The organism is Candidatus Burkholderia verschuerenii (genome assembly GCF_001189365.1).
Classification (GTDB): Bacteria; Pseudomonadota; Gammaproteobacteria; order Burkholderiales; family Burkholderiaceae; genus Caballeronia; species Caballeronia verschuerenii.
This window is the reverse complement of the sequence record NZ_LFJJ01000014.1, coordinates 1-51685: the sequence shown is the minus strand read 5'-3', so window position 1 is coordinate 51685 and position 51685 is coordinate 1. Positions and strand designations below refer to the sequence as shown.

39 protein-coding genes and 9 pseudogenes are annotated in these 51685 nt (G+C 62.6%); 27 read left to right on the top strand and 21 right to left on the bottom strand.

Going from position 1 to position 51685, the window contains the following annotated elements; genetic code table 11:
* Positions 1–17: 17 nt before the first annotated feature.
* Together BVER_RS05245 and BVER_RS05240 are read left to right on the top strand one after the other, a co-directional pair.
* Positions 18–821, top strand: coding sequence for a 3-hydroxybutyrate dehydrogenase (locus tag BVER_RS05245; RefSeq protein WP_050452375.1), 804 nt, complete (start codon positions 18–20; stop codon positions 819–821).
* Positions 822–950: 129 nt separating this feature from the next.
* Positions 951–1184 carry a hypothetical protein gene (locus BVER_RS05240; RefSeq protein WP_050452374.1) on the top strand — a complete coding sequence of 78 codons (234 nt, stop codon included), beginning with the start codon at positions 951–953 and terminating at the stop codon, positions 1182–1184.
* 23 nt (positions 1185–1207) lie between these two features.
* Here the strand turns inward: BVER_RS05240 and BVER_RS05235 are convergent, their stop codons facing one another.
* Positions 1208–3241, bottom strand: coding sequence for an AI-2E family transporter (locus BVER_RS05235; protein ID WP_083452045.1), 2034 nt, complete (start codon positions 3239–3241; stop codon positions 1208–1210).
* 243 nt (positions 3242–3484) lie between these two features.
* On the opposite strand from BVER_RS05235, the gene BVER_RS05230 reads away from it, so the two are divergent.
* The 6 genes and pseudogenes from BVER_RS05230 (at position 3485) to zwf (ending at position 9563) form a co-directional block, all read left to right on the top strand.
* Positions 3485–3667, top strand: a complete 183-nt coding sequence (locus tag BVER_RS05230; protein WP_050452381.1) for a DUF1289 domain-containing protein — start codon at positions 3485–3487, stop codon at positions 3665–3667.
* A gap of 197 nt (positions 3668–3864) precedes the next feature.
* On the top strand, positions 3865–4077 hold the full coding sequence (locus BVER_RS05225) for a hypothetical protein (protein ID WP_232316394.1): 213 nt from the start codon (positions 3865–3867) through the stop codon (positions 4075–4077).
* 133 nt (positions 4078–4210) lie between these two features.
* A pseudogene (locus tag BVER_RS05220) lies at positions 4211–4829 on the top strand (glutathione S-transferase family protein).
* 10 nt (positions 4830–4839) lie between these two features.
* Positions 4840–6924, top strand: a complete 2085-nt coding sequence (locus BVER_RS05215; RefSeq protein ID WP_050452373.1) for a 2Fe-2S iron-sulfur cluster-binding protein — start codon at positions 4840–4842, stop codon at positions 6922–6924.
* A gap of 70 nt (positions 6925–6994) precedes the next feature.
* Entirely contained in the window at positions 6995–7924 is a 930-nt protein-coding gene (locus BVER_RS05210; RefSeq protein ID WP_050452372.1) for a LysR family transcriptional regulator, read from the top strand.
* Positions 7925–8087: 163 nt separating this feature from the next.
* A complete protein-coding gene (gene zwf / locus BVER_RS05205; protein ID WP_050452371.1) occupies positions 8088–9563 on the top strand; it encodes a glucose-6-phosphate dehydrogenase in 1476 nt (491 codons plus the stop codon).
* 8 nt (positions 9564–9571) lie between these two features.
* On the opposite strand, the gene BVER_RS05200 is transcribed toward zwf, so the two are convergent.
* The 3 genes from BVER_RS05200 to BVER_RS05190 all read right to left on the bottom strand — a co-directional run bounded on the left by BVER_RS05200 (position 9572) and on the right by BVER_RS05190 (position 12652).
* The gene (locus BVER_RS05200; protein ID WP_050452370.1) at positions 9572–10900 is read right to left on the bottom strand and encodes an FUSC family protein; all 1329 of its coding nucleotides are present in this window, start codon (positions 10898–10900) and stop codon (positions 9572–9574) included.
* Between the two features lie 141 nt (positions 10901–11041).
* On the bottom strand, positions 11042–11659 hold the full coding sequence (locus tag BVER_RS05195) for a LysE family translocator (protein WP_232316393.1): 618 nt from the start codon (positions 11657–11659) through the stop codon (positions 11042–11044).
* A 99-nt stretch (positions 11660–11758) separates the two neighbouring features.
* Complete coding sequence (locus BVER_RS05190) at positions 11759–12652, bottom strand: LysR family transcriptional regulator (protein ID WP_050452369.1); 894 nt, start codon at positions 12650–12652, stop codon at positions 11759–11761.
* Positions 12653–12747: 95 nt separating this feature from the next.
* Between BVER_RS05190 and BVER_RS35485 the strand changes: the two are divergent.
* A pseudogene (locus BVER_RS35485) lies at positions 12748–13769 on the top strand (NAD-dependent epimerase/dehydratase family protein).
* On the opposite strand, the gene BVER_RS05180 reads toward BVER_RS35485, so the two are convergent.
* The gene (locus BVER_RS05180; RefSeq protein ID WP_050452368.1) at positions 13739–15349 is read right to left on the bottom strand and encodes an alkaline phosphatase D family protein; all 1611 of its coding nucleotides are present in this window, start codon (positions 15347–15349) and stop codon (positions 13739–13741) included. The pseudogene BVER_RS35485 and the gene BVER_RS05180 overlap by 31 nt on opposite strands.
* Positions 15350–16670: 1321 nt before the next feature.
* Between BVER_RS05180 and BVER_RS05175 the strand changes: the two genes are divergently transcribed.
* Positions 16671–17195: a nucleoside deaminase gene (locus tag BVER_RS05175; protein WP_050452367.1), complete on the top strand. Its 525-nt coding sequence runs from the start codon at positions 16671–16673 to the stop codon at positions 17193–17195.
* Between the two features lie 175 nt (positions 17196–17370).
* A pseudogene (locus BVER_RS05170) lies at positions 17371–18237 on the top strand (class II aldolase/adducin family protein).
* On the opposite strand, the gene BVER_RS05165 reads toward BVER_RS05170, so the two are convergent.
* The gene (locus BVER_RS05165; RefSeq protein WP_050452366.1) at positions 18234–19001 is read right to left on the bottom strand and encodes an IclR family transcriptional regulator domain-containing protein; all 768 of its coding nucleotides are present in this window, start codon (positions 18999–19001) and stop codon (positions 18234–18236) included. The pseudogene BVER_RS05170 and the gene BVER_RS05165 overlap by 4 nt on opposite strands.
* A gap of 302 nt (positions 19002–19303) precedes the next feature.
* Between BVER_RS05165 and BVER_RS05160 the strand changes: the two genes are divergently transcribed.
* Positions 19304–20713 carry an MFS transporter gene (locus BVER_RS05160; RefSeq protein WP_050452365.1) on the top strand — a complete coding sequence of 470 codons (1410 nt, stop codon included), beginning with the start codon at positions 19304–19306 and terminating at the stop codon, positions 20711–20713.
* A 46-nt stretch (positions 20714–20759) separates the two neighbouring features.
* Here BVER_RS05160 and BVER_RS05155 read toward each other — a convergent pair whose 3' ends face one another.
* Positions 20760–21539 carry an SDR family NAD(P)-dependent oxidoreductase gene (locus BVER_RS05155; protein WP_050452364.1) on the bottom strand — a complete coding sequence of 260 codons (780 nt, stop codon included), beginning with the start codon at positions 21537–21539 and terminating at the stop codon, positions 20760–20762.
* 22 nt (positions 21540–21561) lie between these two features.
* On the opposite strand from BVER_RS05155, the pseudogene BVER_RS05150 reads away from it, so the two are divergent.
* Positions 21562–22493, top strand: a pseudogene (locus tag BVER_RS05150) (LysR family transcriptional regulator).
* 10 nt (positions 22494–22503) lie between these two features.
* Here the strand turns inward: BVER_RS05150 and BVER_RS05145 are convergent.
* The 4 genes from BVER_RS05145 to BVER_RS05130 form a co-directional block, all read right to left on the bottom strand.
* Entirely contained in the window at positions 22504–23493 is a 990-nt protein-coding gene (locus BVER_RS05145; protein ID WP_050452363.1) for a Gfo/Idh/MocA family protein, read from the bottom strand.
* A 61-nt stretch (positions 23494–23554) separates the two neighbouring features.
* A complete protein-coding gene (locus tag BVER_RS05140) occupies positions 23555–23782 on the bottom strand; it encodes a hypothetical protein (RefSeq protein WP_050452362.1) in 228 nt (75 codons plus the stop codon).
* An 84-nt stretch (positions 23783–23866) separates the two neighbouring features.
* The gene (locus tag BVER_RS05135) at positions 23867–25231 is read right to left on the bottom strand and encodes an ATP-binding protein (RefSeq protein ID WP_050452361.1); all 1365 of its coding nucleotides are present in this window, start codon (positions 25229–25231) and stop codon (positions 23867–23869) included.
* Positions 25228–25890 carry a response regulator gene (locus BVER_RS05130; RefSeq protein WP_050452360.1) on the bottom strand — a complete coding sequence of 221 codons (663 nt, stop codon included), beginning with the start codon at positions 25888–25890 and terminating at the stop codon, positions 25228–25230. The genes BVER_RS05135 and BVER_RS05130 overlap by 4 nt, the downstream gene beginning before the upstream one ends.
* 210 nt (positions 25891–26100) lie before the next feature.
* Between BVER_RS05130 and BVER_RS31180 the strand changes: the two genes are divergently transcribed.
* On the top strand, positions 26101–26565 hold the full coding sequence (locus BVER_RS31180; RefSeq protein WP_157055929.1) for a hypothetical protein: 465 nt from the start codon (positions 26101–26103) through the stop codon (positions 26563–26565).
* 199 nt (positions 26566–26764) lie between these two features.
* Positions 26765–27743, top strand: a pseudogene (locus BVER_RS05120) (GNAT family N-acetyltransferase).
* Positions 27744–27746: 3 nt separating this feature from the next.
* Here BVER_RS05120 and BVER_RS05115 read toward each other — a convergent pair.
* Together BVER_RS05115 and BVER_RS05110 are read right to left on the bottom strand one after the other, a co-directional pair.
* A pseudogene (locus tag BVER_RS05115) lies at positions 27747–29073 on the bottom strand (MFS transporter).
* Between the two features lie 19 nt (positions 29074–29092).
* Positions 29093–30278 (bottom strand): annotated as a pseudogene (locus tag BVER_RS05110) (M20 aminoacylase family protein).
* A gap of 135 nt (positions 30279–30413) precedes the next feature.
* On the opposite strand from BVER_RS05110, the gene BVER_RS05105 reads away from it, so the two are divergent.
* On the top strand, positions 30414–31307 hold the full coding sequence (locus BVER_RS05105; protein WP_050452378.1) for a LysR substrate-binding domain-containing protein: 894 nt from the start codon (positions 30414–30416) through the stop codon (positions 31305–31307).
* 10 nt (positions 31308–31317) lie between these two features.
* On the opposite strand, the gene BVER_RS05100 is transcribed toward BVER_RS05105, so the two are convergent.
* The gene (locus BVER_RS05100) at positions 31318–31836 is read right to left on the bottom strand and encodes a hypothetical protein (RefSeq protein WP_050452358.1); all 519 of its coding nucleotides are present in this window, start codon (positions 31834–31836) and stop codon (positions 31318–31320) included.
* Between the two features lie 147 nt (positions 31837–31983).
* Here BVER_RS05100 and BVER_RS05095 point away from each other — a divergent pair, with 147 nt between their 5' ends.
* Positions 31984–32598 (top strand): YceI family protein, encoded by a 615-nt coding sequence (locus BVER_RS05095; protein ID WP_050452357.1) that lies wholly within the window; start codon positions 31984–31986, stop codon positions 32596–32598.
* A 22-nt stretch (positions 32599–32620) separates the two neighbouring features.
* On the opposite strand, the gene tdh is transcribed toward BVER_RS05095, so the two are convergent.
* Both tdh and BVER_RS05085 read right to left on the bottom strand, forming a co-directional pair.
* Positions 32621–33652 (bottom strand): L-threonine 3-dehydrogenase, encoded by a 1032-nt coding sequence (tdh, locus tag BVER_RS05090; RefSeq protein ID WP_050452356.1) that lies wholly within the window; start codon positions 33650–33652, stop codon positions 32621–32623.
* A gap of 95 nt (positions 33653–33747) precedes the next feature.
* Positions 33748–34950 carry a glycine C-acetyltransferase gene (locus tag BVER_RS05085; RefSeq protein ID WP_050452355.1) on the bottom strand — a complete coding sequence of 401 codons (1203 nt, stop codon included), beginning with the start codon at positions 34948–34950 and terminating at the stop codon, positions 33748–33750.
* A 155-nt stretch (positions 34951–35105) separates the two neighbouring features.
* On the opposite strand from BVER_RS05085, the gene BVER_RS05080 reads away from it, so the two are divergent.
* The 3 genes and pseudogenes from BVER_RS05080 to BVER_RS05070 form a co-directional block, all read left to right on the top strand.
* Positions 35106–35705 (top strand): helix-turn-helix domain-containing protein, encoded by a 600-nt coding sequence (locus BVER_RS05080; protein ID WP_050452377.1) that lies wholly within the window; start codon positions 35106–35108, stop codon positions 35703–35705.
* Between the two features lie 208 nt (positions 35706–35913).
* Positions 35914–36267, top strand: coding sequence for a DUF2471 family protein (locus tag BVER_RS05075; protein ID WP_050452354.1), 354 nt, complete (start codon positions 35914–35916; stop codon positions 36265–36267).
* A gap of 120 nt (positions 36268–36387) precedes the next feature.
* A pseudogene (locus BVER_RS05070) lies at positions 36388–37314 on the top strand (tyrosine-type recombinase/integrase); the annotation flags it as partial.
* A 99-nt stretch (positions 37315–37413) separates the two neighbouring features.
* Here the strand turns inward: BVER_RS05070 and BVER_RS05065 are convergent.
* Positions 37414–38604, bottom strand: a complete 1191-nt coding sequence (locus BVER_RS05065; RefSeq protein ID WP_050452353.1) for a DNA-binding protein — start codon at positions 38602–38604, stop codon at positions 37414–37416.
* Positions 38605–40318: 1714 nt separating this feature from the next.
* Between BVER_RS05065 and BVER_RS05055 the strand changes: the two genes are divergently transcribed.
* Positions 40319–41689, top strand: coding sequence for a replication initiation protein (locus tag BVER_RS05055; protein ID WP_050452351.1), 1371 nt, complete (start codon positions 40319–40321; stop codon positions 41687–41689).
* Positions 41690–41729: 40 nt separating this feature from the next.
* On the opposite strand, the gene BVER_RS05050 is transcribed toward BVER_RS05055, so the two are convergent.
* Positions 41730–42794 (bottom strand): ParB/RepB/Spo0J family partition protein, encoded by a 1065-nt coding sequence (locus tag BVER_RS05050; protein WP_050452350.1) that lies wholly within the window; start codon positions 42792–42794, stop codon positions 41730–41732.
* A gap of 24 nt (positions 42795–42818) precedes the next feature.
* Positions 42819–43478, bottom strand: coding sequence for a ParA family partition ATPase (gene parA, locus BVER_RS05045; protein ID WP_050452349.1), 660 nt, complete (start codon positions 43476–43478; stop codon positions 42819–42821).
* A 215-nt stretch (positions 43479–43693) separates the two neighbouring features.
* On the opposite strand from parA, the gene BVER_RS05040 reads away from it, so the two are divergent.
* Entirely contained in the window at positions 43694–46084 is a 2391-nt protein-coding gene (locus tag BVER_RS05040; protein ID WP_050452348.1) for a bifunctional acetate--CoA ligase family protein/GNAT family N-acetyltransferase, read from the top strand.
* Between the two features lie 9 nt (positions 46085–46093).
* Here the strand turns inward: BVER_RS05040 and BVER_RS05035 are convergent, their stop codons facing one another.
* Positions 46094–46639 carry a hypothetical protein gene (locus BVER_RS05035; RefSeq protein ID WP_050452376.1) on the bottom strand — a complete coding sequence of 182 codons (546 nt, stop codon included), beginning with the start codon at positions 46637–46639 and terminating at the stop codon, positions 46094–46096.
* A gap of 218 nt (positions 46640–46857) precedes the next feature.
* On the opposite strand from BVER_RS05035, the gene BVER_RS05030 reads away from it, so the two are divergent.
* The 4 genes from BVER_RS05030 to BVER_RS05015 all read left to right on the top strand — a co-directional run bounded on the left by BVER_RS05030 (position 46858) and on the right by BVER_RS05015 (position 50453).
* The gene (locus tag BVER_RS05030) at positions 46858–47916 is read left to right on the top strand and encodes an aldo/keto reductase (RefSeq protein WP_050452347.1); all 1059 of its coding nucleotides are present in this window, start codon (positions 46858–46860) and stop codon (positions 47914–47916) included.
* Positions 47913–48749: an amidohydrolase family protein gene (locus BVER_RS05025; protein WP_050452346.1), complete on the top strand. Its 837-nt coding sequence runs from the start codon at positions 47913–47915 to the stop codon at positions 48747–48749. Before BVER_RS05030 ends, BVER_RS05025 begins: the two co-directional genes overlap by 4 nt.
* Positions 48750–48811: 62 nt before the next feature.
* On the top strand, positions 48812–49555 hold the full coding sequence (locus tag BVER_RS05020; RefSeq protein ID WP_050452345.1) for an SDR family oxidoreductase: 744 nt from the start codon (positions 48812–48814) through the stop codon (positions 49553–49555).
* Between the two features lie 49 nt (positions 49556–49604).
* Complete coding sequence (locus BVER_RS05015) at positions 49605–50453, top strand: ureidoglycolate lyase (protein WP_050452344.1); 849 nt, start codon at positions 49605–49607, stop codon at positions 50451–50453.
* Between the two features lie 75 nt (positions 50454–50528).
* Here BVER_RS05015 and BVER_RS05010 read toward each other — a convergent pair whose 3' ends face one another.
* Positions 50529–50969, bottom strand: a complete 441-nt coding sequence (locus BVER_RS05010) for a PaaI family thioesterase (protein ID WP_050452343.1) — start codon at positions 50967–50969, stop codon at positions 50529–50531.
* A 239-nt stretch (positions 50970–51208) separates the two neighbouring features.
* On the opposite strand from BVER_RS05010, the pseudogene BVER_RS05005 reads away from it, so the two are divergent.
* Positions 51209–51556, top strand: a pseudogene (locus BVER_RS05005) (Tar ligand binding domain-containing protein); the annotation flags it as partial.
* Between the last annotated feature and the right edge of the window lie 129 nt (positions 51557–51685).

Below are 51685 nucleotides of genomic sequence, written 5' to 3'. Positions count from 1 at the left end.
CCAAAGGACCCCGCCTCATGACTCAAACCGCAACCTCGACCGCATCGAAACCGCTCGCCGGCAAGACCGCACTCGTCACCGGCTCGACGAGCGGCATCGGGCTGGGCATCGCCACGGCGCTGGCCGATGCGGGCGCGAATCTCGTGCTCAACGGCTTCGGCGATGTCGACGGCGCGCTCGCGCAGATCGAGGCGACCGGCGTGCGCGCCGTCCATCACAATGCGGACATGACGAAGCCCGCCGAAATCGAAACGATGATCGCCTTCGCCCGCGAAACCTTCGGCGGCATCGACGTGCTCGTGAACAACGCGGGCATCCAGCACGTCGCGACCATCGATGAATTTCCGGTCGATCGCTGGGACGCGATCATCGCCATCAATCTGAGTTCGGCCTTCCACGCGATGCGCGCCGCGCTGCCCGTCATGCGCGCGGGCGGCTGGGGTCGCGTGATCAACATTGCGTCGGTGCACGGGCTGGTCGGCTCGGTCGGCAAGTCCGCGTACGTGGCGGCGAAGCACGGCATCATCGGGCTCACGAAGGTCGCCGCGCTCGAGAACGCACGCACCGGCATCACCGTCAACGCGATCTGCCCGGGCTTCGTGCATACACCGCTCGTGCAGAAGCAGATCGACGCCATCGCCGAACGCGATTCCATCAGCGACGACGACGCCCGCGCCAAGCTGCTCGGCGAAAAACAACCGTCCGCGCAGTTCGTGACGACCAAGCAGATCGGCGATCTCGTCGTGTTCCTCTGCTCCGATGCCGCCAGCGAAATGCGCGGCGCGGAATTGAAGATCGACGGCGCATGGAGCGCGCAGTAATCGCAAAAAAGCGATGCCGTGCGTGAACGCGCGGCATCGTCGGTCAAGATGAAACTAAACGTTGCAATGCTGCGTGCGCGGACGTCGCGCTTGATACCATCGGAGCATTGTCAACCAGGAGGCGCTCCGATGTCCGCTCAGAAGAATCGCGGAGAAGAAGCGCAGGCGATGGAACGTATCGTCAACGCGACGCGTCAGGTACAAAGCGCGTTTCTGGCGATGCAAAAGCAGTTTCCGCCCGAAGGCGACGGACGGCCCGGCCAGATCGCGCTTCAGACTTTCGATGCCGCGCTGCAGGAACTCGAAGACGCGCAAGCCGCCTTCGACAACATGCTCAACGATCTGCTCGACGGCAATCGCTGAGCATAGTCGGGCATCATCGGTCGTTACGCGTTGCCGAGTTCGGGCAGGTCGCTGCGTGACGTTCCCGACGATGCATCCGGCACCGGCGGCCCGATCAGCGCGGCTTCGCCATCGGCGGCGCTCAGGCCCGCCCACGGCACGCCATCCGTCGACTGACGGCGCGCGGCCGCCACGCAGGCATCGACCAGTTCCTTGAGCGACACCGCCGCCGAACTCGTGCGCACCAGCACTTCGCCCTGCAATTCGCTTTCGGCGAACACCAGTCCGACGATCAGTTCCGCGCCCGGCGCGCGCTGATGCAGCCGCCGCAGCAAATTGCGCAGATACGGCGGTGACTCCGCTGCATCGAACGACACCACGCAGATGATCGTCACGCCCGTCAGATCGACCTCGCCGAAGCGTCCGCGCGAGAAACGCTCGTAGCCCGCCAAGTCCGCGAACAGGCCGTGCTTGCGGAACAGTTGCACGGCGATGGTCGCCGCGAGATCGTCGAGTTCGCTGCGTCCCGCGATGCACAGCACCGACGCCGTGTGGCCCTCCTTCACGGCATCGAAATGCGCGGGCGGCAATTCCGGCGCCATGCGCGTCGCCTCGTCCGACGACTCGAAGCTCGCGGGCAATTCCTCGCGCTGACGCACGGGAACCGGCAGATCGTCGGTATCTTCGAGGCCTTCGATGATATCCAGCGCCGACTCGTTGATGCGCCGCAACTGGTCCGCCGTCACCACGCCGCGCAGCATGTCGTTATGCGCGAGCCGCAAGCCTTCGAGCGCGACTTCGTCGTAATAGGCGATCAGCGAGCGCTCCTTCAGCAGCGATTCCGCCTGCAACAGCGCTTCGTCGGGATCGTTGGCGAGCAGACGCTGATAGAAATTCTCCGCAGGCGTCAGCGCGGGCCGGTCGCCGAACAGCACGTCGAGGAATTCGAGGCGATCGACGTGCCGGCCGAGAATCACGAGGCACAGTGTCAGCGGCGTCGACAGCACGAGGCCGATCGGCCCCCAGATCCAGCTCCAGAAGATCGCCGCGACGATCACCGCGAACGGCGACAAACCCGTGCTATGCCCGTACAGCAGCGGCTCCACGACTTGCCCGGCAACGATATCGGTCGTGCCGAACAGCACCATCGTCCAGACCAGCATGCTCCAGCCGGGGCCGACCGCCGCCGCGAACACCACCGCGACGAGCGCCGCGATCCACGTCCCGACGTAGGGCACGAAACGCAGCAGCGCGGTCATCACGCCGAACAGCAACGCGCCCGGCACGCCGATGATCGCCAGCCCGATCGAAATGACGATGCCCACGCCCAGATTAATGCCGAGCTGCGCCAGAAAATAGCGCGACAGGCGGCGCGCGGCTTCCTCCATCGCGGTCGTGGCGCGATGCAGGTCGCGCGAACCGAACAGGCGGATCAACCGGTCGCGCAAATCCTCGCACTGCAACAGGATAAAGATCGCCACGACAAGCACGATGCCGGTCGTCTCCAGCGGGCTGATCACCGGCGACAGAAAGCGCTGCGCCAGTTCCAGCGGCGACGGCGACGGCTCGTGCACTTCGACCGGCATCGGCTGATCGATCGGCGACGAACTCGGACTGTTCTCGTCCTTGCGCGGCTCCTGCTCGCGCGCGGGCGACAGCCGCTTCAGCGCGCTCGATGCGCGGCCGAGAAACTCGTCGGCGCGTCCGACGGTCAGGCTCTGCACGGTGTCGATCTTGCGCTCGATGGCGACCTGATACTTCGGCAGATCGCCCGCCAGTTGCGCGACCTGCGCGCCGATCAGCGCGCCGACGCCGGTCAGCACGGTCAGCGCCACCGCCACCGCGACGATCACCGACGGCACTTGCCCCAGTTTCAGCCGACGCAGCATGTCGACGAACGGCGCGAGCAGGAAGCTCAACAGAATCGCGAGGATAATCGGAATCATCACCGCGCGACCGAAGTACAGTGCGCAGATGACGATCACGCCCGTCACCAGCGATGCGAGCGCGCGCAAACCCGGCGCTTCGGGCGGCAAAATTTTTGCGGGGGAACGTCGTGGCCCGGAGGCTTGCGGCATGGATGGCTCGCTCGTTTTGACTTCGGGGACAGGCGCGGATAAACGCATGATGCCACGTCTGCATGACCCGCTTTTGCCATGCATTTGTTTAATAAGCAAGGCACATGCCGTTCGATACAAGGTGAGAACCTTCGGGATGCGCCGCGACTCTATCGCGCTGATCGAAACAATCAGTTGGATGCGCGGGCATGGCGCATGCGAAATTTGCTCCGCATCATCCTCGGATATCACGGAAGACGGATCATGGGAGTGGAATCGCCTTGCATCAAGATTTGCGAATTCGACAAGAAGACCGGGCTGTGCATCGGCTGTCTGCGCACGAAGGACGAATGCAAGCAATGGAAAAAACTGAAGGACAAGCAACGCGTGCGCATCATCGATGAACGGGCCGAGCGCAACGCGCACCTGAAGAAGCGCAAGAAGTAACGACAAAGGCTGGACTGGTCGGCGGTAGGGTGATCGCGACGGCCTTTGCCGCGCGGGACTACACTGAATCGGTGCGGTCTATTCAGGAGTCAGCCATGACACGCCACTTTTCGCTTCACGCCGTTGTGTTCGCTTCGTCGCTGCTGGCGGCGTCCGCGGCTTTTGCGCAGTTGCATCCGCCGAGCCCGGAAACCGACATGAGCGCGCAGCAGAACAGCACCAGCCTCATGCCGAATGCGCCGGTCGGCAGCCAGTATCCGTCGCACGGCAACGTGCAGGCGGGCGAGTTGAATCTTAATCCGACCGATCCACGCGCGCAGATGGTCAACGGCCTGCCGAATAACGACGGAAACGGCGGTTACGGCGCACCGCTCGCGGGCAATAAGGCCAACGTGCCGCAGCAGAATTAGCGGCCACTGTTCTCGCAACGCGAACAGTCATTTGATTTTTCCTGCTATTCAACTTCACTGAGCAAGGTTCCATACTGAGTTTCAGAAGCCGGGATGTCCCCGGCCGACACGCTACTCACCAACGGACCTTGCCATGAAGCTCTACCACCATCCGCTGTCGGGCCACGCGCATCGCGCGCGTCTGTTTCTGCATCTGCTCGGCGTCGAGCATGAAGCTGTCGAGGTCGATCTCGCCGCGCGCGAGCACAAGACGCCCGACTATCTGCGGATGAATCGCTTCGGCCAGATTCCGCTGCTCGTCGACGGCGAGCACGTCATCGACGATTCGAACGCGATCCTCGTCTATCTCGCGAAAAAGTCCGGCAGCACGCAATGGCTGCCCGAATCGCCGTTCGAAGCCGCCGCCGTGCAGCGCTGGTTGTCGGTCGCGGCGGGACAGATCGCGTTCGGGCCGGCGGCGGCGCGTCTCGTCACCGTGTTCGGCGCGAAGTTCGATGCCGACGAAGTCATCGCGCGCGCATGCCGTGCTGCAGATTCTCGACGAAGAATTGCAGACGCGCGACTGGATCGCCGATATCGGCGCGACGCATCCGACCATCGCGGATATCGCGCTCTATAGCTATATTTCGAGCGCGCCGGAAGGCAACGTCGATCTGTCGGGGTATCGGCATGTGAACGCGTGGCTGCGTCGCGTCGAAGCCTTGCCGCGCTTCGTCGAATTCCGCAAGACCAAGATCGGACTGGCCGCCTGAGGTCGACATCATGAACGCCCGCGTTCCTTCCCTTCCCGCAGGCATCGCGCAGTCGACCTGGCATCGCGGCGAGATCGCGTTGCAGAAGAGCATCGGCGCAGACGCGCGCATGAGCGAAGTCGGCAAGCGCGTCGTGCGCGACTACATGCCGGAGCAGCATCGGCAGTTCTTCGCGCAATTGCCGTTCGCCGTGTTCGGCAGCGTGGATGCGGACGGCAACGCATGGGCGACGATGCTCGCGGGCCAGCCCGGCTTCATGCGGACGCCCGACGCGGTGACGCTCGACATCGCCGTGAAGCGCGATCCGCTCGATCCCGCCGACGCCGGCATGCACGATGGCGCGTCCATCGGCATGCTCGGCATCGAGCTTCATACGCGGCGGCGCAATCGCATGAACGGCGTGCTGCAACGGCGCGATGGCGATGCGTTTCGCGTGGCCGTCGAACAGAGTTTCGGCAATTGCCCGCAGTACATCCAGTTGCGCGATTTCGCTTTCGTGCGCGATCCGGCCGAGCCGTCGACCGCGCAGCCGATCGTCGCCGATGCGCTCACGCCGCGCACGCGCGCGATGATCGAACGCGCGGATACGTTCTTCGTCGCGTCGTATTTCGATCGCGAGGACGGGCATCGTCAGGTGGACGTATCGCATCGCGGCGGACGCGCGGGCTTCGTGCGCGTGGCCGACGACGGATCGTTCACCGTGCCGGACTTCGCGGGCAATTCGTTCTTCAACACGCTGGGGAATATCCACGTCAACGGCCGCGCGGGACTGTTGTTCGCGGACTTCGAAACCGGCGACATGCTGCAACTCGCGGGCGATGCCGACGTGCTGCTCGATTCGCCCGAAACCGCCGCGTTTCAGGGCGCGGAACGGCTGTGGCGCTTCACGCCGCGACGCATCGTGCTGCGCGAAGCCGCGTTGCCCTTGCGCTGGACGTTTCGCGACGCGGGCTGGTCGCCGAATTCGCTGATGACCGGCGACTGGCACGCGACCGCCGAGCGCCTGAAGGCCGCGAAGCTGGCGAACGCGTGGCGGCCGTTTCGCGTGAGCCGTATCGTCGACGAGAGCGACGCGATCCGTTCCTTCTGGCTCGAACCGGCGGACGGCGCGGGCATCGTGCCGCACGAGGCAGGTCAGCATCTGCCGATCCGCGTGACGCTGCCGGGCGACGCGAAGCCGTCGTTGCGCACGTACACGCTGTCGCTCGCGCCGTCCGATGACGCGGTGCGGATCAGCGTGAAGCGCGAGGGACGCGTGTCGTCGCATCTGCACGATGCCGTGAAAACCGGCGACGTGATCGAAGCGCGCGCGCCCGCCGGCGACTTCACGATCGACGCGATGGAACGGCGTCCGGCCGTGTTGCTGGCGGCCGGCGTCGGCATCACGCCGATGCTCGCGATGTTGCGGCACATCGTCTACGAAAGCTTGCGCAAGCGTCGCGTGCGTCCGACGTGGCTGATCGTGTCGGCGCGCACGCTCGCGAGCCGCGCGTTCAGCGACGAGATCGACGAACTCGTGCGACGCGCGGGCGGCGCGGTCACGGTCGTGCGCGTGCTGAGCGATCCGCAAGGCGCTGAATTCAAGCGCGATTACGACGTGTCCGGGCGCATCGACATGGATCTGTTGACGAGCTTTCTGCCCTTCAACGACTACGACTTTTATCTGTGCGGACCGGGCGCGTTCATGCAGGCGCTTTACGACGGTCTGCGCAAGCTCAATATCGCCGATGCGCGCGTGCACGCGGAAGCGTTCGGACCGGCGTCGTTGGTGCGTTTGCCGGACGGCGGTATCGAAGCGAAGCCTTTAAAGCCTGCCGCGACGGAAGCGGTCGTCAAGTTCGTCAAATCGGGCAAGGATGTGCCGTGGAAGCCGGAAAACGGCACGCTGCTCGAACTTGCCGAAGCGCAGGATATCCCGGCGGAATTCAGTTGCCGTGGCGGAACCTGCGGGACGTGCAGAACGCGGATCGTGCAGGGCGCGGTGTCGTATAAGAGCGCGCCAGCGTTCGAGGTCGGCGAGGGCGAAGCGTTGATTTGTTGTGCGGTGCCGGCGGCGGAGGGGGATGGATCGACGGAACTGAAACTGGAGCTGTGATTGCGCCACGGTCCCGCATCCACGAGAATGCACGGGCATCGACAACACCGCGCTTTTCTCGCGCTTCGACATGGACCGATTCCAGGCAATAGCGACCTTCGTCACCGTGGTCGAGACCGGCGGTTTCGCCTCGGCGGCGCGCAAGATGGAGGTGTCGCCGTCGGTCGTGAGCCGCGTCGTCACCGAGCTCGAAGAGCATCTCGGCGTGCGGCTGCTCACGCGCACGACGCGCGTCGTCCGTCTGACCGATGCCGGCAGCGGCTATTTCGAGGACTGCCGGCGCATTCTCGGCGAAATAGGCAATGCCGAACTGTCCGCCGCGGGCACGCATTCCGCGCCGCGCGGCCTGCTCTCGCTGACCGCGCCGACCATGTTCGGCCGCCTGCACGTCACGCCCGTCGTGCTCGACTATCTGCGGCGCTATCCGGAAGCCGACGTTAACTGCTGGTTCGTCGATCGTGTCGTGAATCTGGTCGATGAAGGCATCGACGTCGCCGTGCGGATCGCGCAATTGCCGGATTCCACCTTGCAGGCGATTCCCGTCGGACGCGTGCGGCGCGTGCTGTGCGCGTCGCCCGCGTATCTCGCGGAACATGGCGTGCCCAAACATCCCGACGATCTGCTCGACGGCCATACGATCATCGCCAATACCGGCGCATCCGCGCCCGCCGAATGGCGGCTGCACGACGGCGACAAGCAGATTCTGGTGCGCACGCATCCGCGTCTCACGACCACCACCAACGATTCGGCGATCACCGCCGCGCTCGCGGGCTTCGGCATCGCGCGGCTGCTGTCGTATCAGATCGCGCAATACGTGAGCGACGGCAGCCTCGTCAGCGTGCTCGACGATTTCGCGCCGCCGCCCGTGCCGATCCATCTCGTGCATCGCGAAGGACGGCACGTCACGCAGAAAGTGCGCGCGTTCCTCGATCTCGCCGTCGCGATGCTGCGCGCGGAGCAGTCGCTGAACGGCGCGCCCGCGTTTCACGATACGCGCTAAACACGCGCGCCTGCCGCGACGTTCGCACTTTCTTGCGGAAATCGAACGGGCGTTAGCGCATGCGCCGTGCAAAAAGTCGGCAAACCATGCAACATAACCGTCTCGACCGATCGTGCCGGTCCGCGCGCATCGGCTCATCCGAAACATCAACGGCTCACGCACCATGACGACTCAAACTTCGGCTACCAACGAGCGTCCGCTCGACATGATCATCTTCGGCGGCGGCGGCGATCTGGCGGCGCGCAAGCTGCTGCCCGCGCTGTACATGGCGCACACGCACTGCAATCTGCCCGCCGACACGCGCATTCTCGCCATCGGCCGTAAAGACTGGACGCGCGAGGATTACCTGAAGAATTTCATGGAAGAGCAGTCGCGCAAGTTTATCGACGCGAGCGCCTTCGATGCCCAGCAATGGGACAAATTCCTCGCGCTGTTCGATTACGTGCGCATCGACGTGGAAAATCCCTCGGACTTCGAGCGTTTGGCGCAAGCCGTGCGCCCCGGTTCGCAGCGCGTGTTCTATCTGTCGACGTCGCCGGAACTGTTCACGACCATCTGCGACAACCTGGATAAAGCCGGCATCGTCGATGCCCACTCGCGCGTCGTGCTGGAAAAACCGCTCGGTCACGATCTGGCCTCGGCGGTCGCCATCAACGATGCGGTCGGCCGGCACTTCAAGGAAGAGCAGATTTATCGCATCGACCATTATCTCGGCAAGGAAACGGTGCAGAACCTGATGGTGCTGCGCTTCGGCAACGCGATCTTCGGGCCGCTGTGGCAGGCGCCGTATATCAAGAGCGTGCAGATCACCGTGTCGGAGACGGTCGGCGTGGGCAGCCGCGCGGGCTTCTACGATCACACCGGCGCGCTGCGCGACATGGTGCAGAACCACTTGCTGCAACTGCTGTGCATCGTCGCGATGGAACCGCCGGTCTCGCTCGATCCCGACGCCGTGCGCGACGAAAAGCTCAAGGTGCTCAAGTCGCTGCGTCCGATGACCGTCGCCGATATCGCGCGCGATACCGTGCGCGGCCAGTACACGGCGGGCGCGGTCGGCGGCGAGGCGGTCAAGGGCTATCTCGAGGAAGCGAACGTGCCGGCCGACAGCCGCGCGGAAACCTTCGTCGCGTTGCGCGCGCAGATCAACAACTGGCGCTGGGCCAACGTGCCGTTCTTCCTGCGCACGGGCAAGCGTCTGCAGAACCGCCGCTCGGAAATCGTCATCGACTTCGCCGATCTGCCGTTCTCGATCATCCCGGACGGCCCGCGTCATTACGGCAACCGCCTGACCATCACCTTGCAGCCGGAAGAGTCCATCCAGCTTCAGATGATGGCGAAGGAACCCGGCAGCGGCATGCACATGCAACCGGTGAATCTGAATCTCGATCTGCAACAGGCCATGACGCAGCGTCGCGCCGAAGCCTACGAGCGTCTGCTGATCGACGTGATTCGCGGCCGCCCCACGCACTTCATGCGTCGCGACGAACTGGAAGCGGCGTGGACGTGGGTCGAGCCGATTCTCAACGGCTGGAAAGAACTGAACGACCGGCCGCGCGGCTATACGTCGGGGACGTTCGGACCGGCGGCATCATCGGCGCTGATGGCGCGCGAGAATCTCGCCTGGGCCGAAGAGAACTGATGCCGCGATTACGGCATCGCGCGGCGCTCCGTCCGCGCGGTGCCGATGGCGATCACCACCGCCAGCACCGCGATGCCGCCGAGTATTCCGACCAGGCGCATCGCGGCGGGCATCGGGTCCGACGACCACTGATGATCCTGCACGAACACCATCAAAAACGCGATGGTGAACTGCCGTCCCACGTAGCTCGCGCCCTGCGAGCCGGTTTGTACGTGACAGCCGAGCCACACGCCCACGCATAGCGCGAGCATGCATGCGAGCGGATCGTCGCCGACGAGCGGCAGCAGCGCGAGACTCGCCGCGCCGGCCAGCACGCAGCCGAGCAGGCGCTGGACCATCCGCGTGACGATCGGCCGGCGCGTCGGCTGGCTCAACGCCGATGCGGGCAGAATCACGACTGCAATCGCCGTCACCATCGCCTGCGCGAAGCCGGGCAAGTCCCACACATAAGCGAGCGACGCGAGGATCATCACCGCCCACGCGCTTTGCCACGCGAGGCGCTTGCGCATCGCGTGCGCGGCCTGTTCCGCGCGTGCCGTATGCGTGGCTTCGAGCGTCTGCACGGCGAGCGACGCATCGGACGGCATCACCGTCACGGTTTGCGCCGTCACCGGATTGCGCCCGTCGACGCGATCGGCCGTCGCGGCGGCTTGCGCCTCGGGCATCGTCGCCGCACCGCGCGACTTGCGATACTGCTGCACGCCCGCATGAAACAGCGCCGACACCGCGACGCACGCGAAAGTGCCGACCATCACTTCGCCGACGCGCAACAGCGCGAAGGTCGCCGTCGCCGATGCCGACGCGAGCCGGTGCGCCTCGAACGTCACCATCAGCGACGTCACCGCGCCGAGCACCCACGCGTAGCCCGCGTCCGACACAAGCGCGCGATACACCGATACGCCCGCGATCACGCCGAGCAGCGGCACGAACAGCCACGGCACATCGCCGATGAGCGGACCCGCGACCGCGCCGAGCAGCGCGCCCGCCACCGTCCCGAGCACGCGATGCACGCCGCGTTGCGCGCAGGCGCTGAACTTCGACTGCATCACCGCGAAGCCGCTGATCGCCGCCCACCAGATGTTGGTCAGATTGAACGCGTAGGCCAGCGCCACGGCGAGCGCGACCGAGAGCATCGCCTGCGTGGCGAAGCGCGATCGCGCCGCGCTGGGTTTGATCGCGACGAGTTCGCGGCCGAGTGAGGTGAAGGCGTCGCGTAGCGTGTGGGCGAGCGTATCGAAAGCGGCGGACGGCGTATGCGTCCAGGCGTGGGCGGAAGCTGAAGGCGCGCCATGAGCGTCGATCGGACGCGCGTCTGTCGAGGATTCGTTCGAGGGCATCGTTCGGGCAATCGTTCGTCGTCTGATTTCGTCGTCTCATTCGAGACTAGACGCGAACGGCCATCGCCGCCAAGCGGAAGCAAAAAAAGAACGCCAAATCAGTTGCGAAAGTGCAAATCTGGCGGATCGGTCCGGGTGATTTCAGACACGCGACGTCAACAGACGCAGACCGGCCGCGCCGAACATGAGCGCGAGACCGGCATCGAGCGCGCGCTGGATGCGCGCATAGACGCGACGCGCGGCGGGCATCGAGAACAGCGCCGCATAACCGCCGAACACGCAGACGCCGATGCACAGGCAACCGGCGATCACCGTATGCATCGACGACGAACCCGAGCCGAGCGCGGCCACCGATATCCACACGAGGATCGCTTTCGGATTGGTCAGATGCAGCAGCGCGCCGCGCGCATAGAGACGTCGGACGCTATGTTCTTCCGCCTGCGCCGATGCCGCGCGCACTTTCGGCCGAAGCGCCGATCGGCCCGACTTGAACGCCAGCCACAGCAAATACAGCCCGCCGCAGATTTTCACGGCGACGAGAAAGCCCGAGTACGCGGTCAGCACGGCGGACAGCCCGAGCGCCGCGAGCATCGCCCAGAAGAACGAGCCGGACATGACGCCCGCCGCGAACTCGAACGCCGCGCGACGCCCCGACGTGCTCGCGATCGACATGATCGCCAGATTGCTCGGGCCGGGGCTCGCGGTGCCGACGAAGTAGGCGGACCAGGCGAGCAGGAGATTGGCGCTGATGAAGGTCATGGCGGTCAGCTCTGTATCTAGGCGATGCGCCATTCTGAAGCGCGCCGCGACGCACGCACAGAGACGCCTGCGCCACGCGCGAGCAGGCCAGTTTGCGAGTCAGTGCGCGGCGTACTGTTCGAGGCCGTCGGCGAGCGCATCGAAGGCGGCGCGGCAGCGCGGACTGGCGCGCAGGTCTTCGTGCATCGTCACCCAGGTTTCGAGCGGCAGCGCGAACAGTTTCGGCAGCACGCGCACGAGGCCATCGCGCCGGGCGAGCGCCACCTGACACGCGCCGATGCCCGCGCCCGCGCGAATCAGCGCGAGTTGCGCGAGATCGCTGTCGGCGCGCATCGCGAACAGCTCGCGCGAGAAACCAGGCAGCGTCTTGCTCGCCTCGCGGATATACGCGGTCACCTGGTCGTAGCCGATGCCCGCGTGCTGACTCAGCGCCTCGACGGTGCGCGGCGTGCCGTGCCGGTCGAGATAATCGCGGCGCGCATGCAGCCCGACCTCGATGCGCCCGACGCGCCGCGCGACGAGTTGCGCCTGCTTCGGCCGCACCATCCGCACGGCGATATCGACTTCGCGCCGCAGCAGATCCTGCACGCGATTCGACAACACGAGTTCGACAATCAAGCCCGGATGCCGCTCGCGCAGCGCCGCGATGATCGGCGGCAGCACTTCCACGCCGATGACCTCGCTCGCCGAAATACGCACGACGCCCTGCACGTCCGCGCCGCCCGCATGCCCGCTCGCCGCGCGTTCCAGCGACGCCGCCGTGCTCTGCATCGCCTCCGCGTGCGATTGCAGCGCGAGCGCGACATCGGTCGGTTGCAGGCCGATCTGCGAGCGCGTGAAGAGACTGACGTTCAGCGCCCGCTCGAGCGCTTCGACATGCCTTCCCGCCGTCGGCTGCGTGATGCCGAGCGCGCGCGCCGCGCCCGACAACGAGCCTTCCTGAAGCACCGCGAGAAAGGTCCGGTACAACTCCCAGCCGATGATGTCCGCCATACGAATTTGTATATCCGCTCTACGATGTTAGGCAATTTTATTGCAATGGCAATGCGCGGAAAATCCCTTCATCGACTCAATCGACGGAGCGGATCATGACGCGGAAAGACACGGTTCTGGTACTCGGCGCGACGGGCGGCATCGGCGGGGAAATGGCGCGGCAATTGCGCGACGCCGGCTGGCAGGTGCGCGCTCACGCGTGGCGCGGGCAATTCTCACTCAGGCGACGGCATCGAATGGATCAGCGGCGATGCGATGAATCGCGCGGACGTGGCGCGGACGTGGCGCGGGCGGCGCGCGGTGCATCGGTGATCGTGCATGCGGTGAACCCGCCGGGCTACAAGCGCTGGGCCGATTTCGTCCTGCCGATGCTCGACAACACCATCGCGGCGGCGAAGATCGAAGGCGCGACCATCGTGTTGCCGGGCACGGTCTACAACTTCGGGCCGGACGCGTTTCCGCTCATCGACGACGACGCGCCGCAACGTCCCGTCACGACGAAAGGCGCGATTCGCGTCGAGATGGAAGCGCGGCTGGAGCGCGCGAGCAAGGAAGGCGCGCGCGTGATCATCGTGCGCGCGGGGGATTTTTTCGGGCCGAACGCGGGCAACAATTGGTTTTCGCAAGGACTCGTGACGCCGGGCAAACCGGTGCGGAAGATCAGCGTGCCCAACGCGCGCGGAATCGGCCACGAATAGTCGTATCTGCCGGATGTCGCGCGCACGATGATCGAACTGCTCGCGAAACGCGATTCGCTTAGCGCCTTCGCGCGCTTCAACATGGCCGGTCACTGGGACGCAGACGGCACGCAATTCGCGGCCGCGTTCAGCGCACGGTCGCGCGACGCAGCGGGCACGAACCGCGCATCGCCGCGTTTCCGTGGTGATTGCTCGCAGTCGCCGCGCCGTTCAACACGACTTTCCGCGAACTGCGCGAAATGCGTTATCTATGGCGCGAGCCGATCCGCATGAGCAATACGCGGCTCGTCGCGACGCTCGGCCGCGAACCGCACACGCCGCTCGATGACGCCATCGAAGCGACGCTCGTCGGGCTTGGCTGCCTCGCGCCGTCTTCGTCGCCGCGCATTCAGGCTTCGGGATCGAGCTTCACTTCGTAGAGCGATTTGCCGTTGAGATCGTGCAGGGACACGATCATCGTGCGGCTTTGCGGATCGATTTTCGCGCGACCGTAATACTGCTGAAGCGCGGCCGGCGAGCGATTTTGCGGATTGTCCTTCGGCACGCTGACGTAGCGCAGATCGGGGCCGAAGGTCGTGTCGAGATCGTTCGGGCCGAAGGTGCCCGCGTTGATCGGACCGCCGACGAATTCCCAGAACGGCTTGAAATCGCTGAACTTCGCGCGCGTCGGATCGTAGTAGGTCGCTTGTGCGTAGTGCACATCGGCGGTGACCCAGACGACGTTCTTGATGTCCTCGCGCTTGATGAAGCCGAGAATCTCCTTCACTTCGAGTTCGCGGCCGAGCGGCGCGCCGTTGTCCGCGTTCGCCCAGGCTTCGAAGGTGCCTTTGGGCACGTCGGGATTCGCATCGGGGACGACGAGCGAGATCGGCATGTCGCTCGCGATCACCTTCCACGTCGCGCGCGACTGCTTGAGCGACGCCTTCAGCCATTCGGTCTGCTGCGAGCCGAGAAACGCGGAGTCGGCATCGAGACGCGTTTGCAGGTTCGTCGAATTCGGCCCGCGATAGGAACGCTCGTCGAGCATGAACACATCGAGCAGCGGCCCGAACTGAAACGCGCGATAAATCTGCTCCGGATCGAGCTGATTGATGCGGAACGGGTTGTACTCGAACATCGCCTGCTTCGCGCGCGCGGCGAGCAGCGACACGGCGCGCGTCTGATAGCGCTTTTCCGCCGCGCCGATCTGCTCGCCGGGATACCAGTTGTTGCGCACTTCGTGATCGTCCCATTGCACGAGGAACGGCACGTCGGCGGCGAAGCGGCGCTTGGCCGTATCGAGCTGGTTGTAGGCGAAGGCCGCGCGATAATCGTCGAGCGTCTGCGCGACATGCGACTTCCCTTCGGTGACGATGTTGTGCCACATCGTGCCGTCGGGCAGCTTCACTTCGAACTCGATCACGCTGTCCGCGTAAATCTGATCGCCCGAATGGATGAAGAAATCCGGCGATTCGCGGCGCATCGCTTCATAGATGCGATATCCGCCGAAGCGTTCGTTGATGCCCCAGCCCTGCCCAGCTTCGTCGTCCGAGAACACGAAGGTGATCGGCTTGTTCGCATCGATCGATGCGGTGCGTAGACGGCCCGTGACGGGTTCGCTGAACGCCTTGCCATCGACGAGATCCTGAAAGCGCACGCGATAGAACACGTCCGCGCCGGGCGGCAGGCTGGTGAGATCGACGCGTCCGGTGAAGTCGGAGCTTTCGAGCACGGCCGGCCCGATGCGCCGCTGGAACGTGGCGAAGTTTTCGCTCGTCGAGTATTCGACGATCATCCGCGACGGCCGATCCGCCCGGCTCCACACGATGCCACTGGTCGCGGTGACATCGCCGCTCATCACGCCGCCGGGCACGTGCGGACGCAGCTTGTCGGACGTGACGACGGCGGGCGTGACGCATTGCGCGAGCACATCGCCGATACGCGATCCGGTCAGCGCGAGCCCCGCGCCGGAGAGCAGTCCTTTGATCAATGAGCGGCGGGTCTTCGCGTCTGCGGGCATGGGCGATCCTCGTTATCGTGGGCTGTGGGCTGCGTCGGAACGACGATGGTAATGAGGGATGGTGTCGGTTTTGTTTCAGAGCGAAAGGTGGGGATGGGCGAACAGTTCGGCTTCAAGCGTTGGTGAGTGCGTTACATGTTGGGCGTGATCATGCGGGTTGCAGGTATGGCATGGACTGTGCATTGGAACATTCCGCCATGTCGAATTGCCTGCCACTTTTCGATGTGGACGGATCGTGGCGGTTTGCTTCGGTCCGGTTTTTTTTTTGCGGTTTCCGATAGAGCGGGCTTGGCTTGGGTTTGTTGGGGTGGTTATTCAGTAACCGCCTTCCCGGCGGAGGGGTTACTTTCTTTGCGGCGGCAAAGAAAGTAACCAAAGAAAGCCGCTTGTCCGATCCTGAGCACCTTCTTGAGCGGCCCCGGCACAGTATTAGAGACTTGGCACAGCAGTAGCGAGTGTTCGCGCTAGACGTTCGGGCGCTGGTCCCCATGCGATTAGCGCTTTCTCGCCTACGTCGGTATCGGTCCCCTTCGGCTTACTCCGGCCTCGCTGCGCGGCCGGTTTAGGGCCGTACAAGCAACCGGCAGGTGTTCAGCGAAACGACCTCGAATGCGTCATCGGTTTTATCGTTATTCGGCCCTACCTCGGTTAAGGCTTCGACGAAGAACTTGCGCCATGTGTAGCTAAGGCAGTTAGACGCAAAGCTGCGAAATGCGAATCAAGGCTTATGCCAAACCAAAGCACACTTCAAAGCATTGCGTTTTCAGCGCTGCACCCAGCACAGAGCGCGTGCCTTGCCGGCAATCACACACGCGGCGCAGACTCAAACTCACAACTGCGACAGATCTGCGAAAGCATCGTTACTTGCAAACGCGCTAACCAAGGTAGGGCCGAATAACGTAGAAAGCGATGCGGTGTGCAAGGTCGTTTCGCCAATCACCTGCCGGTTGCTTATACGTACCTAAACCGGCCGCGCGAGCGGGCCGGAGTAAGCCGAAGGGGACCGTTACCGAGGTGGGCGAGAAAGCGCGAATCGCATGGGAACCACTAACCGAACGCACCGCAGGAGCACTCGCTACTGCTGTGCCAAGTAGAAAGTCCTGTGCCGGGGCCGACCAAGAAGGTGCTTAGGATCGGACAAGCGGCTTTCTTTGGTTACTTTCTTTGCCACCGCAAAGAAAGTAACCCCTCCGCCGGGGAGGCGGCTACTGAAAAGAAACGCACGACACATTAATAAGTAATCCAAAATAATAAAACCAAATCCCGAAAACCCTCACCATATAAGCTATCCTTCCTGAATCAAAAAAAGGAAAAATCGACCATGACAATCACCAAGCATCAAGAAACTCCCCCACCCCAAGGCCTAAAGCCAACAAAAGAACAACAAGTACGCCACCTACGCCGTGCAAGCGCGATCGCCGAACGCGCAACCTTGCTCGGTCACCATCCCTTCGGCGCAATCCTCGTCGGCCCCGACCAGGAAACCGTGCTCATGGAGCAAGGCAACGTCGACACGGTCAATCACGCCGAATCCGTGCTGGCGCGCGTCGCCGCGATGAACTTCACGCCCGAGTATCTGTGGAGCTGCACGCTGTACACATCGGTGGAGCCGTGCTGCATGTGCGCGGGCACCGCGTATTGGGCGAACATCGGCCGGGTGGTGTACGGACTCACCGAAGCGCGTCTGCTCGAAGCCACCGGCAATCACGCCGAAAATCCAACCATGAGCGTGTCGTCGCGCTATGTGTTCGATCACTGCCAGAAGCCGGTCGATCTGATCGGCCCCGTCGCGGAAGTGGAGGACGAGGTGCTGCGCGTGCAGCGCGATTTCTGGGCCAAACGTTGATGCTGCGTCAGACATGGAATAGTTCTCATGCGTTCATGCATGCATGAATATGATTCACGTATGCATGAACATCGATCGTTTGTCATCGGGCCTCGACCGCGCGACCATATCGATAACGCGGCACGACGCCTGATTGCGCGCCGGCCGCCGTCCCCGACAAACAATGGAGACCGCCATGAGCGACGTGCTTGAAAAACCCGAATCGAAATCGATCGTCCAGGAAGGCAAGGTGTCGATCTATCAGCCGACGCAAGAAGGGCTGATTTTCCCCGAACTGCCGCAATTCAAGAGCCACGCCGAGCATCGTCAGTATCTGAAGGAGCGTCTGGTCGCCGCGTGCCACGCGTTCGCCATTCAGGGCTTCGATTACGGTTTCGCCGGCCATCTGACCGTGCGCGATCCGGAACATCCCGGTCTGTACTGGACCAACCCGATGGCGATCCACTTCAATCAGGTCAAGCTCTCGAACCTGATCTGATCTGCGCGGATCACGAAGGCAATGTCGTCGAAGGCACGCACGCGATCAACCGCGCCGGCTTCGTGCTGCACGCCGCCGTGCACGAGCAGCATCAGGACATCGTGGCGATGTGCCACGCGCACACCGTCTACGGCACCGCGTTCGCGTCGCTCGGCAAGCCGCTGGCTCCGATCTCGCAGGATGCCTGCGCGTTCTTCGAAGATCACGTCGTGATCGGCGATGAAGCCGGCAAGGTCGCCGTCGAAGTCAATGGCGGCAACAAGGTCGCGAACGCGTTCAAGGGCGTGAAGGCCGCCATCCACCAGAATCACGGCCTGCTGACGGCGAGCCGTCATAGCATCGATTCCGCCGCGTTCTGGTTTATCGCGCTGGAACGCTGCTGCCAGCAGCAACTGATGATCGAACAGACCGGCATCGCGCCGAAGCTCGTCACCGAAGATCGCGCGCTACAGCCGCGAGCACGTCGGCAGCGAATATATCGGCTGGCTGCATTTCCAGACCATCTGGAACGATCTGGTCGCCACGCAACCGGACACATGTTCGAGTAAGCTGAATCGGCGCTAGATCACGTTGAGCATGTTCAGCGCCGTTTCCTGCAACGGCTGCAGCACCCGAGCGAGCGTCGCCTCGCTCGTTTCCTTTCCGATCGGCATGTTCGCGGACAATGCCGCCACCACTTCGCCATGCCGGTTCTTCATCGGCACCGCGATGCCCCGCACGCCCATCTGCAACTGCTGCTCCATCACGACGTAACCGTCGACGCGCGCCTGCCTGATCTTCTCGTAGAGCGCATCCTTGCTCGTGATCGTGAGCGGCATGAAGGGCTTGAAGTCGGTCGCATCGAGCCATTGCCGCACGGACGCCTCGTCCTTGTAGGCGAGCATCGCGATGCCGCTGGACATCAGCGCCGCCGGCACGCGCGCGCCGAGCACGAAGCCGGTGCTCATCACGCGCGTCGAGCCATTGCGCGCGATGATCACGAGATCCCATTCGTCCAGCACGCTCACATACACCGATTCGTGGATGGTCGCGCTCAGCTGCTGCAAATACGGCTGCACGATGCGCGGCAGCCGCGCCGAATCGAAGTACGACCAGCCGACCCGCAGCACGCGCGGCGTCAGATTGAACAGCTTGCTGTCGGTCTGCACGTAGCCGAGATGCGCCAGCGTCAGCAGATAGCGGCGCGCGGCCGTGCGCGTTAGGCCGGTGCGCGTGGCGGCCTGCGTCGGCGTCATGCGGGCGTGCTGATCGTCGAAGGCTTCGAGGATGGCCAGCCCCTTCTCCAGTCCCGCAATCCAGTCGCGCTTTTCTAGTGCAGGTTTAGTCATGCAAACATGTCTGTTTAGTTATGGAACCTTGCGTGTTTCGGCGATCCGGCTAAGCCATTGGGTAGTGCTAACCCCCTAATCGTTCGATGATCGACCATACGCGTGCGATTATCGCGCAAAACCTGTCACAAAAAGTTGATCCAAAGAAGCCGCGCTCTTATTCTCCTTTCACATCAGAGCGACGCGTGATCCGGCCACATCGATTGCCCCGCCGCTCGAGCCACGGGCGGCGCGCATCGACGGCGAAACGTGGCAACAAGATCAGGTTCAACTCGATAACCCCATTGTTCGGAGACATTGTCATGGCTAGCCCTAAGGACGACGCGCACGGCGGCCGCCAGGCGAAAAAGGCGACGGCGAGCGGCTGGATCGGCTCGGCGCTCGAGTACTACGATTTCTTTATTTACGCCCAGGCTGCGGCCCTTATCTTTCCCCAGTTGTTCTTCCCGTCGGGCAATCCGAAGGTGGCGATCATCGCGTCGTTGGCGACGTACGGCGTCGGTTACGTCGCGCGTCCGATCGGCGCGTTCGTGCTCGGCCATCTGGGCGATACGCACGGCCGCAAGAACGTGCTGCTGATCTGCATGTTCCTGATGGGCTTCTCGACGATGGCGGTCGGCCTGCTGCCGACGTATCACAGCGTCGGCATGCTCGCACCGGCCTTGCTCGTCGTGCTGCGTCTGATTCAGGGTTTTGCCGTCGCCGGCGAAATCTCCGGCGCGAGCTCGATGATTCTCGAGCACGCACCGTTCGGACGTCGCGGCTACTACGCGAGCTTCACGCTGCAGGGCGTGCAGGCGGGCCAGATTCCCGCCGCCGCCGTGTTCCTGCCGCTCGCCACGTTCATGCCGGAAGACATGTTCAATTCCTGGGGCTGGCGCGTGCCGTTCCTGCTGTCGGCGGTCGTGCTGATCGCAGGTTACATCATCATCCGGAAGGAAGTGCATGAAACGCCGGCTTTCACGTCCGAAGGCGCGCACGGCGATCTGCCGAAGTCGCCGATCAAGGAAGCCTTCGCCAATAGCTCGCCCGACATGCTGCGCGTCGTCTGCATGGCGCTGATGAACGTGATCCCGGTCGTCGCAACGATCTTCGGCGCGGCCTATGCGGTGCAGTCGTCGTACGGCATCGGCTTCAGCAAGAGCGTGTATCTGTGGATTCCGGTCGTCGGCAATATCCTCGCGGTGCTGGTGATTCCGTTCGTCGGCAATCTGTCGGACAAGATCGGCCGCCGCCCGCTGATGATCGGCGGATCGCTGCTGTCGGGTCTGCTGTCGTTCGCTTATCTCTATGCGATCAGCATCCACAACGTGCCGCTCGCGTTCGTGATGTCGCTGCTGATGTGGGGCGTCGTGTATCAGGGCTACAACGCGATTTTCCCGAGCTTCTACCCGGAACTGTTCCCGACGCGCTCCCGCGTCTCGGCGATGGCGATTGCGCAGAACATCGGCACGACGATCACCGCGCTCTTGCCCGCGCTGTTCGCGGCAGTCGCGCCGCCGGGATCGAACAATATCCCGATGACGGTCGGCGCGCTCGCGTTCGGCGTGACGATCATCGCATCGATCGCGGCTTATTCGGCGCGCGAGACGTATCGCATCCGCCTGAACGATCTCGGCAAAAAGGACACCGTGCCGATGAGCGAACAGGAATACGAACGTCAGCGCGCCGATTCGATGGCCGTCGACAAGATCGCCAAGGCGCACGCCTGATTCCCAACTCCAGAGAGTGTATTCACGGGCCCTTCGGGGCCCTTTTTTATCGCGGGAGCGCGACGCCCGACAAGCGTTCGCAGATCGCGAGGAGTTCGTCCTGCATCGCTTCGTCGCGGGCGGCGGGATCGCACGGGCGCTCGCGCAGGTGGAAGAAGTACCGGCCGGAGACGCGCGCGTCGCGATCGTCGCTGACCGCGAGCCACGCCTGCGTGCGATGCGCCTGATCCATGTCGTCGGGCGCGGACGCACCGCCCATCTTCGTCGGCACCCAGCCCGGTTCCAGCGCGTTCGACAGCACATCCGGCCAATAGCGCGCGACGGCCAGCGCCAGCAGCACATCCACATCCATGAATTTGCTTTCGGCATACGCCTGCGAGCCGTTCCAGCGACGCCGCGTCCATTGCGCATCGGCGAGATCGGCGCGCGAACCGCGATGCATCCCCGAGCTGAGATACACGAGCCGCGACGGCTTGTCGATCAACGCGGTCAACACATACGGCGCGAGCACGTTGATGGCGAACACGTGCGGCAAACCATCGACGGTTTCGATGCGACGCGGCTCGCGATAGCCCACGCCCGCGTTATGAATCACGGCATCGAAACGTCCGAGCGCGTTCGCCTGCTCCGCCACGCCGCGCGTTTCCTCGATGCTCGACAGATCGCCCGTCACGACCGCGCGCGCCTGCGGCACCGCGCGACGCGTGTCGTCGGCGCGCGCGTCGTTGCGTGCATGCAGCACGACCTCGTGTCCCTGTTCGACGAGCAATTGCGCCGCCATCAAGCCGAGCCCGTCGCTCGATCCGGTAATGAACACTCGCTCCATGTCCTTCCTCCGATGAGTTGCGATGCGCTTCATTCTGCGCGCTCGCACGCCGGCACGCGATAACATCGAAGCCATTTCATCGGCGATCGTCGACGCGGGCACTTTCGCCGCCGCCGGCGACCGGCTCGGCATGTCGCAGCCGGGCGTGAGCCGCGCCATCGCGCGACTGGAAGCACGTCTGAAGATTCGTCTGTTCGATCGCACCACGCGCCCCGTTTCGCTCACCGACGACGGCCGCCGCTTCTTCGAACAGGTGATGCCGCATCTCGCCGGACTGGAGGAAGCGGCGGCGACCGCATCGGGCGGCGCGACCGCCGTGTGCGGACGCTTGCGCGTCAATGTCGATCCGATCTTTTCGCGGCTATTGCTCGGACCGCGGCTCGACGCGTTTCTGCACGCGCATCCCGAACTGGAACTGGAACTGCTCACGCGCGATCGCCTCGGCGACATGATCGCCGATGGTTTCGATCTCGCCGTGCGCTTCGGCGAGCCGCGCAATTCGACGTTGGTCGCGCGCAAGCTGCTCGATACGTCGATTCACACGGTCGCCGCCGCGCCGTCGTATATCGAACGGCACGGACGGCCGGAAACGCCGCAAGCGCTCGGCACCGAAGCGCATACGTGCATCGAGTTTCGCGATCCCGAGACGGGATGGCCTTACCCGTGGGAGTTTCATCGGAAGAAGAAGCGCATGATCGTTGAGACGCGCGGCAAGCTCACGCTCAACGATCCCGGCACGATGCTGTGCTGAGCGCGTGCTTGTCGGGCTATGGCGTCGCGCAGATTCTGGCGCTCGGCCACGAACATCTGATCGAGGAAGGCCGGCTGATCGACCTTTTCCCCGACTGGCCCGACGAGCGTTTTCCGCTCTATGCGTTTCATCCGTCGCGGCATCATCCGCCCGCCAAGACGCGGGCGTTTCTCGATCTGGTCATCGCGCTGACGGGCGCGTGACTTTCGTGATTTACAGCGCGACGGTCTTGCCCGTGCGCGCGCTGTCGATGATCGCCGCGAGCGTCGCCGCGTTGTCGAGGCTCGTCTGCGCGTAGAACGCGATGGCGGCGGTATCGCCCGTGCGGACCATGCGCGCGAAACTTTCGGCGGCGTAGAAAAAGCCGCTGCCCGTTTGCGACGCGACCGGCTCGAACGCAACCGATTGAGCGATGCCGCGCCGCACGCGCATCTGGCTCGGCAGATAGCCGTACGGATGCCCTTGCGTCTGCTCGCTCGTGTGATTGAGGTATTCGGTATCGATCGTGCCGTCGCTGCCGACGATGGTCGCCATCCGATGATTCGCGCCGTCCATCGCGCACGAAAGCTGCGCGCGACGACCATCGGCGTAGACGAGCGTCGCCATCAGCGCGATATCGACGTCGGTTTCGGCCCAGTTCGCGACGGCATGCACGCTTTGCGGAGCCGCGCCAATCATCAGACGAATCAGGCTCAGCGGATAACTGCCCGCATCGAGCAGCGCGCCGCCGCCGAGTTCGGGCTTCATGCGGATATTCTTGTCGCGATTCGGCACCGTGAAGCCGAAGCTCGCCTGACCGCTGCGCACCGCGCCGATCGCGCCTTCGCCGAGCAGCATGACGTCGTGACGATCGGCGGCATCGAACATGCGTTCGGCTTCGTCGCGATTCAGCGCGAGCGGCTTTTCGCACAGCACATGCTTGCCGTGTTCGGCCGCCTTGATCGCCCATTCGGCATGCAGGCTGTTGGGCAACGGAATGTAGACCGCTTCGATATCGGGGCTCGCGAGCATCGCATCGTAGCTGCCGAACGACGTTTCGATACCATTGGCGTCCGCAAAGGCGCGGGCGCTTTCGTCGCTGCGGCTCGCGACCGCGACGACGCTGACGCTTTCGCTCGGCTCGACGTCGCGCGTGAACTGCCTGGCGATGTTCGCGCCGCCGAGAATGCCGAGGCGCAAGGGAGAGACTTGGTTCGTGGACAAGGCGGCTCCTTCGTTTTTTAACGGAATGGTTAACCACCGTACCACAAACGCCGCGCGGCGATCATTGCGGCGATTGCGGACACGTATCCGGACGCGGCTTCGATCCGCGTTGCCCGACAGGAACCTTGCAGTTGTCCACGCGCTGATCGTCGCTGGCTTTGTCGCCTAAGCGTTCCTTCAGCGTCTTCGGTTCCGACGATGCATCCGGCGCGCTCGCGATGTCGTCCGCTCGCGCGTGGCTGTATGTTATAGACACGACGAAAATCGAGAGCAGGATCGTTTTGCGCATGACCGTTTCTCTGACGCGAAAGAGAACAGCATCGCGCCGACACGGCGATGCGCGCAAGCCGCTTCTTGCGCTGTCATCGCGCGATCAGACGTGCAGATTGCTCGATGCATCCTTCACTTGCGGCTGCGCGACAGTCGCGCGCAAACCGCGCACCGACACGATCAGCCCGCTCGCGTCCGTGCGATTTTTCACCTCGAAGCGCGCATGATGCCGCTGCGCGATGGCGAGTCCGAGACCGCTGCCCTGCCCCGGCGTGCCGACGCATCGATAGAAACGATCGCACACGCGTTCGATTTCGCTGGCGGGAATGCCGGTGCCCGTATCGAGCACGGTCAACGCGATGCCGTCTTTCTCGCGGCGCAACGTGACGTCGACGCGGCCGCCGACGGGCGTGTGACGAATCGCGTTATCGAGCAGATTGTTGATGAGCACCGCGAACGCGTGACGATCGCCCATGATCGTGAACGCGTCGTGATCGTCCTGCGCCTCTTCGAGTTCGAGACCGAGATCGATCGACTTCGCCTCCGCGAGCAGCGAGAAATCGCCGACGCGCGCTTCGCAGGCGCTGCGCAGACTCATCGGCGCGATGGCCGCTTCGCGCGCCGCATCTTCGCGCGCGAGGCTGAGCAATTGCTGCGCGAGATGGATCAGCCGATTCAACCGGCCGTCGATCTTGCCGAGCGTCGCGTCGTCGACGCGCAACGAGCCATCGCCGATTGCGCCTTGTATTTGCAGCTTGAGCGCGGCGAGCGGCGTGCGCAGTTCGTGCGCGGCATCGGCGATAAACGTGCGCTGCGCCTGCGATGCCTCGTTGAGCCGCGCGAGCAACCCGTTCAACGCATCGACGAGCGAACTCAGTTCGATGGGCATGGGCGCAAGCGTGATCGGATCGAGCGATGCCGGCGAGCGCTCGCCCAGCGACTGCGACAGCCAGCGCACCGGCGCGAGTCCGCGCGCGACCACCAGCAGCACGATCACCACGATGACGGGAATCAGCAAGACCAGCGGCCAGATGGTGCGCAAGGCGAGCGAAATCGCCAGATCCTCGCGCACGGAAAACGGCTGCGCGACCTGCACGTATCGTTCACGCTGCGCGACGCCGAATGCACGCCAGCTGTAACCTTCGCGCTCGGCGGATCGAAAGCCTTCCCCGAAATGCGGCAACGGCAGCTCGTGTGGCGAGTGATAGATCAGCTTGCCGGACTTGTCCCAGATATCGATGACCAGCCGATCGTCGGCGATGCCTTGCAGATCGTGACTGCGCCCTTCCGCGACATCCGATGCGCTGATGTTCTGCGGCAAGGATAGCGCCACGGTGCGCAATTCGTAATCGAAGAGTTCGCCCGCTTCCGCTCGCGCCGCGCGAAAAATGCCGTAGCCCGCGACCAGACACACGGCCCCGAGTCCGCAGATGAGCCAGCCGAGCAGCCAGCGGCGAATCGAAATCATCCCACCCTCTTCAGGCGATATCCGACGCCGCGCACGGTCACGATTTCCTCCGCGCCGATCTTGCGGCGCAGGCTGTGCACATGAACTTCGATTGCGTTGCTGCCGACTTCCTCGCCCCAGCCGTACAGTTTTTCTTCGAGTTCCGAGCGACGAAACACGCGCGTGGGTTCTTCGATCAGCGCCTGCAGCCAGGCAAATTCGCGCGGCACGAGATTGAGCGCGACGCCCGCCTTGCTCGCTTCGTGCGCGGCCGGATCGAGCGTGAGTTCGCCGTGCGAATACACCGGATGCTTGTGCCCCGTGCGACGCCGCAGCAACGCACGCACGCGCGCCGCGAGTTCGTCGAGATCGAAGGGCTTCATCAGATAGTCGTCCGCGCCGGCATCGAGGCCGCGAATGCGATCGTCGACGGCATCGCGCGCGGTCAGGATCATCACGGGCGCATCGCCGCCATTCTTGCGATACGCCGCGAGCACGTCGAGGCCATCGCGTTTGGGCAGATTCAGATCCAGCAGCACGAGGTCATACACGCCATTGCCGAGCGACAGTTCCGCCGCGCGTCCGTCCTGTGCCCAGTCGACGGTATAGCTCGCGCGACGCAGCGCGGCGAGCACCGTTTCGGCGATCATCTCGTCGTCCTCCACCAATAGCAGGCGCATGCGTTTCTCCGGGCTCGAATCAATCTGCAGCCGATTCTCAAGCCGGCTTGCTTAAGCATCACTTAAGCGTCGCCTAAGCCTCGTCTAAGCCGGGCACGCGAGGATACGTCTCCGCGCGATTCGACTCGAAGCGCTTAAGCGTTGCATAAGGTTCAACGACGCACTATACGGCAAGCGCGCGGCAACGCGTCCGCCGCTCCGGAGAAGTCGATGCAAGCGTCCACCCTGATTTCACTGCGCGCCAACGCGGTCCTGATCGCGCTCTGCGTGGCCGCGTCCGACGCCGCGTGGCTCGCCATCTGCGGATGCTCCGGTCATCCGCATGCGCTCGAATCGCCGATGGTGCGCATCGCGATTCTTTCGAGCGCGGCGTTCGTGCTGATCGCCGTGCGACGGCTCGCGAAACTCGCGTTCGATGCGGCACGCGCGACGCGTCGCATCGCGCGATTGCTCGGAACGGCTCGTTATCGCGCAACCTTGCTCGCGCGACTGGCTCGTGCAGCTTCATGTCGAATTGCATCCGGCGCAATCGCGCTGCAGCGTCGCGCAGTCGTGCGCGCGCGCCGCCGCGTCATGCAGAGTGCCACGCGATCGGGCGTAACCTCGGACTTCGCCCGATCACTTTTGACCCGGCCTCGCGCCGGGTCTTTTTCTTGGTGGCGTCGCTTAAGGTGAGAGATTTCGGGAGGCGCGTTTTATACACGTGCATTCTTCGCTTCGACGCCTTGAAACAAGGGCTTTTTGAAATTCACCGTGGACGTTTCGCGCGTCAAAGGTGAGCGTTTTCGGGAATACCCTTGCGAGGCTTGAAAAAGTTGCGATCCGCAACTAAATTGGAGCGATACGGTTGCGCTCCGCAACCGATGGAGCGTACATGGACTTCATCGATACCCCGCACGAAACACGCGAACAAACCATCCTCGAACTACGCGAGTTCTCGCGCCGACTGGTGCGCGAACTCGGCTTCATGCGCAATACGCTGGCGGACAGCGGGCTCGCGCCATCGGCGGTGCACGCGATCATCGAGATCGGCGCGACGCCCGGCATGCAGGCGCGCGATCTCGCCGCCATCCTGCGGCTCGATAAATCGAACGCGAGCCGGCAGATCGCGCGGCTCGAATCGGCGGGGCTCGTCTCGCGCAAGACATCGAACGATGACGGCCGCTCGGTCGAATTGACGCTCACGACGGCCGGGCACAAGCTGCGCCGCAAGATCGACCAAGTTCGCGACCGATCAGGTGTCGGACGCGTTGCGTCGTCTAGTGCCGGAAGATCAGCAGGCGCTGGTTCGCTCGCCCGCGCTGTACGCCGATGCCCTCGCGCACGGTCACGAGCATCACGCCGCGCGCGCCGCCCATACGGAGAGCGCGTTGATCGTCGAAGGTTACCGGCCGGGCTGTATCGGCGATATCGCGAGTCTGCATGCGCGCTTCTATGCGAAGCACGCGGGCTTCGGCGTCTATTTCGAGCGCAAGGTGGCGAGCGAACTCGCGGCGTTTGCGCAAACGCTGCCCGCATCGGGCAAGGCCTTATGGCTGGTGATGGAAGGCGAGCGCACGCTCGGGTCGCTGGCGATCGACGGCGACAGAAAGAAGCGCGTCGCGCATCTGCGCTGGTTCATCATCGGCGATGCTTTGCGCGGATCGGGCGTCGGCCGCGAGTTGATGGCGCGCGCGATGGCGTTCGTCGACGCGCATTACGACGAGACCTATCTGTGGACCTTCAAGAGTCTCAATGCGGCGCGCCATCTGTACAAATCGTTCGGTTTCGAACTGGCCGAAGAGGCCGAAGGCGAGCAATGGGGCACGACGGTGATCGAGCAGCGCTTTACGCGCCGCTCGAAGTCATCGTGAGAGTCAATCGAGCGTGTCGCCCGAACGCTCGCGCATGAACGCGACGCCGATCACGCTCAAGACGCCGCAGCCGATCACATACCACGCGGGCGCCATCACGCTCTTCGTGAGGACGATCCAGCGAAGTCACGAAGAACTGCGCGAAGCCGCCGAAGATCGCCACGCCCAGGCTATACACGATGGCCGCGCCCGTCGCGCGCACGCTGCGCGGAAAGAGTTCGCCGAGCATCGCGCCGACCGGGCCGACGTTGATCGCATGCACGATCGACAACGCGGTGACGACGCCGAGCAGCGTCCCAGTCGTCGGCGATTTATTCAGTAATACGAAGGCCGGATAGATCGCCAGCATCAACACGATGCGCGTGCCCTGCGCAAGCCGGTTGCGTCCGAAGCGATCCGACAGGTAGCCGCCGATCGGCGCGACGAAGAACAGGATCGCGCCGGACACGCAGCCCGACAGCATCGCGGTCCAGTTGGGCAGGCCGAGCGTCTTCACACCGTAGATCGACAGATAGAACACGATGATGAAGTGCGCCGACGTGCCGCCGATCGTCAGGCCGAGTCCCGTCAGCACCGAACGCAGATGCTCGCGCAGCACGGTGAAGAGCCGAATCTTCGGCGCTTTCAGCGCGTGCGGCGCGGCGTCGACGCTTTCGCGCGGCGCTTCTTCCATCGTGCGACGCAGCCACCAGCCGACCGGCACGATCGCCGTGCCGATCACGAACGGCACGCGCCAACCCCAGCTTTCCAGTTGCGCGGACGTCAACAACGCGGTCAGCGCAACGCCCGTCAACGCGCCCGCCAGCGCCGACAGTCCCTGACTCGCGAACTGCCACGACGCATAGAAGCCGCGCCGGTTCGCGGGCGCCTGTTCGAGCAGTAAGGTCGTCGATGCACCGACTTCGCCGCCCGCCGAAAAGCCCTGAATCAGCCGCGCGACCACGAGAATCACCGGCGCGGCGATGCCGGCCTGCGCGTAGGTCGGCGCGACGGCGATCATTGCGGTGCCGAGCGCCATCAGGCCGAGCGTGAGCAGCATCGCCTTTTTGCGGCCCGCGCGATCCGCGTACATGCCGATCAGCAAACCGCCGATCGGCCGCGTAAAGAAGCCGACGCCGAAGCTCGCGACAGCGAGCAGCAACTGGCCGACTGCATCGTTCACCGGAAAAAACAGCTTGCCGATCACGAGCGCGAAAAACGCGTAGACGGTGAAGTCGTAGAACTCGAGCGCGTTGCCGACCGCCGCCGCCGCGATCAGCCGCGTGCGCGCCGCCCGGCTCGTGTTCGCCGATGCCGCCGCGCCGCCGCTCGTCAAAGTGGATGTATTCATGGCCCGCTCCGATGCGTGGTCAATCCGCGAGCCACGCTTCCGCGAGGCGCACCCAGTAACTCGCGCCGATCGCGAGAATGTCGTCGTTGAAGTCGTAGCCGGGGTTGTGAACCATGCAGCCGCCCTTCGAGCCGACGCCGTTGCCGATCCACGCGTAACTGCCGGGACACGCTTCGAGCATGAAGGCGAAGTCCTCGCTGCCCATCAGCGGCGCGGCCTTCGGATCGACGCGTTGCGCGCCGAGCATTCTGGTGGCGACTTCGGTGCAGAACGCCGTCGGCTCCGCGTGATTCACGAGCACGGGATAACCGAGTTCGTAATCGATCTGCGCCGTGCAGCCGTAAGCGAGCGCCTGCGCGTTCGCCAGCGCGGTGATGCGCTCCTTCAACTGCATGCGGACTTCGCCGTCGAGCGCGCGCACGGAGAGCTTCATCAGCGCCGATTCGGGGATGACGTTGCACGCCTCGCCCGCCTGCACGCTGCCGACCGTGACGACCGCCGCCTTCTGCGCATTCACCTCGCGCGCGACGATGCTGTTCAGCCCCATCATGATCGATACGACGGCGGGCATCGGATCGCGCGCGAAATGCGGCATCGCGCCGTGTCCGCCGACGCCGCGCACCGTGATGTTCACGCGATCCGACGACGCCATGCCCGGACCCGGCGTGAAGTACATGTCGCCTGCGGGGAAGCCTGGCATGTTGTGCAAGCCGAACACGGCATCGCACGGAAATTTTTCGAAGAGACCGTCTTCGATCATCGCGCGCGCCCGCCTCGCCTTCTTCGGCCGGCTGAAAAATGACGATCAGCGTGCTGGAAAATTGCCGGCTTTCGGCGAGATAGCGCGCGGCGCACAGCAGCATCGCGGTATGGCCGTCGTGGCCGCAGGCGTGCATGGTGATGGTGCGCGGCGTCGTGCTGGCATACGGCAAGCCGGTGGCTTCCTCGATCGGCAGCGCGTCCATGTCCGCGCGCAACGCGATGCGCTTGCCGCCCTCGCCTTCCTTCAGCACGCCGACGACGCCCGTCTTGCCGAGTCCGCGATGCACGTCGTAGCCCCATTCCGTCAGCAAGCCGGCGACGAGATCGCTTGTCGCGGTTTCTTCGAATGCGAATTCGGGATTCGCGTGAATGCGACGGCGCACGTCGACGAAGGTCGGCGCGATCGCCGCGATGCCGGGAATGACGGGTTCGACTGACAACATGGGGACTCCTCGCTCGATACGAAAATCAACAGGTGCCCCAAGCATATAAAGTCGAAACGCGAACCAAAAGACAGTAAATTAAATGTGTGAACTCTTCTGGTTGTCGGTGATAACCCTCAGTGGCCCCTCATGAGCATGAAAATCCATCAGTTGTGCGCGTTTCTGACGACGTCGGAACAAGGCAGCATCCGCGCGGCGGCGCGCACGCTGCATCTGTCGCAGGCGGCTTTGACGAAGGCCATCAAGGAACTGGAGCAGGATCTCGGCGTGCCGCTCGTGTTGCGCACCGCGCGCGGCGTGCAATTGACCGCGTTCGGCCAGCAATTGCGCGTGCGGGCGCATCTGATCGTCAGCGAAATGCGGCGCGCGGAAGACGATATTGCGCAGATGAAAGGCGCGGGTGCGGGCAGCGTGAGTGCGGCGATCACGCCGACGGCGGCGTTGTCGGTGTTGCCGCAGGCGTATCGCGCGTTTCGGCGGCAGATGCCCGGCGCGCGTGTGAGTTTTATCGAAGGTTTTCCGGGCGTCGCGATGCCGCGTCTGCGTGACGGCTCGCTCGATTTCGTCGTCGCGGTCGTCGTGCCCGAGCATCTCGCGCCGGAGTTCGATCACATCGAGTTGTACGAGAGCCGTTCGGTGATCGTCGGGCGCGCGGATCATCCGTTGCAGCATTGCACGCGTCTCGCCGAACTGAGCGATGCCGAATGGCTGCTGAATCCGTCGCCCGAAAGTTCGACGCAGGCGCTGCTCGACTATTACGCCGAACGCGGATTCGCCGTGCCGGCACGCGTGATCGAATGTCCGAGTTTCGTGATCGCGCACGGGCTTTTGCGCGGCTCCAATGCACTCGCCGCGATGCCCGAATCGCTGCTTGCGCATCCTTGGGTCGGCGATGGCCTCACCGTGCTGCCGATCGTCGATCCTTTGCCGGCGGTGTCCGTGCGTGTGGTGACGCGGCGCGATAGTCCGCTTACGCCCGCAGCAACGCTACTGCTAGATTGCTTACGACATGCGGCGCAAACGCGTTAGTTCGGAATACTTAGAACTTCACTCTGATCATGAAGCCCAGCGTGAAAGGCAGATCGCTCGAAGGAATCGGCGGAATAAGGATGATGTTCGCACCGACGCGCTTGTAATCGAGCATGATCAGCGGCGCGGCGACGGGACCGATCGTGTGATTGTGGCCGAAGCCGTAACTGCCGTAGTTGTAGCCGGAGATGATGCCGCCCATCGCCGCAAGCCGCACATGGTTCCAGTGCAGAAAGTCGGGCGACCAGACGCCGCCGCCATAGAACGACGGCTTCGACAAGGAATTGCGAAAGTAGCCGCCGGTCACGGCCCATTGCGGCGCAAGCCAGCATTCCGCGCCGATGCCGGGATTGAACTGCTCGAAGTCCTTGTCCGGATGAAAGTGATGCGAGCCGATCATCGCATCGATCCAGAGTCCGTCGGAACACCACGCGGCCTGCGCGGCGGGCGTCCACGAAAGCGCGGCGAAGGCGATGAGCCCCAGCGCGCGCGGGCGAATGTTTGAGATGCGGGACAGCAACGAACTCATGGATTCTCCGCTGTCGCACGCATCGCGACCGCGCCTTTTTTGAGATGATGACCGAGGCGAACTCTACCTGATCACGCCATTCTCGTGTGATGACGAGAAAATGACGTGACGGCGTCGGAGGAAATTCTTCTTTGGAGGCGTGATCGGATGAAAACGCGCGCGTTGTTATTGGCTCTGATAATGCTCGCGGCGTGTACGCCGCTGCAGGTGGTCACGCATCATGTGTCGTCGAGCAAATCGAGCGTGCCGGTCGGGCGCTATCAGCTCGATCCGCATCACTGGAACGTGAGTTTCGACGTCGATCACCTGCACTATGCGCGCTTCGTGATTCGCTTCGACAAGGTGACGGGGCAGCTCGACTGGCGCGCGGACGGCATGACGGGAAGCGCGGTCCGCGTGACGATCGATGCGTCGAGCGTCAATACCAACGTGCCGCTACTGGATCGCATGGTCAAAGGACCGAATATTTTCGACGTCGAGCGCTATCCGGATATCACGTTCGCAAGCACATCGTTTCAGCGGACCGGCGAGAACAAAGGCACGCTGACCGGCGACATGACGATTCGCGGCACGACGCGTCCGGTCACGCTGAACGTCATTTTCAACGGTCACGCGGTCGATCCGCTAACCAAGTTAGAAACGCTGGGCTTTTCCGCCGATGGACATTTCAACCGTTCGCAGTTCGGATTGACGACGTGGTATCCCGCCGTCGGCGACGACGTGCATGTCGCAATTCAGGCGGAATTCGCAAAAGCGCCGTAAGTTTTTTTCGGTCGACGCGTCGTCAGGCGGCAGTCCAGTCGAGCACGACTTTGCCGCTGTTGCCGGACAGCATGGTGTCGAACGCGCGCTGATAATCGTCGACCGGAAAGGTGTGCGTGAGGATCGGCGAGAGATCGAGTCCGCTTTGCAGCATCGCGACCATCTTGTACCAGGTTTCGAACATTTCGCGTCCGTAGATGCCTTTGATCTCCAATCCCTTGAAGATCACCTGATTCCAGTCGATCGCGGTTTGCGCCGGCGGAATGCCGAGCAACGCGACTTTGCCGCCGTGATTCATCGCTTCGAGCATCGCGGTGAACGCGCTCGGCACGCCGGACATTTCCAGTCCGACGTCGAAGCCTTCGGTCATGCCGAGTTCGCTCATCACGTCGCGCAAGTCTTCATTCGCGACATTGACGGCTCGCGTCGCACCCATCTTACGCGCGAGTTCGAGTCGATAGTCGTTCACATCGGTGATGACCACATTGCGCGCGCCGACGTGCCGCGCGATAGCCGCAGCCATCACGCCGATCGGACCAGCGCCGGTGATCAGCACATCTTCGCCGACGAGATTGAACGAGAGCGCAGTGTGCGTCGCGTTGCCGAACGGATCGAAGATGGCGGCGAGGTCATCGGAGATATCGGCGGGAATCTTGAACGCGTTGAACGCGGGGATCACGAGGAACTCCGCAAACGCGCCTTCACGATTCACACCGACGCCTACGGTATTGCGGCAAAGGTGCCGGCGTCCCGCGCGACAATTGCGGCAGAAACCGCACGTGATATGACCTTCGCCGGACACGCGATCGCCGATTGAAAAGCCGCGCACTTCCTGTCCCATCTCGACGATCTCGCCGACGTATTCATGGCCGACATGCATCGGCACGGGAATCGTCTTCTGGGCCCATTCGTCCCATTTCCAGATATGAATGTCCGTTCCGCAGATAGCCGTTTTGCGGATGCGGATGAGGACATCGTTATGTCCGACTTCGGGACGCTTCACGCGCGTAAGCGTGAGACCGGGAGCACGTTCGAGTTTGGCGAGGGCTTTCATTGCGATGGTCCTGACGTTGTGCGTTTTCGTTGGCGTTTCGTCGCGCGGCAGCGATGGTGCGCGGGGCTTTATGCGCATAAAGCCCCTGGGATGGCTCAGCGGATGACGCCCAGCAAGCGGCCGACGCGCGCGAATGCATCGACTGCGCGATCGATCTGTTCTGGCGTGTGGGCGGCGCTCATCTGCGTGCGAATCCGCGCGCGGCCTTTTGGAACGACGGGGTAGGAGAAACCAATCACGTAAACGCCCTCGTCGAGCAAGGCATCGGCCATTTTGGATGCGAGTTGTGCATCGCCGAGCATGATGGGGATGATCGGATGTTCGCCCGGAACGAGATCGAAGCCGAGCGCGGTCATCGCGCGGCGGAAGTGCGCGCCGTTGTCACGAACGCGCTTTCGAAGTTGCGCGCCTTCATCGCTTTCGAGCAATTCGAGCACTTTGAGCGATGCGGCCGCGATACTCGGCGCGAGCGTATTCGAAAAAAGATAGGGGCGGCTGCGCTGACGCAGAAGATCGATGATTTCCTGATGCGCAGCCACATAACCGCCCGACGCGCCGCCGAGCGCCTTGCCCAGGGTGCCGGTGATGATATCGACGCGGTCGAGCACACCGCAAAACTCAGGCGTCCCGCGTCCGTGCTCGCCGATGAAACCGACCGCGTGAGAATCGTCGACCATCACGAGGGCATTGTAGCGATCCGCGAGGTCGCAGATGCCCGCAAGGTTCGCGATGATGCCGTCCATCGAAAATACGCCATCGGTCGCGATCAGCTTGAAGCGCGCGCCGGCCGCATCGGCTTCTTGCAGGCGCGCTTCGAGATCGGCGAGATCGTTGTTCTTGTACCGCAGACGACGCGCTTTCGAGAACCGCACGCCATCGATAATGCTCGCGTGATTCAGCTCGTCGCTGATGATGGCGTCTTCCTCGCTGAGCAAGGTTTCGAAGAGGCCGCCGTTCGCATCGAAGCAACTCGAATACAGAATCGCGTCATCGGTGCGGAGGAAGCGCGCGATCTGCGCTTCCAGTGTCTTGTGAACAGTTTGCGTGCCGCAGATAAAGCGCACGGACGCCATGCCGAAACCGTCCGCGCCGAGTCCGGCCTGCGCGGCATCGATCAGGCGCGCGTCATTGGCAAGACCGAGGTAATTGTTCGCGCAGAAATTCAGGACGTCGCTTCCGTCGGCAAGCCGGATACCCGACGATTGCGGACTCGCGATGACGCGTTCGCTCTTGTAGAAGCCGGCGGCGCGAATGTCTTCCAGCGTGGCGCGCAGATGGGAGAGGTATCGGTCGTTCATTGGCATCCTTCTCATTGACAGATCGTTCGAGCCGGGCTGCGCGGAAGACATCCGCGTCGCTATAGGCCTGTTATAGTGCATCAATCATATTGGACATGTTCGATATTTCGAACCGTTTTCCGGTATAACGAACACTCTAAGGGATTGTGGAATACATGGCAAGTTCAAATTCGGAGAGCAATTTCTCGACCGCCGCTGCTGCAACAGTACCGCCGCGCGTCGGCGAACAGATTCAGCGTTTGCGAAAAGAACGGAAACTGACGCTCGATGATTTGTCGCGGGCGGCGGGCGTGTCCAAGTCGATGCTTTCCGAGATCGAGCGAGACAAAGCGAATCCCACGATCGCGGTGGCTTGGCGATTGACTAATGCGCTCGGAATCAGCCTCGATCAGTTGTTCGCTCCGCAGAAACCTGCGGAGGCCATCCGCGTTTCGGGGCCGCACGATATTCCGACGTTGAGCGGCGATAACGGCGGATATCAACTGCGTGTGTGGGGACCGATCGAACTGGCTGGAAAGTTCGAGTGGTACGAGCTGACGCTACAAGCCGGCGCGGCGTTGACATCGAATGCGCACGAGCCCGGTGCGCGCGAGCATCTGACCGTACTCAACGGGACGATTGAAGTTGGCGCGTCTGGTAGCAATCGTCGTCTCAAAGTCGGCGAAACCGCGCGCTACGCCGCCGACGATGCGCATGCGATTCGCAATGTCGCTCGCTCGGAGGCAAAAGCGCTGCTCGTGGTGATTCACGGTTGAGAGGATCCGGCACTTTATGCGCATAAAGCGAAGGGTTTTGTGTCAAGGCATACGGTGCTCTGTGATAGAGCACGCACACCCGCATCGAACGCACGGTCGCATAGGCGGAATCGCACATACACGGAGTCCGAGTGGCGAGACGCTATTCTCATAGCGCCAAATACTGTATTTTTATACAGTACATAAGACCAGTCGGAAGGGGTGAGTGATGGAGACGAGCGGCGAACATCTGAGCAAAAAGCAATTTGCGCGTGCGGTGCGAGATCTCGAACGAATCACCCGAGAGATCGCTGGGCGATACATTGACCTCGGCGTTCCGCTGACCTGGCGGCTTCTGCACGCGATCGAGGCAGAAGCCGTGGCCGATCTGGGCTTCGCCGGACGACATGAAGCCACGCTTCGAGCGCTTTTCGCGCGTCCTGACGATTTTCGATTTCCCGAGACGGACGATGTCGTCGATATCGCGACATCGAACGCGTTGCCGGCCGTTTTCGCCTTCGCCGTCGATGCCTACGATCAGGCCGCCCGACACGGCCGACCGCAGCTTGCCATCGCACATTGACGCGCGAGTGTTTGCGACACTTCGCTACACCTCATCGCTACTGTTCACTTGACGACGGCCACATGAAGCCCGACTCTGTGCGCAACTAACATCGAGACGTGTCGAGCCACTGCGAACACCATGCCAAACAGTTCCGATCTCTTCGATCAACAGCAGTCCGACTGGCAAGCCGATCCGCAAGCCGCGTTCGATGCGTGGCTTGCGCAACAGGAGTTTCGCGCGTCATCCGCCGATGTCTATCGCGCGCAATGGGGCAATTTTCTGGAATGGCTCAGCGCCAGTCGTGCGACGCTGCAAACCGTGCAGCGGCCGGCCATCGAACAGTTCATCTCGCAGCTGGACATTCGACGTCCTCAACGCGTGCGTTATCTGCGACTGATCGAACGTGTGCTCGATCATGTCCGCGAACTGGAATCGGCGGGAACGAATCCGGCTCGCTTCATCGCTCAAGATGGCGATGCGGCATGGCGCAAGGCGCGCGACAACGAACCGACCGGATTTCTCACGCATGACGAACGCGCGCTGCTGATCGCGCATCTTTATTCGCCGATGGGCGCGCTGCCTGCCGGGCCGCGCTGGCGCGAGCGTCGCGATCGGGCGCTCGTCGCCACCTTTCTCGGCGCGGGCGTCAAGACCGGCGAGGCCGCGCATATGACCATCGATTGTTACGCCGCCGGCGCGCCTTAAGTCACGGTCGATGCGGCAAACCCGTTGCTAATCCGCCAGGCGCGACTCGCCACCTTCGCGCTCGAATTGCTCGACACGTGGCTCGAAGAGCGCAAAGCCGCCGGATTGGCTGGCGACTTGCTGTTTCCGGCCGCGCCGTCCGGCCGCTCGATGCACAAAGCGACCATGTTGCGCGCCATCGACGCGGTCGTCGAGGCATCGGGTATAACCGCGTCGCGTGTGGCGCGAGCCAGTCCGCAGACGCTTCGCAACACTTACGCGGCCGAGCTTTTCGAGAACGGCACGGATCCGGAACGGGTCGGACAGTGGCTCGGATTCCAGCAAATGATCTCGGCTCATCGGCTGCATCGGGCCTGGCAGGAGTGAATGGGTGAGCAAATTCGGGAGCGCGATCTGGCTCACGCACGCGCCGACGATCCCGAAAACGCTCACCTTTGACGTCGAAATGCGCGGCGCGGCCTAATTTTCATCCGACCGCCGGAATCCATCGACTGCCGCAAGCTTGGAAGAGACTGCGCCGGACGTTCGGTCGCAATTGGGACATAGCAGTTCGAACTCGTCCTCGTGACGCTGAAGTTCCGGTTCGCCCGACTCGCAGGCCGGACAGGTCGACGGAGGCGTGATGTACGCGTCGATTTGCGTGCCTAAAGCAGCGATTTCGTGCGCATCCAGCCGACCGTCTGCGGCAAGCAAGGCCAGCAAGCCGCCGATTTCGTTGCTCACACTCGCTCGCATGCGATGCGCGTCGCGCTCATGCACGAGCGCGTCGATTTCATCGGACTGCGTGCGTACTTGGGCTTCGAGCCGGTCGGCGCGTCCGCGAGCGGCGCTAAGCTGTTGAATAAAATCGAATTCTTTCTGTCCCGCCTCGCGTACGCCAGACTGATAAGTCGCCGCCATGCCGCGCAACGAATCGAGTTCGACGAGCATCGGCTTGACGTGACGTTCGGCTTCCTTGACCGCGTCCTTGATCTGTTGCGCGTAATGCTCGGTGTTCTGGCGCAACTCGGCCTGAAGATCGTCGATGCGATCCCGAAGCCGCACCGATGCCGCCTGTTCGCCCTGCAACTGATCGCTCAGCGCGCCATTCTCCTTTTCCAAACGAGCGATGGCCTCACGTAAACTTCCGTGAGCGTCGATCCCCTGGCTTTTTAGCGCGTTGAGCTCAGCCTCGAGCGCGGCAATTCGAGCCGAGCCGGATTCCAGACGCGCTTCCGCTCGCTGATGCGCAAGTTCGAACGTCTCGCGACGGATTTCCGCATCGCGCACCTGGGTTTGCAGGGACTGCGCATTCGCCTCGATTCGTGCACGCTCTGCTTCGAGTTCCGATCGCGCCAGCAGGTGCGCTTCTGCAAAAAGCGACGCCAGCAGATCTCCCGCACGGTTTTGTAGTGCTTCGGGCACCGCGCCTGCATCAATACGCACGCGCAGCGTGGCGCGAAGCTCGTCCCAGAACAATTCGATGTCTTTAGGTATGTCGCTGGCGCTGCCGGTCTGCGTGAATTCGCGCACCAGCGTGACCGATGGTCGAACGCCCTGATCGAAGAACAGGCGCTTGCACGCGTGACGTGACAATTCCTGACGCCGTGCGCCAGAGGCGCGAAGCTTATCCAGTTCGTCGCGAAGTTGCTCGCGAAATTGAGTGTTCATGGGACGGTTTGCGTGTTGAATCGGTATCAATCATAACGTTTTACGTAGCTCGCGTTACGAAATTTAGATGGTACGTACCGAAATGTTTTAGCAAAGGTATAAGTGCCGCGATGTGAGCCTCAGACTGGACGTCTACTAGAGTCGTCGTGAAACATCTTTAGGTTGACACGATAAAGCAATGATTCTTATGGATTTTATATGATTGCTCGATTACAGGCCTATGTTTCACGAGTTCGTCTTTATTTGGATGCTCGCGGGACGCTGTAGAGAGTAATAAAAGTAAACACCTTTGAATCTTCTTAAAAACGTTAACGCCACGGCAAAGCCTTATGCCATAGGGCTTTGCCGGTCATAAGGTGAGCATCTTCAGGACGCTTGGTGAAAACTTTCGGGATACCGCGGTGATGAGCTTCAGGATCGTACGTGAGTTGTCTCGGGACAGGTCGTGAGCGGGTTCGGGAAACAGCTTTTAAGCGAGCGTGAGCCATTACGGGAGCCAGTATAGCTTCTGGCCTTAATCTGTCTGACCTATCCGTGTACCAGCTTAAACACTGAGGTGAGAGTAATCGGGATGCCCGCACCTAGCGATAAAAACAGCCTCTATAAGGGATGCCGAGCGCAAAGGTGATTGTTTGCGGGAGCTGAGAGCTCTTAACGGTGAGGGTTTTCAGGGCTACAACATGCTTTGGCCTCGATTTTGCCATAAGTTATGGGCAATGGTGAGGTTTTTCGGGAGTACGGCGTGGGATGTCAGCCTGGTCGGGAGCGCCGTCCACGGGAACTGTAGGCCTGCACCGCGCCAAAGGTGAGCGTTTTCAGGACCAGGTTCGAGATGGAATTGGGCACTACCGCGCTTCAGCGTGACTACGGCATGGGTGAGGATTTTCGGGAAGTGGCGAACAATTTCAGTTTGGCCGATCGCAGCCGCCGGTCTCGCATTCGAAAAATACCTATATAAATCATAGGAATAGACATGCAGTGCTTAGTCTTGCGAGCTTAAAGGTGAGAAAATGCGGGATGCCGCAACGCGACGCTTCAGGGAAACCTACTTCGGTTAAGTGAGGTTTTTCGGGAGCCCCATATCTCGATGCGTTGTGAATAAAGCGAGATAAGTGCCCGAATCGAATATGTTTTTGCTTCGCCCGGATTTGAGGTGAGAGTATTCGGGAGTGTTCTCGAGGCGACCTGCAGGCCACTTCAGAACACACAACAGGGAAAAGGTGAGCGTTTGTAGGATGGTAACGAGGTTCGAGTCGCGCCGAACGGAGCGCTTGCCGCTGAAGATTCTTGGCGTGTGCAACGATAAGGTGAGGTTTTTCGGGACTAACGGATCGATGGCGACTTGCTTGTCGCGCGATCTTAGCCACATCGCCCAACGCAACGGCCGAATTCGACGATGACACCATGCGTATGTGCATGTCTCTTCAAGACCACAAGAGCAGTTCAGGCCCAAAAATTTATTCAGGTGAGTCTTTTCAGGAGAGGCAGCCGGGTTATTCGGAAGAGGTAAACATCCCCGCGCGCCGTTTACCCGCGTGGCTTCTAGGCTAAACCGACATCGTCATTAGGTGAGTGGTGAGTGTTTACGGGACCGCACCGCAGTGAGTTCGATGATTCACGCGCGGCTCACCCCAAGATGGTGAAGACGCACGTATAGACGCCCATCACCACACTCGGTATGCTGCACGCATTATCGATTGCACCTGACGCACGCATGGCAACCAAGCGCGCAAAGAAAACCGACGTTGTGAGTCCGAGCTCGGCGGAATTGCGCAAGGCCGTAGAGGCCATTGCCATTCAGCCGAAGAGCGGCAAGATCACGCTGCTTACTCGCAAGCTTTTCAATGTATTGCTGGCTGTCGCTCAGCAAGCCGACGATTCGGGCGACACTTACCGCGCGTTGCTTTCGGACATCGTTGCCAACTCGGCCTTCGATTCCAACGACACCGCGCTCGTCAAAGAACACCTTCGACGGATGGTGTCGGTCCAGGTCGAATGGAGCACGGGCACGTCCAGCCAGAAGCCCGGCCGCAAGTGGGGCATCTCGACGCTCATCGCCGATGCTGAAATTCTCGAAGATCCGACCACGCGTCGTGTCTGGGTCGAGTTTTCTTTCGCGCCGAAAATCAAGAAGAAGCTGCTCGATCCCGTTCAGTATGCACGTCTGAGCCTGCAGTTCCAAAGCCAGTTGCGCAGCAGCGCTGGACTGGCGCTGTACGAAATCTGCGTTCGATACCTGACCAATCCCAGCCATTTAACGATGCGGGAGACGTGGGAATGGTGGCGTCCGATCTTATCGGGAACGCCGGACACTGAAGCAGGCGATGAATCCAAGCGCGAGTACAAATACTTCAAGCGCGATTATTTGCGGCCAGCGATCGCCGAGGTTAACGCCGTCACCAACATTTTCGTCGAACTGGTGGAGCATCGCGAAGGACGTCGCGTCGCCGAAATTCAGTTTCGCGTCACCGAGCGCAAGCAGCCGATGCTCGCGCTGGACGAGCATCCGAACGTGTTCGACAGTACGCTCGTCGATCGCATGGTGAAGATCGGGATTCCGTTGAAGGAAGCGCAGACGCTTTACGCGGACAGCGAGGAAAATCGCATCCGCGCGGCGTTGCAGATGACCGAGCAACGCATGCGCAGCACCACTTTGCCGCCCGTGCGCAGTGCTGCCGCGCTGTTCAAGGATGCGCTCAAGAAGGGCTACGCGCCACCGGTCGAGGCGCTCGTGCCCGCGCCCGCGAACGGGGCCGCGACTCGCAACGGCGCTGCCAACTCTGTCGCCGCTGCGGACGATTTGAAGGCGCGGCTTTTGAGCGAGTATTCGGCGTATCGTCGCAAGGAAGCGCGGGCGCTCTATGACGAGCAAGGTGAAGAAGAGCGGGACCTGGCGCGGCAGACTTTCGAGGACAGCGTGCTACCGGAGTTGGGCACGCATATGCGTGATGACTGGCGCAAGCGCGGTCTCGATTCGAAGCTCGCGGAGACTTCGTTCTTCGATTGGCTGGCACGAAAGACCTGGGGCGAGCCGACCGACGGCGATCTGCTCGCGTTCACGTTGAGTCAATCGCGCGCCGGTTGAGCGAGGGGTCGCCGAAAGCAGGCGGCCACGACCCGGATTCTTATTTCTTCGATTGCACCGGCAGAAGCATCGCTTCGATCTGATGCAACAACTCATCCCGCCGCTCTTTCGATAATCCGCGCAGACGCAATTCGAGGCGATCCTCGCCGTACGACTTCAAATCGCCGACAGACACGCCATCCAGCTTGATTTCGAGTCGCTGCGCATAGCGCTGACGACCCGGCGGCTTCGGCGTTTCCTGCGCGCTTGCCCGTCCCTTGACGATATCGGCCACCTGGCGCGTGCTCAGATCATCCGATGTAATCCGATTGATCAGCCTAAGCGTGGCATCGCTGCCGCGCGCCGAGTGATATCGCGTGATGTGATACGCCATGTTCGAACCGAATCGATCCGGCCGCGCAACCATCTCGTGCATCACGTTCTCGGGCAGCTTGGAAATCGACAGCGCGACCGCGATCGTCGATTCGTCGAGGCCGAGGTGATCGGCGAGCTCACGCTGGCTTTGGAAATGCCCGTCATCGAGAAATCGCTTCCAGACGATCGCATTGTCGAATACGGTCTGCGAGTCGCGCTGGACGTTGAGGTCATAGCCGAGCTTATAACTTTCGATACCGATCGGCAGATCGACCACGATCGCCTTGACCGTTTCCTTGTTCGCTTCCTTAAGCGCCCGCACGCGACGACCGCCGTCGCTGACGTAGAACGTGCCCGGATTTTCGTAATCGGGGATGACGTGAATCGCCTGCTGCTGGCCTTGCTTGGCCAGATTCACCGCGAGTTCGGCAATCGACGTCTTCAGATAGAAATGCCGGGGATTAAACGGGCTTGGCTTAATCGCCTTTAGCGGCAGTTCGATCACCTGCCCGGCGGAATAGCGGTTCGCGCGGCGCCACGCGCGATACGCGTCGGATTCCGTCGCCGAATCGGCGTCAGTCTGCTCTTCGCTGACGAATGCGCTCGAACGGCCGTTGGATGCCGCTTGCCCCGCTTGTTGAATATCGACGATGCCATCGATCGCATTCAGGCGATCCAGCGCGGTTCGCTTTTCGCTGCTGGTGGTATCCGGGCGAGCTTTGAAGCCCTTGGCAAACTGGGACGTTTTCATTCAGGGTCCTTTATGCGCATAAAGTCAGGGAAGCATGCCGAGGATTTCCTCGGCACAGGCGCGAATTTCCGCCGCGGCAAGCCGTGAACCGCGATCGCTCATCTGAAGGACGGTTTGGCCGAGAGCCATCGCCTGCTTGTAGCACTCGCGTGTGGGAATTTGCGTCTTGAGTAGCGGGAAGCCCAGTTCTTCGAGCGCTGCCTTGAGCTCTCGCGTCAGCATCCGCTTCTCTTCTGTCTTGTTGAGGAGAAATACCGCGCGCAGATCCTCGTTCATCACTTGCGCCTGCTGCACGAGCTTCACGAGCCCGACGCTCGACCAATAGTCGGCCGGCGATGAAGACGTCGGAATCACCGCGATACTCGCCGCAAGCAACACGACGCCGGAGACCTTCTCGGTGATCGATGGCGGACAGTCCACGACGATGATGTCGTAGTCGTTGATGAACTTCTTGATTTCGCGATGGATCTGCCCGCCCGCCTCCGACAGATTGACGACGGGAAACGGGATGCCATTCGCGTCGTCAGATGAGGCGCTGGACCAATGGATGAGCGTGTTCTGTCCGTCGGCATCGACGACGAGCACGCGCTTCTTCTCGTGGAAGGCAGCGCCGAGATGCATCGCAATCGTGCTCTTGCCAACCCCGCCCTTCTGCTGCGTGATCGCTATGATTTCCGCCGCCACATTTAACTCCAATATTTGAAGGCTTTTGAATTCTACATTGCGTTCAAAAATTTTCCAGTTAAAAAACGGCAAAGAATCACAGATCGGCCATTCGGCCTAGGCTTTATGCGCATAAAGTCGCCACGCCTGATTGCTGTGCGCTTGCCACGGGCACTCCACCGAAATCGCCTATCCTAAGCGCTGCCCTCAATGTCGCTGCGCCGGATGGAGCCGCCATGACCGTTCGAAATCTGGACATCCTGTTTTCGCCCAAGTCGATTGCGGTCGTGGGCGCGTCGTCGAGAGCGGGAAGCATCGGCGCGATGGTCTGGGAGCGCGCCGTGCAAGCCGGATTTCGCGGACCGGTCTGGCCCGTGAACCCGAAGCATGTCGAGTTGAACGGTCAGCCTGTCTTCCGTCACGTCGACGATCTTCCCGACGCGCCAAGCGTCGCCGTACTTTGCACCAAACCGGATACCTGGCCGCAACTTGTCGAGCGGCTGGGTAAGCGCAGCACGAAGGCGGTAGTGATCGTCGGCACCGCGAGAAGCCACGGCGCTCATGTGCCCGAAGACTGGACTGCCCGCACTCTGGCCGCCGCGCGTCCGCATCTTGTGCGCATCGTCGGGCCGACGAGTTTGGGCATCGTTACGCCGGCGATCGGCGCATGTCTTGGCGCGCCGGCGTGCGACGTCAAAGCAGGAGGCGTCGCGTGGGTGTCGGGCTCCAATGCGCTGACCAACGGCGTGCTCGGTTGGGCGCGCGCACGGGGGCTAGGCTTTTCGCGCATCGTTGCGCTCGGCGACGAGGCCGACATCGATTCAGGCGACATCCTCGATTTCCTCGCGAGCGACGGATCGACGCGCGCCATCCTCCTCGCGGTCGAAACGATTCAAGCTGCGCGCAAGTTCATGTCGGCGGCGCGTGCGGCCGCCCGCAACAAGCCGGTTCTGGTATTGCGCACGGGACGCGACGACCCCTTCGATCGACTGTATGGCGCCGCTTTTCGACGCGCGGGACTCGTGCGCGTCGACTCGCTCGACGATCTGCTCGACGAAATCGAAACGCTCGGCATCGGCCGGGTCGCGGCAAGTAATGTTGCCACGGTCGTCACCAGCGATCGCGGCGTGGCGGCGCTCGCGCGCGACGCCTTCGCTGCAGCAGGCGATGAACTCGCGCCGTGGCCCGCAACCGCGCGCGATGCAGTGGCCGCCGCCTTGCCGCGCGCCGAGCCCGGCAATCCGCTTTTGTTGGGCGACGCCGCATCGCCCGCCGATTTCGGCGCCGCGTTGCAGGCGCTCGCACCGCATCGCGAAACCGGCACGGTGTTCATCGTGCATGCGCCGACTCACAGCGCGCCGGTCGCGGATGTCGCGCGAACGCTGATCGCGGAACGGCGGCTCGCCTATCGCGGCTTGTTGGCGTGCTTTTTCGGCTGCGTCGATTCGGCGACGCGCGACGAATTGCACGCGAACGGCATCCCCGTGCATACGACACCGCATCGGCTGGCACGCGGTTTCGCGCGTCTCGTCGATTTTCGGCAGGGCAGAGAACTGTTGATGCAGACGCCCGACGGTCTGCCCGCCGATGTGCCGAAAGACATCGATGCCGCGCAGCACGAGATTCGCGAAGCACTGGAAATCGGCATCGCCGAATTGAACGGCGAGCGCGCCGCGCGCGTATTGCATCGATTCGGCATTGCGGTGAAGCCGGGCCCGGCCGACGCGCTGACCAGCGAGGCCATCGAGATTCAAACGCGTCTGCTCAACCATCGCATATTCGGGCCCGCGTTCGAGTTTAAGACGGAAGGCGCGCTCGGACTCGCCGATGCGTTGCATGAGTTCGCGTTGCCGCCGCTCAATCCGACGCTCGCGCGCGATCTCGTTATGCGCTCGCCGCGATCGCGCGAACTGCCCGCCGAGATTCTGCTCAACGCGCTAACCGCGCTATCGCAACTCGTTTGCTACATCGAAGAAATCGTCGCGTTGCGTTTGATATTGCGCGTCACGAGCGATTCGGTCACCGTCTACGAACCGCAACTCACGCTCGGCGCGCATCGCAAGCCGCTTGCGATCGTGCCGTATCCGCGCTGGATGGAAGAGACGCTCGACTGGCGCGGCATGCACATTACCGTTCGACCGATTCGTCCCGAAGATGAAGAAGCGCATCGCGCGTTCGTCGCCGCGAACACGGCGGAAGATTTGCGATTGCGCTTCTTTGGCGCCGTGCGCAGTTTCGATCACTCGCAACTCGCGCGAATGACGCAAATCGATTACGACCGCGAGATGGCGTTGATCGTGACGCGTATCGGCATCGACGGCACGCCCGAGACCGTGGGCGTCGCGCGCGCGATCGCCGATCCGGACAACGAAAGCGCGGAATTCGCCGTCGCCGCGCGATCGGATATGAAAGGGCAGGGGCTGGGTTCGCTGCTGCTTCGACGCATCATCGACTATGCGAAACGGCGCGGCACGCGATGGATGGTCGGCGAAGCGCTGCGGGAAAATGCCGGCATGATCGCGCTAGCGCGCAATGCCGGCTTCGAGACGACGCGCACGGACGATCCCGGCGTCGTCGGATTCAGGATGCGGCTATGTGAAACGCCGCAACCCAAGAACATCAAATAACATGCGCGCTTACGCGGCGATTTTCGCGAGCGCGTTGTCGACTTGCGCGCGCGAGATCGACAGTTCCTCGAGCAATGCTTCGGCATACGAAGTGCCGGTTTCCTTTTCCAGTCGCGCTATTGTCAACGCGCAACGCGTCGCGTCCTTCGGCGTCGCGATGAAGGACTTCACAGATTGTCCGGATGCGAACGCGTCGAACAGCGGCACGCGAATATCGTCGGGCAACGCGCGCGAGGTCCATTGATACGGCTTGCCGTTATGCGTCAATTGCGGCGGCAGCGCGCGTTCCTTCTTCGCGGCCGGAATCAGACCGTACGTGCGTGCCGCGTCGCCGATTTGCTCGGGCGAGAACAGTTCGTCCGGTCCGATATCGAACTGAGCGATGTAGGTTTCGATCGCCTGCATCGCGGCGGCGCGATCGTCGCGGGTTTTCTGGGCGCGCGCGACGATATCGCGCAATTCGTCCGCTTCGTCGGCGGCGATGGTGAAGTTCGCCTGTTTTTGCTGGAGTTCGGAAAAACGCAGGAATTCGGAATCGGAAAGGAGTTTTGCCATCGAAAATACGTGGTTGAACGCGGCGGCGGGCATCGGATGCCATCCGCCATTTTGAGAGGGCCGCCATTCTAACGCGTCGCCCGGAACCGCCGACACTGCGCGCGACGCGCAACCCTTTGGACAACCTGGCCTGGCGTTTGCCCGGCGGCATCGGACGCGTTACTGTTTCGTCTCGCACCGTGGTGAGCGTTTCACATCAAACGTATTGAGGGTTGCTCATGACTGGAGACATGCAGGGAGACGCATCCGCCGCGACGCGCCGACGCAAGATCGGCCGCACGGCGCTGGAAGTGACCGCGTTGTCGCTCGGCACGGCGCCGCTCGGCGACCTGTACCACGAACTCACGGAAGACGAAGCCCGCGCCACCGTCGACGCCGCGTGGCAAGCCGGCATGCGTTTTTTCGATACCGCGCCGCATTACGGTCACACGAAAGCGGAACATCGGCTGGGCGATGCGCTGCGTTGCCATCCGCGCGACGAATTCGTGCTGTCGACCAAAGTCGGCCGCCGCTTCGTGCCGCGCACCACGCTCGACGACGGCAGCGAAGGCTGGGCCGTGCCGCTTCCGTTTCAGGCGATTTACGACTACAGCTACGACGGCATCATCCGCTCGTTCGAAGATAGTCAGATGCGCCTCGGCATGAAGCAGATCGACGTCGTGCTGATCCACGATATCGGCCGCGTCACGCACGGCGAAAAGAACGCGCATTACTGGCGGCAACTGACCGACGACGGCGGTTTTCGCGCGCTCGACGAACTGAAAAGAACGCGCGGCGTGAAGGCGGTCGGTCTCGGCGTGAACGAAGGCGCGGCCGTGCTCGACATGATGGCGGACTTCGATATCGACTGCGCGTTGCTCGCCGGCCGCTATACCTTGCTCGAACAGAACACGCTCGACGATCTCCTGCCCGAATGCGAGAAGCGCGGCGTCAGCATTCTGCTTGGCGGCGTCTTCAATTCCGGCATTCTCGCGCGCGGTCTCGATGCCAAGGCGCACGGCGATCTCAAGTTCAACTACGGCGACGCGCCGAAAGATATCGTCGAACGTGTCGGCAAGCTGGAGCGCGTGTGCCATGAGTTCGGCGTGGCGTTGTCGGCGGCGGCCATCCAGTTTCCTTATGCGCATAAAGTCGTGGCGACCGTACTGATGGGCGCGCGCACGCCCGAGGAAGTGCGGCAGAACGCGGCGGCATTCGCGACGCCGATTCCGTCCGCGCTGTGGGACGCGTTGCGCGCGGAAGGTCTGCTGCATGCCGACGCGCCGGTGCCGCAATGAACATCGACGCGCATCAGCATTACTGGGATCCGAAGCGCGGCGATTATGGCTGGCTGACGCCGGATCTTGCGCTGCTGTATCGCGTATTCGGTCCCGACGATCTCGCGCCGTTGCGTAAGTCCGCGAACATCGAGCGGCCGGTCGTCGTGCAGGCCGCGCCGACGATCGCGGAAACGCGCTATCTGCTCGATCTCGCGCGCAGCGAGGATTCGATCGCCGGCGTGGTCGGCTGGGCGCCGCTGCATTCCGCCGATGCGCCCGCGATCATCGACGAATTCGTGCGCGAACCGAAGTTCAAGGCCGTGCGTCCGATGCTGCAGGACTTGCCCGACGACACCTGGATCGAACACGCGCCGTCGCCGAAAGCGATCGAGCGCTTGATCGATCTCGATATCGCGTTCGACGCGTTGATCTTCGCGCGGCATGTGCCTTCGCTGATCAAGTTCGCGGAGCGTTATTCGAAGCTCAGGATCGTCGTCGATCACGGTGCGAAGCCGCAGATTCGCGATCGCCGCGACATCGCCTGGCAACCGTGGGCGGATGGCATCGCGCAATTGGCCGCGTTGCCGCAAGGACTCTTTTGCAAACTTTCCGGTTTGGCGACGGAATCGAATCCCGGCTGGACCGACGAAACGCTCCAACCCTACGTCGCGCATCTTCTCGAACAATTCGGATACGAGCGTCTCATGTGGGGCAGCGATTGGCCGGTCCTCGAAATGAACGGCAGTTACACTGCGTGGCACGACGCCGCGCGGCGTCTGACCTCTCATCTCGAAAAAGCCGAACAAGACGCGATTTTCGGCGAGAACGCCCGTGCGTTCTATTGCCTGTGAATGACGACACATCGCGTCGAATACCCGGCATGTCTCAAAAATAACTTCGAAGGGAGTCGTAGATGGTACAAAGACTGGCAGGCAAGACGGCGCTGATCACGGCGGCGGGACAGGGCATCGGGTTCGCGACGGCCGAACTGTTCGCCGCGCAGGGCGCGCGCGTGATCGCCACCGATATTCGCATCGAAGCGCTCGAAGGCAAGCCGTTCGAGGCGCGCCAGCTCGATGTGCTCGACGCGCAGGCGATCGACGCGCTCGCGAAGGAAATCGGTTCCATCGACATCCTGTTCAACTGCGCGGGATTCGTGCACGCCGGTTCCATTCTCGAAGCGACCGGGGACGACTGGGACTTCGCCTTCAATCTGAACGCGAAAGCCATGTACCGGACGATCCGCGCGTTCCTGCCGAAGATGCTGGAAAAGGGCGGCGGCTCGATCATCAACATGTCGTCGGCGGCGTCGAGCGTGAAGGGCGTGCCGAATCGCTTCGTGTACGGCGCGTCGAAGGCGGCCGTGATCGGGCTGACCAAGGCGGTCGCCGCCGATTTCGTGACGCGCGGCATCCGCTGCAACGCGATTTGTCCTGGCACGGTGGAGTCGCCGTCGCTCAAGGAGCGCATCGCCGAGCAGGCGAAAGCGCAGGGCGCGAGCGTCGATCAGGTGCAGGCGGCGTTCGTCGCGCGTCAGCCGATGGGCCGCGTCGGCCGCGCCGAGGAAATCGCCGCGTTGGCGCTGTATCTCGGCTCGGACGAATCGTCGTTCACGACGGGTCAGATTCATGTCATCGACGGCGGCTGGTCGAATTAAGCCGGCCGTCGACTCTTTCAACATCACGCAACAAAGAGGAATCAATCAGATGAAGCTGCTTCGTTACGGCCCGAAGGGTCAGGAAAAACCGGGTCTGCTGGACGCCGAGGGCAAGATTCGCGATCTGTCGAAGATCGTGGACGACATCACCGGCGCGACGCTGACCGAAGCGGGCCTGGCCAAGCTGCGCGCCGCCGATATCGCGTCGCTGCCGGTCGTGGACGGCAATCCGCGTATCGGGCCGTGCGTGGGACGCATCGGCAAGCTCGTGTGTATCGGCCTGAATTACGCGGATCACGCTGCCGAATCGAATCTGCCGGTGCCGACCGAGCCGGTTATTTTCAACAAGTGGACCAGCGCCATCTGCGGTCCGAACGACGACGTCGAAATCCCGCGCAACTCCGTCAAGACCGATTGGGAAGTCGAACTCGGCGTGGTCATCGGCAAGGAAGCGAAGTACGTCGACGAAGCCAACGCGCTCGATTACGTCGCCGGCTACTGCGTGATCAACGACGTCTCCGAGCGCGAATGGCAGCTCGAACACGGCACGCAATGGGACAAGGGCAAGGGCTTCGACACCTTCGGCCCGATCGGCCCGTGGGTCGTCACGAAGGATGAAGTCGCCGATCCGCAGAAGCTCGATCTGTGGCTCGAAGTCGACGGCAAGCGCTATCAGAACGGCAACACGAAGACGATGGTCTTTACGGTCGCGCAACTGGTCGCGTATCTGTCGAAGGTGATGAGCCTGCAACCGGGCGACGTCATTTCGACGGGCACGCCGCCGGGCGTCGGCATGGGCGTGAAGCCGGAAGCGGTGTATCTGAAGGCCGGTCAGACGATGAAGCTCGGCATTCAGGGTCTCGGCGAGCAGACGCAGAAGACCGTCGCGGCGAAATAATCGCGACGTATGCATCGACAACAAGAAACCTCGCCGCGGCGAGGTTTCTTGCTTTGGAGGACGGGATGAAAAAGTTCAGGCGTGAATCACGGGTTCGGCGGAGACGTTTTCGCCGATGCGCGTGATCGTGCCCTGCGCGACCGCGACGAGCCTTTCCGCGCCGCCATCGGTGACGAAGACGTCGCACTGGCAAGTCGCCTGCGTGAGGCCGGAGTGCACGACGCGCGCCCGCGCCATCAGCGTGCCGGACACGGCCGGACGCAGATAGTTGATCTTGTACTCGCCCGTGACCACCTTCGGCCCGAGCCGCAGCGCGCCCGCGAAGGTGAGCGCGTTGTCGACGAGGTAACTCACCACGCCGCCGTGCACGAAACCGTGTTGTTGCCTCAGCTCGTCCCTGATCGGCAGACAGAGCGTGAGACTCGCTGAATCGACCTGCATCAGCTTGGTTCCTAGAAAGGCGCTGAACGGTTGCGCATTCAGTGCACCGCGCGCGATATCGACAATTTCGGCCATTCGACTCCTTGGGTGGGTTCGGTGCCGTCCTGCAAACACAGGAGGAAGGGGTTGCGCCCACTGCAAGGTAGTCGAGCAAAAATTGTGCAATGGTGCGTTTCCACAAGACGCGCGCGCCCGTCCGCCGCGTCTCTCGCGTAGACAAACGGCCGGGCAAACGATTCAAGTTTGGCGCCTGAATTGCCGTAAACCCCGACATCGCCGCCACAAGCGGCTCTTTCGAAAGGCGCGGTGCAGGGATGTTCGGAAAGATCAAGGTTGCAACGGGTTTGATGGTTGTTCTGGCGGTGTTTTGTGTCTTTCAGCTGGTGACCGAAGGATTGGGCTTCTGGTCGCTCTCGCGCACGCACGACGATGTCGGCAGCTTGTCGGACATCGCGCTCAAGCAGGTCAACGCGGTCAACGAGACCACTCAGCATCTGATGGACGCGCGCATCAATCTGTCGCGCGCGGGAACGCGCATGGTGCGCGGCGGCACCGAGCCGGTCGATATCGTGCAGCACGCGCGCAAGCAGATCGCGCTGGCGGACAAGTCGTTTGCGGCGTTCGTGAGCGCGCCGAAAACCGGCGACGAAAACATCGCGCGCACTAGGTCCTGTTCACATTTAAGAGCGGCCCGAAGGTAGACACGATGGAGACAAAGGTGAGGTAGCTGTGGGCGAGTTTGTCATATCGAGGGCGACGCGACGAAAATGCTTGATACGCTTAAAGAAGCG

Coding starts and splice junctions, on each gene's coding strand:
- BVER_RS05245 (WP_050452375.1), top strand. CDS start 18: ATGACTCAAACCGCAACCTCGACCGCATCGAAACCGCTCGCCGGCAAG.
- BVER_RS05240 (WP_050452374.1), top strand. CDS start 951: ATGTCCGCTCAGAAGAATCGCGGAGAAGAAGCGCAGGCGATGGAACGT.
- BVER_RS05235 (WP_083452045.1), bottom strand. CDS start 3,241: ATGCCGCAAGCCTCCGGGCCACGACGTTCCCCCGCAAAAATTTTGCCG.
- BVER_RS05230 (WP_050452381.1), top strand. CDS start 3,485: ATGGGAGTGGAATCGCCTTGCATCAAGATTTGCGAATTCGACAAGAAG.
- BVER_RS05225 (WP_232316394.1), top strand. CDS start 3,865: ATGAGCGCGCAGCAGAACAGCACCAGCCTCATGCCGAATGCGCCGGTC.
- BVER_RS05215 (WP_050452373.1), top strand. CDS start 4,840: ATGAACGCCCGCGTTCCTTCCCTTCCCGCAGGCATCGCGCAGTCGACC.
- BVER_RS05210 (WP_050452372.1), top strand. CDS start 6,995: ATGGACCGATTCCAGGCAATAGCGACCTTCGTCACCGTGGTCGAGACC.
- zwf (WP_050452371.1), top strand. CDS start 8,088: ATGACGACTCAAACTTCGGCTACCAACGAGCGTCCGCTCGACATGATC.
- BVER_RS05200 (WP_050452370.1), bottom strand. CDS start 10,900: ATGCCCTCGAACGAATCCTCGACAGACGCGCGTCCGATCGACGCTCAT.
- BVER_RS05195 (WP_232316393.1), bottom strand. CDS start 11,659: ATGACCTTCATCAGCGCCAATCTCCTGCTCGCCTGGTCCGCCTACTTC.
- BVER_RS05190 (WP_050452369.1), bottom strand. CDS start 12,652: ATGGCGGACATCATCGGCTGGGAGTTGTACCGGACCTTTCTCGCGGTG.
- BVER_RS05180 (WP_050452368.1), bottom strand. CDS start 15,349: ATGCCCGCAGACGCGAAGACCCGCCGCTCATTGATCAAAGGACTGCTC.
- BVER_RS05175 (WP_050452367.1), top strand. CDS start 16,671: ATGACAATCACCAAGCATCAAGAAACTCCCCCACCCCAAGGCCTAAAG.
- BVER_RS05165 (WP_050452366.1), bottom strand. CDS start 19,001: ATGACTAAACCTGCACTAGAAAAGCGCGACTGGATTGCGGGACTGGAG.
- BVER_RS05160 (WP_050452365.1), top strand. CDS start 19,304: ATGGCTAGCCCTAAGGACGACGCGCACGGCGGCCGCCAGGCGAAAAAG.
- BVER_RS05155 (WP_050452364.1), bottom strand. CDS start 21,539: ATGGAGCGAGTGTTCATTACCGGATCGAGCGACGGGCTCGGCTTGATG.
- BVER_RS05140 (WP_050452362.1), bottom strand. CDS start 23,782: ATGCGCAAAACGATCCTGCTCTCGATTTTCGTCGTGTCTATAACATAC.
- BVER_RS05135 (WP_050452361.1), bottom strand. CDS start 25,231: ATGATTTCGATTCGCCGCTGGCTGCTCGGCTGGCTCATCTGCGGACTC.
- BVER_RS05130 (WP_050452360.1), bottom strand. CDS start 25,890: ATGCGCCTGCTATTGGTGGAGGACGACGAGATGATCGCCGAAACGGTG.
- BVER_RS31180 (WP_157055929.1), top strand. CDS start 26,101: ATGCAAGCGTCCACCCTGATTTCACTGCGCGCCAACGCGGTCCTGATC.
- BVER_RS05105 (WP_050452378.1), top strand. CDS start 30,414: ATGAAAATCCATCAGTTGTGCGCGTTTCTGACGACGTCGGAACAAGGC.
- BVER_RS05100 (WP_050452358.1), bottom strand. CDS start 31,836: ATGAGTTCGTTGCTGTCCCGCATCTCAAACATTCGCCCGCGCGCGCTG.
- BVER_RS05095 (WP_050452357.1), top strand. CDS start 31,984: ATGAAAACGCGCGCGTTGTTATTGGCTCTGATAATGCTCGCGGCGTGT.
- tdh (WP_050452356.1), bottom strand. CDS start 33,652: ATGAAAGCCCTCGCCAAACTCGAACGTGCTCCCGGTCTCACGCTTACG.
- BVER_RS05085 (WP_050452355.1), bottom strand. CDS start 34,950: ATGAACGACCGATACCTCTCCCATCTGCGCGCCACGCTGGAAGACATT.
- BVER_RS05080 (WP_050452377.1), top strand. CDS start 35,106: ATGGCAAGTTCAAATTCGGAGAGCAATTTCTCGACCGCCGCTGCTGCA.
- BVER_RS05075 (WP_050452354.1), top strand. CDS start 35,914: ATGGAGACGAGCGGCGAACATCTGAGCAAAAAGCAATTTGCGCGTGCG.
- BVER_RS05065 (WP_050452353.1), bottom strand. CDS start 38,604: ATGAACACTCAATTTCGCGAGCAACTTCGCGACGAACTGGATAAGCTT.
- BVER_RS05055 (WP_050452351.1), top strand. CDS start 40,319: ATGGCAACCAAGCGCGCAAAGAAAACCGACGTTGTGAGTCCGAGCTCG.
- BVER_RS05050 (WP_050452350.1), bottom strand. CDS start 42,794: ATGAAAACGTCCCAGTTTGCCAAGGGCTTCAAAGCTCGCCCGGATACC.
- BVER_RS05040 (WP_050452348.1), top strand. CDS start 43,694: ATGACCGTTCGAAATCTGGACATCCTGTTTTCGCCCAAGTCGATTGCG.
- BVER_RS05035 (WP_050452376.1), bottom strand. CDS start 46,639: ATGGCAAAACTCCTTTCCGATTCCGAATTCCTGCGTTTTTCCGAACTC.
- BVER_RS05030 (WP_050452347.1), top strand. CDS start 46,858: ATGACTGGAGACATGCAGGGAGACGCATCCGCCGCGACGCGCCGACGC.
- BVER_RS05025 (WP_050452346.1), top strand. CDS start 47,913: ATGAACATCGACGCGCATCAGCATTACTGGGATCCGAAGCGCGGCGAT.
- BVER_RS05020 (WP_050452345.1), top strand. CDS start 48,812: ATGGTACAAAGACTGGCAGGCAAGACGGCGCTGATCACGGCGGCGGGA.
- BVER_RS05015 (WP_050452344.1), top strand. CDS start 49,605: ATGAAGCTGCTTCGTTACGGCCCGAAGGGTCAGGAAAAACCGGGTCTG.
- BVER_RS05010 (WP_050452343.1), bottom strand. CDS start 50,969: ATGGCCGAAATTGTCGATATCGCGCGCGGTGCACTGAATGCGCAACCG.